This is a genomic window from Saccharopolyspora sp. NPDC045941 (assembly GCF_056431445.1).
In genome coordinates, this window is the sequence record NZ_JBWKKU010000031.1 from 55837 (window position 1) to 105878 (window position 50042).

51 protein-coding genes (1 of these 51 running past the window's edge) are annotated in these 50042 nt (G+C 72.3%); 25 read left to right on the plus strand and 26 right to left on the minus strand.

What is annotated here, in order from left to right; all coding sequences use genetic code 11:
• Together AC07FN_RS24455 and AC07FN_RS24460 are read left to right on the plus strand one after the other, a co-directional pair.
• Window positions 1-116, plus strand: partial view of a PadR family transcriptional regulator gene (locus tag AC07FN_RS24455; RefSeq protein WP_358579013.1) — the end only. It extends 427 nt beyond the left edge of the window; 116 of the gene's 543 nt are visible here — the last part of the coding sequence; the start codon falls outside the window, past its left edge; the stop codon is at window positions 114-116.
• A 50-nt stretch (window positions 117-166) separates the two neighbouring features.
• Window positions 167-1024: an alpha/beta fold hydrolase gene (locus tag AC07FN_RS24460; RefSeq protein WP_478397712.1), complete on the plus strand. Its 858-nt coding sequence runs from the start codon at window positions 167-169 to the stop codon at window positions 1022-1024.
• Window positions 1025-1076: 52 nt separating this feature from the next.
• Here AC07FN_RS24460 and AC07FN_RS24465 read toward each other — a convergent pair whose 3' ends face one another.
• The 4 genes from AC07FN_RS24465 to AC07FN_RS24480 all read right to left on the minus strand — a co-directional run bounded on the left by AC07FN_RS24465 (window position 1077) and on the right by AC07FN_RS24480 (window position 4773).
• Window positions 1077-1871: an endonuclease I family protein gene (locus tag AC07FN_RS24465; protein WP_478397713.1), complete on the minus strand. Its 795-nt coding sequence runs from the start codon at window positions 1869-1871 to the stop codon at window positions 1077-1079.
• Window positions 1872-2100: 229 nt separating this feature from the next.
• Window positions 2101-3225, minus strand: coding sequence for an MFS transporter (locus AC07FN_RS24470; RefSeq protein WP_478397714.1), 1125 nt, complete (start codon window positions 3223-3225; stop codon window positions 2101-2103).
• Between the two features lie 102 nt (window positions 3226-3327).
• On the minus strand, window positions 3328-4368 hold the full coding sequence (locus tag AC07FN_RS24475) for an LLM class flavin-dependent oxidoreductase (protein ID WP_478397715.1): 1041 nt from the start codon (window positions 4366-4368) through the stop codon (window positions 3328-3330).
• 99 nt (window positions 4369-4467) lie between these two features.
• On the minus strand, window positions 4468-4773 hold the full coding sequence (locus tag AC07FN_RS24480; RefSeq protein WP_478397716.1) for a putative leader peptide: 306 nt from the start codon (window positions 4771-4773) through the stop codon (window positions 4468-4470).
• 135 nt (window positions 4774-4908) lie between these two features.
• On the opposite strand from AC07FN_RS24480, the gene AC07FN_RS24485 reads away from it, so the two are divergent.
• Complete coding sequence (locus AC07FN_RS24485) at window positions 4909-5430, plus strand: lytic polysaccharide monooxygenase auxiliary activity family 9 protein (protein WP_132491412.1); 522 nt, start codon at window positions 4909-4911, stop codon at window positions 5428-5430.
• A 66-nt stretch (window positions 5431-5496) separates the two neighbouring features.
• On the opposite strand, the gene AC07FN_RS24490 is transcribed toward AC07FN_RS24485, so the two are convergent.
• Genes AC07FN_RS24490 through AC07FN_RS24505 form a run of 4 tightly spaced genes read right to left on the minus strand, consistent with a single transcriptional unit; the run spans window position 5497 to window position 9130 of the window.
• Window positions 5497-6186: a YqjF family protein gene (locus AC07FN_RS24490; protein ID WP_478397717.1), complete on the minus strand. Its 690-nt coding sequence runs from the start codon at window positions 6184-6186 to the stop codon at window positions 5497-5499.
• A gap of 2 nt (window positions 6187-6188) precedes the next feature.
• Entirely contained in the window at window positions 6189-7226 is a 1038-nt protein-coding gene (locus AC07FN_RS24495; RefSeq protein ID WP_478397757.1) for a type III polyketide synthase, read from the minus strand.
• Window positions 7223-8416 (minus strand): acyl-CoA dehydrogenase family protein, encoded by a 1194-nt coding sequence (locus AC07FN_RS24500; protein ID WP_478397718.1) that lies wholly within the window; start codon window positions 8414-8416, stop codon window positions 7223-7225. Before AC07FN_RS24500 ends, AC07FN_RS24495 begins: the two co-directional genes overlap by 4 nt.
• A gap of 6 nt (window positions 8417-8422) precedes the next feature.
• Window positions 8423-9130 carry a class I SAM-dependent methyltransferase gene (locus AC07FN_RS24505; RefSeq protein WP_452617185.1) on the minus strand — a complete coding sequence of 236 codons (708 nt, stop codon included), beginning with the start codon at window positions 9128-9130 and terminating at the stop codon, window positions 8423-8425.
• A gap of 27 nt (window positions 9131-9157) precedes the next feature.
• Here AC07FN_RS24505 and AC07FN_RS24510 point away from each other — a divergent pair, with 27 nt between their 5' ends.
• The gene (locus AC07FN_RS24510; protein ID WP_478397719.1) at window positions 9158-9964 is read left to right on the plus strand and encodes a UbiA family prenyltransferase; all 807 of its coding nucleotides are present in this window, start codon (window positions 9158-9160) and stop codon (window positions 9962-9964) included.
• A 16-nt stretch (window positions 9965-9980) separates the two neighbouring features.
• Here the strand turns inward: AC07FN_RS24510 and AC07FN_RS24515 are convergent, their stop codons facing one another.
• Entirely contained in the window at window positions 9981-10604 is a 624-nt protein-coding gene (locus tag AC07FN_RS24515) for a class F sortase (RefSeq protein ID WP_478397720.1), read from the minus strand.
• An 11-nt stretch (window positions 10605-10615) separates the two neighbouring features.
• Window positions 10616-11017 (minus strand): hypothetical protein, encoded by a 402-nt coding sequence (locus AC07FN_RS24520; protein ID WP_478397721.1) that lies wholly within the window; start codon window positions 11015-11017, stop codon window positions 10616-10618.
• Between the two features lie 205 nt (window positions 11018-11222).
• On the opposite strand from AC07FN_RS24520, the gene AC07FN_RS24525 reads away from it, so the two are divergent.
• The 3 genes from AC07FN_RS24525 (at window position 11223) to AC07FN_RS24535 (ending at window position 14521) form a co-directional block, all read left to right on the plus strand.
• Complete coding sequence (locus tag AC07FN_RS24525) at window positions 11223-11930, plus strand: response regulator (RefSeq protein WP_478397722.1); 708 nt, start codon at window positions 11223-11225, stop codon at window positions 11928-11930.
• Complete coding sequence (locus AC07FN_RS24530; protein WP_478397723.1) at window positions 11914-13734, plus strand: sensor histidine kinase; 1821 nt, start codon at window positions 11914-11916, stop codon at window positions 13732-13734. The genes AC07FN_RS24525 and AC07FN_RS24530 overlap by 17 nt, the downstream gene beginning before the upstream one ends.
• A gap of 166 nt (window positions 13735-13900) precedes the next feature.
• Window positions 13901-14521 (plus strand): dioxygenase family protein, encoded by a 621-nt coding sequence (locus AC07FN_RS24535; protein WP_478397724.1) that lies wholly within the window; start codon window positions 13901-13903, stop codon window positions 14519-14521.
• Window positions 14522-14786: 265 nt separating this feature from the next.
• Here AC07FN_RS24535 and ilvA read toward each other — a convergent pair whose 3' ends face one another.
• Window positions 14787-16040, minus strand: a complete 1254-nt coding sequence (gene ilvA / locus AC07FN_RS24540) for a threonine ammonia-lyase IlvA (RefSeq protein ID WP_478397725.1) — start codon at window positions 16038-16040, stop codon at window positions 14787-14789.
• Window positions 16041-16153: 113 nt separating this feature from the next.
• On the opposite strand from ilvA, the gene AC07FN_RS24545 reads away from it, so the two are divergent.
• Window positions 16154-16975 (plus strand): universal stress protein, encoded by an 822-nt coding sequence (locus AC07FN_RS24545; RefSeq protein WP_478397726.1) that lies wholly within the window; start codon window positions 16154-16156, stop codon window positions 16973-16975.
• Here AC07FN_RS24545 and AC07FN_RS24550 read toward each other — a convergent pair.
• Window positions 16972-17370 (minus strand): DUF5313 family protein, encoded by a 399-nt coding sequence (locus AC07FN_RS24550; RefSeq protein ID WP_478397727.1) that lies wholly within the window; start codon window positions 17368-17370, stop codon window positions 16972-16974. The genes AC07FN_RS24545 and AC07FN_RS24550 overlap by 4 nt on opposite strands.
• Before the next feature lie 105 nt (window positions 17371-17475).
• On the opposite strand from AC07FN_RS24550, the gene AC07FN_RS24555 reads away from it, so the two are divergent.
• From AC07FN_RS24555 to AC07FN_RS24565, 3 genes are all read left to right on the plus strand, one after another.
• Window positions 17476-18771, plus strand: a complete 1296-nt coding sequence (locus AC07FN_RS24555; RefSeq protein WP_478397728.1) for a nickel pincer cofactor-dependent isomerase, group 22 — start codon at window positions 17476-17478, stop codon at window positions 18769-18771.
• Window positions 18772-18944: 173 nt separating this feature from the next.
• Window positions 18945-19511, plus strand: coding sequence for a GNAT family N-acetyltransferase (locus AC07FN_RS24560; protein WP_478397729.1), 567 nt, complete (start codon window positions 18945-18947; stop codon window positions 19509-19511).
• 172 nt (window positions 19512-19683) lie between these two features.
• A complete protein-coding gene (locus AC07FN_RS24565; RefSeq protein ID WP_478397730.1) occupies window positions 19684-21192 on the plus strand; it encodes an LCP family protein in 1509 nt (502 codons plus the stop codon).
• A gap of 310 nt (window positions 21193-21502) precedes the next feature.
• Here AC07FN_RS24565 and AC07FN_RS24570 read toward each other — a convergent pair whose 3' ends face one another.
• Complete coding sequence (locus tag AC07FN_RS24570; protein WP_478397731.1) at window positions 21503-22675, minus strand: MFS transporter; 1173 nt, start codon at window positions 22673-22675, stop codon at window positions 21503-21505.
• Between the two features lie 37 nt (window positions 22676-22712).
• Complete coding sequence (locus AC07FN_RS24575; RefSeq protein ID WP_452617174.1) at window positions 22713-23261, minus strand: Chromate resistance protein ChrB; 549 nt, start codon at window positions 23259-23261, stop codon at window positions 22713-22715.
• A gap of 95 nt (window positions 23262-23356) precedes the next feature.
• On the opposite strand from AC07FN_RS24575, the gene AC07FN_RS24580 reads away from it, so the two are divergent.
• From AC07FN_RS24580 to AC07FN_RS24595, 4 genes are all read left to right on the plus strand, one after another.
• Window positions 23357-23986 carry a carbonic anhydrase gene (locus AC07FN_RS24580; RefSeq protein WP_478397732.1) on the plus strand — a complete coding sequence of 210 codons (630 nt, stop codon included), beginning with the start codon at window positions 23357-23359 and terminating at the stop codon, window positions 23984-23986.
• 70 nt (window positions 23987-24056) lie between these two features.
• Window positions 24057-26429, plus strand: coding sequence for a wax ester/triacylglycerol synthase domain-containing protein (locus tag AC07FN_RS24585; RefSeq protein ID WP_478397733.1), 2373 nt, complete (start codon window positions 24057-24059; stop codon window positions 26427-26429).
• Window positions 26426-27346: a DMT family transporter gene (locus AC07FN_RS24590; RefSeq protein WP_478397734.1), complete on the plus strand. Its 921-nt coding sequence runs from the start codon at window positions 26426-26428 to the stop codon at window positions 27344-27346. The genes AC07FN_RS24585 and AC07FN_RS24590 overlap by 4 nt, the downstream gene beginning before the upstream one ends.
• Entirely contained in the window at window positions 27337-28080 is a 744-nt protein-coding gene (locus tag AC07FN_RS24595) for an SDR family NAD(P)-dependent oxidoreductase (RefSeq protein WP_478397735.1), read from the plus strand. Before AC07FN_RS24590 ends, AC07FN_RS24595 begins: the two co-directional genes overlap by 10 nt.
• Window position 28081: 1 nt before the next feature.
• Here AC07FN_RS24595 and hpnH read toward each other — a convergent pair whose 3' ends face one another.
• The 7 genes from hpnH to hpnC are packed head-to-tail and all read right to left on the minus strand — an operon-like array spanning window position 28082 to window position 35719.
• Window positions 28082-29083, minus strand: a complete 1002-nt coding sequence (hpnH, locus tag AC07FN_RS24600; protein ID WP_478397736.1) for an adenosyl-hopene transferase HpnH — start codon at window positions 29081-29083, stop codon at window positions 28082-28084.
• Window positions 29083-29688, minus strand: a complete 606-nt coding sequence (locus AC07FN_RS24605) for a phosphorylase family protein (RefSeq protein WP_478397737.1) — start codon at window positions 29686-29688, stop codon at window positions 29083-29085. Before AC07FN_RS24605 ends, hpnH begins: the two co-directional genes overlap by 1 nt.
• The gene (gene shc / locus AC07FN_RS24610) at window positions 29676-31598 is read right to left on the minus strand and encodes a squalene--hopene cyclase (RefSeq protein WP_478397738.1); all 1923 of its coding nucleotides are present in this window, start codon (window positions 31596-31598) and stop codon (window positions 29676-29678) included. The genes AC07FN_RS24605 and shc overlap by 13 nt, the downstream gene beginning before the upstream one ends.
• Window positions 31595-32596, minus strand: a complete 1002-nt coding sequence (locus AC07FN_RS24615) for a polyprenyl synthetase family protein (protein ID WP_478397739.1) — start codon at window positions 32594-32596, stop codon at window positions 31595-31597. Before AC07FN_RS24615 ends, shc begins: the two co-directional genes overlap by 4 nt.
• Window positions 32593-33954, minus strand: a complete 1362-nt coding sequence (gene hpnE / locus AC07FN_RS24620) for a hydroxysqualene dehydroxylase HpnE (RefSeq protein ID WP_478397740.1) — start codon at window positions 33952-33954, stop codon at window positions 32593-32595. The genes AC07FN_RS24615 and hpnE overlap by 4 nt, the downstream gene beginning before the upstream one ends.
• Window positions 33951-34814, minus strand: a complete 864-nt coding sequence (gene hpnD / locus AC07FN_RS24625) for a presqualene diphosphate synthase HpnD (protein ID WP_478397741.1) — start codon at window positions 34812-34814, stop codon at window positions 33951-33953. The genes hpnE and hpnD overlap by 4 nt, the downstream gene beginning before the upstream one ends.
• On the minus strand, window positions 34811-35719 hold the full coding sequence (gene hpnC, locus AC07FN_RS24630) for a squalene synthase HpnC (RefSeq protein ID WP_478397742.1): 909 nt from the start codon (window positions 35717-35719) through the stop codon (window positions 34811-34813). The genes hpnD and hpnC overlap by 4 nt, the downstream gene beginning before the upstream one ends.
• A gap of 400 nt (window positions 35720-36119) precedes the next feature.
• Between hpnC and AC07FN_RS24635 the strand changes: the two genes are divergently transcribed.
• Genes AC07FN_RS24635 through AC07FN_RS24675 form a run of 9 tightly spaced genes read left to right on the plus strand, consistent with a single transcriptional unit; the run spans window position 36120 to window position 44658 of the window.
• Window positions 36120-36929, plus strand: a complete 810-nt coding sequence (locus AC07FN_RS24635) for an MlaE family ABC transporter permease (protein WP_132491342.1) — start codon at window positions 36120-36122, stop codon at window positions 36927-36929.
• On the plus strand, window positions 36929-37753 hold the full coding sequence (locus AC07FN_RS24640) for an MlaE family ABC transporter permease (RefSeq protein ID WP_358578931.1): 825 nt from the start codon (window positions 36929-36931) through the stop codon (window positions 37751-37753). Before AC07FN_RS24635 ends, AC07FN_RS24640 begins: the two co-directional genes overlap by 1 nt.
• Window positions 37754-37755: 2 nt before the next feature.
• A complete protein-coding gene (locus AC07FN_RS24645) occupies window positions 37756-38964 on the plus strand; it encodes an MCE family protein (RefSeq protein ID WP_478397743.1) in 1209 nt (402 codons plus the stop codon).
• The gene (locus AC07FN_RS24650; RefSeq protein WP_478397744.1) at window positions 38961-39962 is read left to right on the plus strand and encodes an MCE family protein; all 1002 of its coding nucleotides are present in this window, start codon (window positions 38961-38963) and stop codon (window positions 39960-39962) included. Before AC07FN_RS24645 ends, AC07FN_RS24650 begins: the two co-directional genes overlap by 4 nt.
• Window positions 39959-40936, plus strand: a complete 978-nt coding sequence (locus tag AC07FN_RS24655; RefSeq protein WP_478397745.1) for an MCE family protein — start codon at window positions 39959-39961, stop codon at window positions 40934-40936. Before AC07FN_RS24650 ends, AC07FN_RS24655 begins: the two co-directional genes overlap by 4 nt.
• Window positions 40933-42006 carry an MCE family protein gene (locus AC07FN_RS24660; RefSeq protein WP_478397746.1) on the plus strand — a complete coding sequence of 358 codons (1074 nt, stop codon included), beginning with the start codon at window positions 40933-40935 and terminating at the stop codon, window positions 42004-42006. Before AC07FN_RS24655 ends, AC07FN_RS24660 begins: the two co-directional genes overlap by 4 nt.
• Window positions 42003-43028: an MCE family protein gene (locus tag AC07FN_RS24665; protein WP_478397747.1), complete on the plus strand. Its 1026-nt coding sequence runs from the start codon at window positions 42003-42005 to the stop codon at window positions 43026-43028. The genes AC07FN_RS24660 and AC07FN_RS24665 overlap by 4 nt, the downstream gene beginning before the upstream one ends.
• Complete coding sequence (locus tag AC07FN_RS24670) at window positions 43025-44143, plus strand: MlaD family protein (protein WP_478397748.1); 1119 nt, start codon at window positions 43025-43027, stop codon at window positions 44141-44143. Before AC07FN_RS24665 ends, AC07FN_RS24670 begins: the two co-directional genes overlap by 4 nt.
• Window positions 44143-44658 (plus strand): hypothetical protein, encoded by a 516-nt coding sequence (locus AC07FN_RS24675; RefSeq protein ID WP_478397749.1) that lies wholly within the window; start codon window positions 44143-44145, stop codon window positions 44656-44658. Before AC07FN_RS24670 ends, AC07FN_RS24675 begins: the two co-directional genes overlap by 1 nt.
• Here AC07FN_RS24675 and AC07FN_RS24680 read toward each other — a convergent pair.
• From AC07FN_RS24680 to AC07FN_RS24690, 3 genes are all read right to left on the minus strand, one after another.
• Window positions 44655-45266: a TetR/AcrR family transcriptional regulator gene (locus tag AC07FN_RS24680; RefSeq protein WP_478397750.1), complete on the minus strand. Its 612-nt coding sequence runs from the start codon at window positions 45264-45266 to the stop codon at window positions 44655-44657. The genes AC07FN_RS24675 and AC07FN_RS24680 overlap by 4 nt on opposite strands.
• Window positions 45263-46156: an oxygenase MpaB family protein gene (locus AC07FN_RS24685; RefSeq protein ID WP_478397751.1), complete on the minus strand. Its 894-nt coding sequence runs from the start codon at window positions 46154-46156 to the stop codon at window positions 45263-45265. Before AC07FN_RS24685 ends, AC07FN_RS24680 begins: the two co-directional genes overlap by 4 nt.
• A 96-nt stretch (window positions 46157-46252) precedes the next feature.
• The gene (locus AC07FN_RS24690) at window positions 46253-47461 is read right to left on the minus strand and encodes a dipeptidase (RefSeq protein WP_478397752.1); all 1209 of its coding nucleotides are present in this window, start codon (window positions 47459-47461) and stop codon (window positions 46253-46255) included.
• Between the two features lie 142 nt (window positions 47462-47603).
• Between AC07FN_RS24690 and AC07FN_RS24695 the strand changes: the two genes are divergently transcribed.
• Window positions 47604-47840, plus strand: a complete 237-nt coding sequence (locus AC07FN_RS24695; RefSeq protein ID WP_478397753.1) for a hypothetical protein — start codon at window positions 47604-47606, stop codon at window positions 47838-47840.
• A gap of 247 nt (window positions 47841-48087) precedes the next feature.
• On the opposite strand, the gene AC07FN_RS24700 is transcribed toward AC07FN_RS24695, so the two are convergent.
• Window positions 48088-49095 carry an Lrp/AsnC family transcriptional regulator gene (locus AC07FN_RS24700; RefSeq protein ID WP_478397754.1) on the minus strand — a complete coding sequence of 336 codons (1008 nt, stop codon included), beginning with the start codon at window positions 49093-49095 and terminating at the stop codon, window positions 48088-48090.
• Window positions 49096-49101: 6 nt separating this feature from the next.
• On the minus strand, window positions 49102-49782 hold the full coding sequence (locus AC07FN_RS24705; protein WP_452617150.1) for a FadR/GntR family transcriptional regulator: 681 nt from the start codon (window positions 49780-49782) through the stop codon (window positions 49102-49104).
• Between the last annotated feature and the right edge of the window lie 260 nt (window positions 49783-50042).

The window sequence follows — 50042 nt, forward strand, 5'->3', positions numbered from 1 at the left end:
TTTCCGGGCAGCAGCTGCACCAGTACCTGGTGCTGCGCGGCGGCATCCGCACCGAGGAGTCGATGCTGGCCTGGTGTGACGAGATCCTGGCGGCAATGCGCGCCGATCGGGGCTGAGGGAGCGCTAGTCTCTCGATCACTGGGCTACTCGACGAGCGAGGTGCACGATGGGCTTCCGGACCTCCCGCGGCGGCGATGACTTCTTCGCCGCCTACGACGCCGTGCTGGCGAAGTGGCCTGCCCCGGTCGACGCGCTCGAAGTGCCGACGGCCTACGGCAGCACCCGCGTGCACGCCTGCGGCGCGCCGGACGGCCCGCCGTTGGTGCTCCTGCCCGGCGGCGGAGCCACCTCGACAGTGTGGTTCGCCAACGTCCGCGAACTCGGCGAACGGCACCGGATCTACGCCATCGACCTCATCGGCGAGGCGGGGCGCAGCGTCGCCGACGGCAAAGCGGTCTCCGGCGTCGGCGACCAGATGGCTTGGCTGGACGAGGTGCTCGACCACCTCGGCGTCGAGGCGGCGGACCTGTGCGGGCATTCCTACGGAGCGTGGATCGCCCTGCACTACGCCCTCCACTCGCCCCGGGTGCGCAGCCTCGCGCTGCTGGATCCCACGGCGTGCTTCACCCGCTGGAATCCGGGCTACCTGCTGCGCGCCCTGCCGATGCTGCTGCGGCCCGCGCCGCAGCGAACGCGCGACTTCCTGCGCTGGGAGACCGGCGGCATCGGCATCGATCCGGCCTGCCTCGAACTGCAGGCCCGCGGCGCGGAGTTCCGGGCCGCGAAGCCGGTCACCAGCCCCAAGCCCGACCCGGCGCGCCTGACCGTGCCGACCCTCGTGCTGGCGGCGGAGAACAGCAAGGCCCACGACCCGCGCCGCCTGCTCGCGCAGGCCGAACGCGTGGTGCCCCGCGTCCGCACGGCGATGCTGCCCGGCGTCGGCCACCACGCGCTGCCGACCGGGAATGCCGCCCGCCTGAACGGAATCCTCGCCGACTTCCTGTCGGCCGCGAAACCGGCGTGAGGGACGCCTCCGCCGGGTCGGACCGGCGAGGGCGCCCCTCGGCTGGGAATCGTCACCAGATCTCGGCGACCCACTCCGGGTGGTCGATGAACGGGTTCCGGTTGTGCTGGAACTGGTCGAAGATCACCTGGTTGCGGCGCTGCTCCCCGGCGTCCGGCGGGTCCTGCTCGTTCCACTGCTTCAGCACCGAAACGCGGCCAATGAACGGGTTGCTGCCGTTGTCGACGTTGTCGTTGACCTCGAGGTCGGCGAAGCCGTCGCCACCGTCGTAGCGCACCGACATGTAGAAGATCATCCGGGCGACGTCGCCCTTCACCTCGTCGCGCGGCTCCCAGGAGTCGCCGTCGGTGAAGTTGCCCGGCGCTTCCTCGGACTCGGTGCCGCCCATGTCGAAGTCCTTGTTGCCGCGATCCGAGTTCACGGTGACGTCGGTCGGGCGCAGGTGGTGCACGTCGGTGCCGGGACCGGGCGAGGTGCCGAAGTCGCCGTGGGACTTCGCCCAGACGTGCTCCCGGTTCCAGTCGTCGGCGTCGCCGCCGTTGGTGTCCTTGCCCTGCGACCGGCCGGTGTAGAGCAGGATCACGTTGGCGTTGTTGTTCGGGTCCTCGTCGGTGACCTTCAGCGCGTCCCAGACCTGGTCGTAGCTCAGGGTCGTGGTGCCGCTGCTGATGATCCCGTGCAGGGCGGTCTTGAGCTCGGGACCGGTCTTGCCGATCGCGTCCTGGTAGTAGTCCTCGACGGCGGAATCCGCCGTCGCATCGGGGGCCGCCAGCGCGGCGGTCGTGGGCACGACCACCAACGCGGCGCTGAATAACAGGGTCAGCGGTTTCCAACGGGCGATCTTCACGGGCGTGTCCTCTCGCCTCTTCGCCGGCCGCGCCGCACAACATCCGCGCCCGTGCCCGACCGGCAGGACTGTCGTTCAAGCAGGACGAAGCCTGCCACACGAACGATCACCATTGGGTGAACCAATTGGCGCGGTCCGGTGTCGGACGGTGATCGGATTCGGTAACGCACGGTGTCCGGATCGGCGCGGATCCGGCCGCAAACTGGGAAAATGCCGACGCCGGTATCGATCAACCGGGCGCTTTGCGCGGCCACCAAACGGCAACAACGGGAATTGTCAGTAGCAGCAGCACGGCCGGGAGCAGGAAGCCCAGCGCCGCGTCGTGCCGGTAGAGGCCGGTGAACGCCGCCGGGGAGGCCGACATCCCGAGGAACCGCAGCGCGGTGACCACGGAGATGATCCCGCCGCGCCCGCTCGCCCCGCCGGTGAGCACCGTGGCGTGGATGCCGACCAGGATCAGCTGCCCGCAGACGCCGCCGACAGCCCAGGCGATCGCGACCGCGGGCAGCCAGGAGACCAGGCCGACGGCCCCGACCGCCAGGGCGCCGAACAGCAGCCCGACGCACACGATGGCGCGCTGGCCGAACCGGTCCACCGCCCCGCCGGTCAGCCGGGCGCCGACCGCGCCCGCCACGCCGTAGGCGGTGAGCACCAGGCCGCGCGCGCCCGGGCTCAGCGCGAAGGCGTCGTCCAGCCGGAACGCGACCAGGAACGGCAGCCCCGCCAGGCAGGCCCAGGCGACGAAGGCGACGCCCCCGGTCAGCAGCACGGATTTCCGCCAGGCGTCCCGCAACGCGGCGGGCCGCTGCGCCGCGCCGTCGCGCGAATCCGGCGGCAGCGGGCTGATCGCCAGCGCCGCGGCGACCGCCGCGAGGCCGACGAAGGCCCACTGCCAGGCGCCTTCCGCCGCGAGCCCGCCGACCAGCGGCGCGGACGTCTGCCCGATCGCCTGCATCGCGCCGTAGGTGCCCAGCGCCCGGCCGAGGCGCTCCTTCGGCGTGACGGCGGCGAGCTTGGCCAGCAGCAGCGGCGTGGTGAACGCGTTCGCGATGCCCTGCAAGGCGCGGCTGGCCTGGAAGAGCCAGAACCACGGGGCGAGGGCGGCCAGCAACGCCACGACCGCGTACCCGGCGTAGGCGACGCGGATGCTGCGGCTCATGCCCCACCGCTCGCCGAGGCTACCGGAGACCAGCATGACGATCGCGAACGGCAGCAGGTACACCGTCAGCGACGTCGCCGCGACGCCTTGCGACACGCCGAATCCGCTGCTGAGCTCCGGCAGCATGGCGGAGACGACGCCGCCGCCGAACGGCCCGAGCAATCCGCCGATGTAGAGGGCGACGCGCGCGTTCACCAAACCGCCCTTCGCCGCACGAGATCTACCGGCAGTCGATCACAGCGCGGGTGCGGAGTCGAGCAGTGGGCCCGGATGCGTCTGTTTTGCCCGGGTCGCGGGTCAGAGCGATCGCAGGTGCGGCACCACCTCCGTGGCGAACAGGTCGAGGGAGTCGGCGACGAGCCCGTAGGGCATGCCGCCGATCTGCGGGCCGAAGATCATCAGCCCGTGCCCGAACCGCTCCCGGTAGGTGCCGACCTTGTCCACGATCTCCTGCGGGCTGCCCGCGAACAGCCCGCCGGCGGCGATGTTGCTCTCCAGGGTCTGCCCGGCCGGCTCGTCGCCGACCCCGCCGCGGTCCCGCGTGAGGTCGCGGTCGGCCCACTGGGCCTCGTAGTACGGGCGCAGGTCGTCCCTCGCCTGCTGGGAGGTCTTGCCGACGAACAGCAGTCCGCCGGAGCCCACCCCGGCCTGCGCCGGGTCGCGGCCGTAGGCGGCCCAGCGCTCCCGGTAGTGGTCGACGAGTTTCCCGTAGTTCTCCATCGGCTGGATCGCGTTGGCGACGAAGATCGGGTCGCCGAAGCGCGCGGCGAGGTCCGGCGAGGCCTGGCTGGTGGCGACGCCGTGCCAGACCGGCGGTGGGGTCTGCAGCGGCCGCGGCAGGCTGGTGACTCCCTCCAGCCTGCCGCGGAACTTCCCGCTGAACGTGACTTCCTCCTCGCGCCAAAGCCGGTGCAGCAGCTCGTAGTGCTCGGCCTGCAGCTCCCACTGGTGTTCGCGGTCGTAGCCGAACATCGTGTAGGGGTCGGCGGAATTGCCCTTGCCCACGATCAGTTCGAGCCGGCCGTGCGACAGGTGGTCGAGGGTGGCGTAGTCCTCGGCCACCCGCAGCGGGTCGAGGGTGCTCAGCAGCGTGACCGTGGTGATCAGCCGGATCCGGCTGGTGCTCGCCGCGATCGCGGCGAGCACCACGGGCGGCGCCGTGGCCACCGTCCGGCCGGCGTGGTGTTCGCCGAAGCCGAAGTAGTCCAGGCCCAGCTGCTCGGCGAACTCGGCCAGCCGCACGACGTCGTCGAAGTGCTCGGTGGCCGAACGGGTTTCACCGGTCAGCGGGTCCGGCTGCGTGCTGCCCAGACTCAGGATGCCCAACTGCACGTCCACGCACCTCCAGATGGGGCCACCGGCGGTGACCCGGGAAACGATCCGGAATTCGAATGTCCTCTTCGGACTGGGAAGCTCGATGTGCCGCGCTGTGCGGCATCATCGGCGACACGCCTGGCTCGCCACGCGACGGAGGTCGACGTGCCGGCGGCGGGTGAACGTGATCAGCACCGGGCAATCGTCGAGCGGCCCGGCGCCGGTGTCAACGAACGCACCGATCGTCCCACTACGCGGACCTGCGCTCGAAAGCGCTGCACAGCACAGCCTTGCGTCCACAATGGACTCAGTTGACATGGCGCCGCCCGCCGCATGAACGTCAGGTGAAAACTGGCAAACGCCCTGGGAAAAACGCGGACCGGACAAATCTTGACCGCCATGACGCCAGAAACTTATGGTCCAGACCATCGGCTCAACGCGGGGTCCGACCCGCCGGGGCCGGTGGTCGTCGGAGTCCCCTCTCCCTTCCTCGGCCAGGTTCCACCCAGCACCGCCGGTCCGGCACCACCTCCTGACCCGGCGGTTTCCTCCGAAGGAGCTGAGATGAACAAGAAGCCGAAACTCGCCGCAGCCATCGTCGGCGCGGCGCTCGCCCCGGCCCTCGTCGCGATCCCCACCAGCACCGCCAGCGCGCACGGATACGTCAACTCGCCGCCGAGCCGGCAGGCCCAGTGCGCCCAGGGCACCGTCCCGTGCGGCGCCATCAAGTACGAGCCGCAGAGCGTCGAGGGCCCGAAGGGCCTGCAGAGCTGCAGCGGCGGCAACGCGGGCTTCGCGGAGCTCGACGACGACGGCAAGGGCTGGACAGCGACGCCGGTCGGCAACTCCGTCACCTTCAACTGGACGCTCACCGCTGCGCACCGCACGTCGACCTGGGAGTACTTCATCGGCGGCAACCGCGTCGCCGTGTTCGACCAGGGCGGCCAGCAGCCGCCGTCGCAGCTGTCGCACACCGTCGACCTCGGCGGCGTCAGCGGCAAGCAGAAGGTGCTGGCGGTCTGGAACGTCGCCGACACGGCGAACGCCTTCTACGCCTGCATCGACCTCAACGTCGGCGGCAAGTGATCTCGTCCAGCGGCTTTTTCCCTGAACCGGCGGGCCCGCGCTCCACTCGGAGCCGGGCCCGCCGCGTCACAACAGCACCGGCAGGCCGAACCGGGCGTCCACTCTGGACGCGAACCGGACGATGGGCCGGCTCGGCGGGGCCAGCCCGAACCCGGCGAGCAGCCCGGTGTCGGTGAACTCCAGCAGCTCCGCGGAATCCAGGGCCCAGGGCTCGTGCGCCACCGGGACCTCGATGGGCCGGCGGTACCAGGTCGAGAACATCCGCCAGCGCTCGGTGAGGAACCGGTCCGCGCCGGTCGGCGCGACCCGGCCGCCGCGCCGGATGCGCAGGTCCAGGCCGACGCCGGATCGCTCGACGCGGTAGGCGGTTTCGGTCGCCGTCTTCGAGCATTCGACCACCGCCGACCGGTACGGCAGGCGGCCGACTGCCCTGGCCACGCGGACGAAACCCGAGTGCGACGCCTCCAGGGAGAAGAACACCAGCCCGCGGCGACCGCGCTCGTCGACGGCGAAGGTCCGCACGTTGAGCTCGGCGAACCGCGCCCGAAACGGGCTGCGCACCGACATCCCCAGGCCGACCACGCCGACCCAGGCGCTGCCGTCGAACAGGTCGGGCCTGGTGCGCGGCGGCAGCAGCGCCGCGACGTCCCGTTCCGGGCAAGGCCAGTGCGCGAACACGACGTCGCTCCAGCCCTGCTTGCTGAACGAGCAACGCATCCGGTGCGGCGCGACCGGCGTGAGCGGTTCGGCTTCCATGATCACAGGATGGCTTTCAGCAGCGCGGCGTAAAGCGTCAGGCCGGGGCCGAAGGCCAGCGCGACGACGTGGTTCCCGTCGCGGAACCCGCCGGCCAGGAGTTCCTCCAGGACCAGCAGCAGCGTCGCGGACGAGCAGTTGCCGTGTTCGGCGAGGACTTCGCGCGACGGCTGCAGCGCGGCAGGTGGCAGTTCGAGGGTGTCCGCGACGGTGTCGAGGATGCGCGGGCCGCCCGGGTGCACCGCCCAGCCCCGGATGTCGGCCCGCCGCAAGCCGTTGCGGCCGAGCAGGTCGTCGAGCACCGGGCCGAGGTGCCGGGCCAGCACCTCCGGCACCTGCGGCGAAAGCCCCATCCGGAAACCGAGATCGGTGATCTCCCAGGTCATGTGCGCGCTCGCGGTGTCGTCGGTGAAGGCGGCGATGTCCACGACCGCGAGCCCGGCCGCCGCCGGGTGCAGGACCGCCGCCACCGCCGCGTCGCCGAAGAGCGCGTGCGAGACGACCTGCTGCGGATCGTCGGTCGGCGGCTGGATGTGCAGGGAGGTCAGCTCCAGGCAGAGCAGCACCGCCGCGCGGCGGTGCGCGGCGACGAAATCCGCGACGCCGCCCAGCGCGGGCAGGGCCGCGTAGCAGCCCATGTGCCCGACGAACAGCCGCCGCACGTCGGGGCGCAGCCCGAGGGAGGTGGCGAGCTTGATGTCCAGGCCCGGCGTGCCGTAGCCGGTGCAGGTGGCGACGGTGAGCAGGCCGACCTCGTCCGCGCCGATCCCGGCGTCCTCCAGCGCGGCGGCGACGGCCTGGTGCCCCAGCCGCGGGGATTCCTCGTCGAAGCGGCGCATCCGGGCGGCCGTGGACCAGCCGGAGAGGTCTTCCTTGATCGGGTTGGCCACGGTGTGCCTGCGCCGCACCCCGGCGCCGGCGAACACCCGCCGAGCAAGGTTGCTGCCGCGGAAGTGCTCCTGGAAGAAGCCGTCCCACAGCGCCTGCTGCTCGGCGGTGTCCGGCAGCGCCGAGCCGAGTCCGGCGATCAGCGGCGTCACCAACGGGGCGACTCGGTCTCGTCGTCGGGGTCGCCGCCGAGCGCGGCCACGCCGAGCCAGTCGGCGCAGACGTCGGACGTCGCCGGTTGCAGCGCGCCGCATCGGGCGTCGCGGTAGATCCGCTCCAGCGGGTGGCCGCGCCGCGTCGCCGACGCCCCGGCCGCTTCCAGCACCGACGAGGCCACCTCGGCCGCGGTGTCGCCCGCGACCAGCTTCGCCCGCCATACCCAGCGGTTCGTCTCCGGCTCCCCCGGCCGCTGCGCCACCCGCCGGGCGGCCTCCCGCACCACGGCGTCGGCCGCGGCGACCGCCGCATCCGCCCGGCCCATCCGGGATCGCACGGCAGGCAGGGTGTGCAGCCCGCGTTCGCGCAGGTGTGCGCCGCCTTCGCGCAGCGCCGACCGCGCCACCCCGACGTAGACGGCGGCGTACGACGCGACGAGCCATTGCGGCATCACCTGCGCGACCAGCAGCGTGATCCCCTCGATCCCGCCCAGCAGCGCATCGGCGCCCACCGACACCTCGAAGTGCACGTCGTGGCTGCCGGTGGCGCGCATGCCCAGCGAATCCCAGGTCGGCTCGACCCGGATGCCCTCACCGGCCGGAACCAGGAAGTAGGACACCTTCGGCTCGACGGCGTCCGGGTCCTTGGCGGTGACCAGGTACGCGTCGGCGTGACCGGCACCGGAGACGAACGCCTTGCTGCCGGTGATGCGGTACCCGCCGTCGCGCCGGCGGAACACCGTGGTGGTGCGCGAAAGCCGCGAGCCCGTGCCGCGCTCGCTCATCGCCACCGAGTAGAGCGCGCCGTCGGCGGCCGCCGCGAGCAGCCGGTCCCGCGCGGCGAAGCAGCTCTCCGGTGCGCCCAGCTGCCGCAGCAGTTCTTCTGGTGTGTGCGCGAGCGCGCCGGTGACGGAGGCGTGCATGTTGAAGATCAGCGCCGTGGAGCCGGCGCCGCCGGCCAGTTCGGTCGCGACCGCGGCGTAGTCGGCGAACGACGCGCCGAAACCGCCCAGTTCCACCGGAACCATGAGGCCCAGCAGCCTGCGGGCGCGCAGATCGGCGAAATCCTCGCGAGGAAAGGCACCTTCGGCGTCGTAGTGCCCGGCGCGCGCGGCGATGCGCGGCACCAGGTCGCGCGCCGCCTCGTGCGCGGCGGTCGGCGAAGACGGTTCCACGAACAGCGACAACGGCTTTCACCCCTTCTTCCGGCCGATGCCCTGGAACAGCACGGCAGTGGAGGAGAACGGGAGCATCCGGACACCGCCCCGGCGGCCGGCGGCCCACGCCAGCAGGTCCAGCCACGACGGCCGCACGCCGCGCAGCCGCAGCGCCACGCCGTGCCGGGCCGCCTCGGCGATCAGCTCGGCGCGATCGACCAGCAGCGCTGGATCGTGCACGCCGCGCACCGCCACGCGTTCGGCGATCCCGATCGCCACCACCCGGCACAGGGCCGTCGCCGCGAGGGTGTCCAGCACCAGCAGGCCCCCGGTCCGCAGCACCCGGCACGCTTCCGCCACCGCGGCGGGCAGATCGGTCACGTGCTCCAGCACCTCCCCGGCCACCACGCAGTCCGCGCACCCGTCCGGCAGCGGAACCGCGAGGACGTCGCCGACCACGGGCTGCACGCCGTGCTCGGCTGCCTGCCGCAACGCGGTCGGCGACCGGTCCACGCCGATGTGCCGGTATCCCTTGCCCGCCACGTGCGGGGCCAGCAGGCCCGCCCCGCAGCCGAGATCCACCAGCACCGCGCCGTTCCGCGCGGCGGTGGGAACCAGTGCGCCGCGTGCGGCGGCGAGCCAGTGCAACATCGCGAAGACGCCACGCGGCTGCCACCACTGGTCGGCGAAAACCTCGTACAGCAAAGGATCGTTGCGCCGCACGGTCCGGCCGGAGCGTGCCATGCGCTCCAGGCTGGCACACTCGGCCGGGTGCGGCACTTCGCAACGGCATCCTCGCTGCTCCGGGCCTCGCACCCGGGGCCGGCGGTCGCGGTCACCGCGATCGCCGCCGGGCTCGCGGCCACCACCGGGCGCGACGCGGGCGGCGTGCTCCTGACGGCTGCGGCGGTGCTGGCCGGGCAGCTGTCCGTCGGGTGGCTCAACGACCTGGTGGATGCCGACCGGGATGCCCGGGTCCGGCGGCGGGGCAAGCCGGTGGCGGCCGGGGAGGTCTCGCGGCGGGCGGCGCTGATCGCGGTGCTGGTGTCGGCGCCCGTGGCCGTGGTGCTGTCGCTGCCGTTCGGCGTCGCCGCGACGGCGGTCCACTTCGTCGCGCTGGTGTCGGCGTGGGCTTACGACCTCGGCATGAAGACCGGCCCGCTTTCGGTGCTGCCCTATGCCGTGTCGTTCGGCCTGCTGCCCGCGTTCGTGGCGTTGGGCGGCACCGGTCCCCCACCGGTGCAGCTCATGCTCGCCGCGGCGCTGCTCGGTTCGGCCGCGCACTTCGTGAACGCGCTGCCGGATCTGGCCGACGACGCGGCCACCGGCGTCCGCGGCCTGCCGCACCGCCTCGGCGCGGCGAAAAGCACTGCGGCGGCGGCGTTGCTGGTGCTGACCGCGTCGGCGGTGCTGGCAGGCGTGTCCAGCTGGGTGGTCCTGCCGCTGGCGGCGGCCGTGCTCGGCGCCGGTGTCCTGCTCGGCCGCCGCCCCGGCTCCCGCACCGCCTTCCACGCGGTCGTCCTCGTCGCCCTGCTCGACGTCGCGATGCTGCTGAGCACCGGCATCCAGCCTTCGTGACCTAAGTGGACGGTACTCAGCCGGCCATTCCGGTCAGGGCGGCGAAGGCGATGATGTTGTCGCGGTAGCTGCGGGCCGAGTGGTCGAACGAGCCACCGCAGGTGATCAGCCGCAATTCCGGGCCGGCGGTGTTGCCGTACACCTCGTCGGCGGGGAACCCGGTCTTCGGCGGCTGCGCCATGCGGTCCACGACGAATCTCGCGACCCGCCCGTCCTGGCGGCCGATGAGGATCTCGTCGCCGGGCCGCAGTTCGCGCAGCCGCGCGAAGATGCCGTCCTGGCCATCGCCGTTGACGTGCCCGAGCACCACCGCCGGTCCCGCTTCGCCCGGCGTGGGGCCGTACTGGTACCAGCCGGCCTGCATCGGCTGGTGCACGGCCGGGACCTCGATCGTCCGGTCCGGGTTGAGCCCCAGCGGGATCAGCGACGACCGCGCGCCGATCCGGGGTATCTCGATCCACGCCGGTTCCGATCGCGGCACCGCAGGCGATTGCCGCACCGGCGCCGAAACGGGCGTGACGAGGTCGATGGACTGCCCGCCGGGCGAACAACCGGAAAGCGCCAGGGCCGCGAGGACCAGGGCGGCCGCGATCGTTCCGCGACCGCCCCGGTTCCCCCGTGCCCGGGGATGCACGCTCATGCGGATGCGCCTCAGTTCGCGCCCGCGCGCCGGCGGCGCAGCACCAGCGCGGCCCCGCCGCCCGCCACCACGACAGCCGCGGCGGCACCGCCGAGGATCGCCGGGTCGAAGCCCGACTCCACCGGCCCGCCACCGGTTTCCGGCGCGCCCACCGGGCGCTGGCTCACCTGGTCGTCTCCGGCCGGCTTCGGCACGGCCTGAGTCGACTGCTTCGGCTGTTCGGCCCGGGTCGCCTCGGGCACCGGCGCGGCCGGCGTCGACTCCTTCGGCTGCTCCGACCGGGGCGATTCCGGGGCCTGCTGCTCGCCCACCGGAGCGGCGGCCGGCTCGCCGGCCCAGCTGATCGGCGCCGCCAGCGGCAGCGCCGCCGCGCCGAGGAGCGCAGCTGCCGCGCACGTACGACCAAGCTTCATCGATCGTGTCCTTCCATTCGACTGTTCGCCCGGAGTCCCGGACGAGAGCCAGAATGCGGCGGCCTTTTCAAGATCCCGTCTGATCGATGTGAAGAACCTGTTCGATTCCGCCACCGGTCGCGGAAATGTGAAGAACCTGTTCAGCCGCGGTCAAGGTCCGGTGGCGGATCACCCGCCGCGCGGGCGGAAAGCGATAATGCGCGATGTGAGCGCACAGGTGCTGGTCGCGGAGGACGACCCGAAGCAGGCCGAGTTGATCCGGCGATATCTGGAGCACGACAACCACCGCGTGGTGGTCGTGCACGACGGTCGCGCGGCGATCGACGAGGCGCGGCGACGCGCGCCCGACCTGATCGTGCTGGACGTGATGATGCCCAAGGTCGACGGCCTGGACGTGTGCCGGATCCTGCGGGCCGAATCGGACGTCCCGATCGTGCTGCTCACCGCGCGGACCACGGAGGAGGACGTGCTGCTCGGGCTGGACCTCGGCGCGGACGACTACGTGACCAAGCCTTACAGCCCGCGCCAGCTCGCCGCCCGCATCCGCGCGATCCTGCGCCGCGTCCGCCGCAGCCAGGACAACGACCAGCAGCCGTTGCGCGTCGGCGATCTGGTGGTGGACCAGCAGCGCCACGAGATCACCCTCGGCGGCGCCCCGCTGGACTGCACTCCCGCGGAGTTCCGGATGCTCGCGGTGCTGGCCTCGGAGCCCGGCCGCGTCTTCACCCGCGGCCAGCTGCTCAGCCAGGCGTTCGGCATGGACAAATTCATCACCGAGCGCACCATCGACGTGCATGTGATGAACCTGCGCCGCAAGCTCGAACCCGATCCCCGGCGGCCGATCCACCTGCTCACCGTGTACGGCGTCGGCTACAAGCTCCAGGACGGCTCCGCCGATGGCGCGCCGGCATAGCCTGCTCGCCCGGTTGCTGGCGATGTCGGTGGTGGTGGCCGGCTGTTCCATCGGCGCCACCGCGTGGCTGGCCGCGCAGAGCACCAGCGGGGCGATCAACCAGGAACTCGGCGAAACCCTGGCCACCGACGCCAAGATCTACGATTCGCTGCTCGGCTACGCGGCCACGAATCCGCAGTGGTCCGGGGTCCAGCAGGTGGTGGCGGACCTGGCCGCGCAGACCGGGCGGCGGATCACGCTGACGACCACGTCGAGGGTGCCGATCGCCGACTCCGGCGGGCCGAAGGACCCCCAACTGCCGAAAACCCCGTCCGCGGTGGTGGATCCGCTCGCGGTCGACCCGGTGCTCAAGCCCGATGCGGCGGCCGCGGGCATCGATCCGCGCGCCGTCGGCCCGTACCGGCTGACCGCCGCGGAGCACGACGAGCTGGGCAAGGCCGCGCAGCGGCAGCTGGACTGCTTCCGGCGGCTCGGCGACGACGGCGTGATCGTCGAGCGCCCCAACGGCCGCCCGGTCGTCCAGCTCGTCCCGAACGACGCTGCTCCCAAGAAGTCGAGGCCCGCCGAACCGGAACCGTCCCAAACCACCGCGCCCACCGCTTCACCGGAAGTGCCCTGCTCCACGCAATTGGAGGCGACTGAAACCGAGCGCAAGGCCGGCGCCGAACTGCTCGCCCTGGTCAACGCCTGCCTGGCCCGGCAGGGGCTCGATCCGCTGCCGGCCCAGTCGGCGGCGGTGACCTCACCGGAGGAACTCCGCACCGATCCGGGCGCCAAGCGCTGCGTGGACTCCGGACACCGGGAACAGCTCGGCTCCTACGTCTCCCCCGCCGCGCACCTGTTCATCACCAAGCCCGGCGGGAATCACGCCGCGACCGACCTGTCTACTGTGGGCACCGCGCGGATCGCGTGGACCGCGCTGGTGGTGCTGGTGCTGACCGTCGGCATGACTGCGCTCGCCGCCAGCCGCTTGGTCCGCCCGATCGACGCGATCACCGCCGCGGCCCGGCGGATGGGCGGCGGCGACCGGTCGGCCCGGGTGAGGACGAGCGCGCGCGGCGAGATCGGCGAGCTGGCGGCCGCGTTCAACGCGATGTCGGAGCAGGTCGAGCGCACCGAACAGCAGCGCAAGACGATGGTCAGCGACATCGCGCACGAACTGCGCACGCCGCTGGTGAACGTGCGGGGCTGGCTGGAGGCCTCGCAGGACGGCGTCGCCACCCTGGACCAACCGCTGGTGGCCTCGCTGCTGGAGGAGACCCTGCTCCTGCAGCACCTGATAGACGACCTGCAGGACCTCGCGCTGGCCGACGCCGGGAAGCTCCGCGTGTACCCCGAGCCCGTGCACGTCGGCGCGCTGCTGGAGCAGGTCGCCGCGGCGCACCGGGGCCGGGCCGATGCGGGCGGCGTCGCGCTGGTCGTCACCGTCGAGGACGACCCCGACCTCACCGCCGACCCGACCCGGCTGCGGCAAGCGCTGGGCAACCTGGTGTCGAACGCGTTGCGCTACACGCCATCCGGCGGCCGGGTCAGGTTGTGGGCGCGGCGCGCGGGCGGCGAGGTGGCCATCGAGGTGGCCGACACCGGCGTCGGCATCGACGCGGCCGCGCTGCCGCACGTGTTCGACCGCTTCTGGCGGGCGGAGAAGTCCCGCAACCGGCACGGCGGCGGCAGCGGCCTCGGCCTGGCCATCACCCACCACCTCGTGAACGTGCACGGCGGCCGCATCGCGGTCCGCAGCACCGTCGGCGTCGGCACCACTTTCACCATCCACCTGCCGGCGACGACGCCTGAACGCTCCTGACGCGGCCGGGCGCCTCAGCGGCGCTTACCCCGAACGCCGCCTTTTCCCTTGCGCCCTAATGCTTTCTGCCGATCCCGATTCATGCTTTTCGCGGTCGAAATGCGAAGAACAACCATCTGAAATGGTTTACACCAATAAAGTTCCACTTGAAAACGGAGGCCGGAACATGACCGACGAGGAGAGACGGATCCGCCGCGCGACGTTCCTGAAGGCGGGCCTGGTGACGGCGGCCGCGATACCCGCGGTGGCCGGCGAGGTGCTGCGCGCGCCGCGCGCCGACGCCGGACCGCTGACCCCGACGCCGATGTGCGACGACAGCGACGGCCCGACCCACGAGCAGATGGAGGGCCCGTACTTCAAGCCCAACTCGCCCGAGCGCGCCGACCTGCGGGAACCCGGCATGCCCGGCACCCCGCTGGTGGTCAGCGGCTTCGTCTACAGCATCTCGTGCAAGCCGCTGGCGAACGTGCTGCTCGACTTCTGGCAGGCCGACAACGTGGGGGTGTACGACAACACCGGCTACACGCTGCGCGGCCACCAGTTCACCGACACCGAGGGCCGATTCCGGCTCGACACCATCGTGGCCGGCCTGTACCCGGGCCGCACCAGGCACATCCACGTCAAGGCGCAGGCCCCGAACCAGCCGATCCTCACCACGCAGCTGTACTTCCCCGGCGAGCCCGGCAACAACTGGGACCAGATCTTCGACCCGGCGCTGCTGATGGCGGTCCAGGACGGCCCGGAGGGCAAGATCGCCACGTTCGACTTCGTCCTCAACCTGCCCTGACCTGCCCCCCCGTTACCCACCACCCAGGACGAGCCTGGAACAGCTGTCACCGACGGCCGTTCGATCGGGCTTGTGCCTTTGAAGCGGCGCAGCCGCTTAGCCCACCTACGCAACTCGCACCGCCGCGGGTTCTCAGACGTCGTCTGGCGAGGACAGCCCCGATGCCGCGTATTGGTCATACGTAAACCGGGGCTCCCACAGTCCAGACGGCGTCTGAGGTTCCGCCACCCGCACCGTCACGCAAATGGAGATCGGAGACAGGTCTTCAGATCAGGAACGAGAACAGCGGGGAGCCCGGTGGGACCTGCTCGATCTGCAGCGGGGATTCCTTCATCCGCTTCAGCAGGCCGTCCAGCTCGTCGGCGCGGTCGAGCTCGATGCCGACCAGCGCCGGGCCGGTCTCCCTGTTGTTCTTCTTCACGTACTCGAACGCGACGATGTCCTGGCCGTCGTCGAGCACGTCGTCGAGGAAGTGCCGCAGCGCGCCCGGTTCCTGCGGGAAGGTGACCAGGAAGTAGTGCCGCAGGCCCTCGTGCACCAGCGAACGCTCGACGACCTCGCCGTAGCGGCTGAGGTCGTTGTTGCCGCCGGAGACCACGCACACCACCGGGCCGCGGGCCGGGCGCTCCAGCGGCAGCCGGGCCGCCGCACTGGCCAGCGCACCGGCGGGCTCGGCGATGATGCCCTCGGTCTGGTACAGCTCGATCATCTCGGTGCACACCGCGCCCTCGGGCACCGCCACCAGCTCGTCGACCAGCTCCCGCACCACCTGGAACCCGGCATCGCCGACGCGCCCGACCGCGGCACCGTCGACGAAGGTGTCCACCGACGGCAGCGCGATCGGCCCGCCGTGGTCCAGCGCGGCGCGCATGCTCGCCGCGCCGGCCGGCTCGGCCCCGATCACCCGGACCTCGGGGAAGTGCGCCTTGAGCCACAGCACCACGCCCGCCAGCAGCCCGCCGCCGCCGACCGGCACGATCACGGTGTCGATCGGGCCGTCGTGCTGCTCGGCGATCTCCAGGCCGACGGTGCCCTGCCCGGCGATGGTCCGCGGATCGTCGAAGGGGTGCACGTAGACCGCGCCGGTGCGCTGGCTGTCCTCTTTGGACGCCGCGCTCGCCTCGTCGAAGGAGCTGCCCACGATCACCGGCTCGACCCACTCGCCGCCGAGCGCGGCGATCCGCCGCCGCTTCTGCCGGGGCGTGTTCGCCGGCAGGTACACCCGGCCCTTGATCTTCAGCTCGCGGCAGGCGAACGCCACGCCCTGCGCGTGGTTGCCCGCGCTGGCGCACACGACGCCGCGCTCGCGCTCGGCCGGGCTCAGCGAGGAGATCAGGTTGTACGCACCGCGCACCTTGTAGGAGCGACAGACCTGCATGTCCTCCCGCTTGAGCCGCACCGGGACGCCAAGTTCGCCGGTCAGGCGGCTGCTCGTTTCCAGCGGCGTGCGGCGGACCACCTGCCGCAGGCGGGTTCCGGCGCGGAAGATCGCTGCGGGACTCAGCTCATCGGACACCAACCGATACTAAGTGCGCTGGTCGGCCAGGACCCGGGCGGGGCGGCCCGGGGCACATCGACCCTACTCGCCGTCACCGGCGGATGCGCACAGTGGTGCGGAGGAGGCGATGGGCGATGACCAGGGCGAAGCAGTCGGTGGTGGTGGGTGTCGACGGCTCGGAATCGTCCGCGCAGGCGGCGCTGTGGGCCGCGGCCGAGGCGGTGCGGCTGGGCGTTCCGGTGCACCTGGTCGTGGTCAACGACGATCCCGCCAGGGAAGGCTTCTCCAAGCAGGCGGTCCGCGACGTCGCCGAACGCTGCCACCGCGAGCGGCCCGAGACCGCGATCACCGACGAGGTCGCCACCGGGCACCCCGCCGAGGAGCTGGTCCGCCGCTCGGACAGCGCCCAGCTGGTGGTCGTCGGGTCGCGCGGGCACGGGGTGTTCCGGGACGCGTTGCTCGGCGCGATCAGCACCTCGGTCGCAGCGCACGCCCGCTGCCCGGTCGTCGTGGTGCGCGGTGACGCGGCCGCCTCGGGTCCGGTCGTCGTCGGTGTCGACAACTCGGCGGTCAACCGCATCGCGGTGCACTACGCATTCGACGCCGCGAGCCGACGGCACGCCGGCCTGCTCGCGGTGCAGGCGCTGCCCGATGCCTACTTCACCGCCGGCACCTATCCCGTGCCCGACCGCCAGGAGATCCAGAACCGGGCCGAACTGCACCTCTCCGAACAGCTCTCGGGCTGGTGCGCCGACTACCCGGACGTCACGGTGCGCCGCGAGGTGGCCAACGAGCACCCGGTCGCGACGCTGTGCGCCGCGGCCCGGCGGGCGCAGTTGCTGGTGGTCGGTCACCGCGGCCGCGGCGGCTTCGCCGGGCTGCTGCTCGGCTCGGTCGCCAACGGCGTCCTGCACCACGCGCCGTGTCCGGTCGCGGTGGTCCGCAACCCCGGCTAGCCCGGCGGCGCCTGGCACCACACCGCGCGGTAGCGCTCGGCGGCATCGGCGTCGCGCTGCCGACGGACGGCGGAGCCGTGGCCCGGCGGGTAGCCGTAGCGGACGAGGCGCGCGTCGACGTTGTCCACCGCGCTGGTCAGCACGATGCGGGCCACCACGAGCACGCCCAGCAGCAGCGCGCCGCCGGCGATCGGCCACGACCCGCCCAGCACGCCGAACCCGACGAACAGCGCCGCACCCAGCGGCGCGATCTGGAGCAGCCCCCGGACCAGCACCCGCAGCACCCACGACTTGCAGGTGGCGTCGCGCAGCACCCACTCGCGATACCGCTCGGGGAGCCTGCCGCCGAACTCGTAGTACAGCCACCAGCCGGGGTTCGGGCGCTTCACTGGCATCCGCCCAGCCTACGGCTCGCCCCTTCCGCCGGGCTGTCCCGCGTGCGAAGATCGCGGTCAACTGTTCAGACCACTCTCCCGGTCAACGCGCAGAAGGATCGCCGCATGTTCAACGTCGAAAATGTCCGGTTGGCCGGCGCCGACATCGAACTCCCCAGGATGATCCCGATCGAGCAGCGGTTCGCCGCGGCGGCCGTCGAGGACCTCGAAGCCGCCATCCGCGAGCAGGTCGCCGAGCACGACCGCGCGAACCCGGTCGCCGGCAAGCGCATCGCGATCCCTGCGGGCAGCCGCGGCGTGGCCCGCATCGACCGCATCGTCGCCACCCTGGTCGACGCCCTGGCCGGCTGCGGCGCGAAGCCGTTCGTGGTGCCGGCGATGGGCAGCCACGGCGGCGGCACCGCCGAAGGCCAGCGGCAGGTGCTCGCCGAGTACGGGATCACCGAGGAGACGGTGGGCGCGCCGGTGGTCTCCTCGATGGACACGGTCGTGGTCGCCGAACTGCCCGACGGAACCCCGGTGCACTTCGACGCCGAGGTCGCCCAGGCCGACGGCGTGGTGGTCCTCGGCCGGGTCAAGCCGCACACCGACTTCCGCGGCACCCACGAGAGCGGCCTGGCGAAGATGATCGCCATCGGCCTCGGCAAGCACCGCGGCGCGACGATCCTGCACACGCACGGCTTCGAGGCGTTCGACCGGCTGATCCCGGCGGTGGCCGAGGCGGTGCTCGACGTGGTGCCGATCGAGTTCGGCATGGCCGTGGTGGAGAACGCCTACGAGCACGTCGCGCGCATCGAGCTGGTGCCGACCGAGAAGCTGCTGGCCCGCGAGGCGGAGCTGCTGGTCGAGGCCAAGCGGCTGATGCCGAAGCTGCTGGTGTCGGACATCGACGTACTGGTCGTCGACGAGATCGGCAAGGACATCAGCGGCGCGGGCATGGACCCGAACATCACCGGCCGCGCCCCGGTCAACGCGGACAAGTTCAAGGCGGTGCCGATCAAGCGGATCGTGGTCCTCGGCCTCACCGAGCACACCAACGGCAACGCCTGCGGCCTGGGCATGGCGGACGTGACCACCCAGCGCTGCGTGGACCAGATCGAGTTCGGCTCGTTCTACACGAACTCGCTGACCTCCGGGGTACCCGACGGAGCGCGGATCCCGATGGCGCTGGCCAACGACCGGGACGCGATCATCGCGGCGCTGCACATGTCCCGCGGCACCGAGGACCGCCCGGCGCGGGTGGTGCGCATCCGCAACACCCTGTCGATGCCCCGCATCGAGGTCTCGGAGGCCTACGCCCAGGAGGTCGCCGACCACCCGGACATGGTCGCCCTCGGCGAACCCCGCGACTGGGACTTCGACGCGACGGGCACCCTGCCACCCCTACCGGCGGACCACTGACCCGCTCACTCGAACCGAAACCCGACGTACCCACCCGCCGCGACCTCGGCGCACCGGAGATTGATTTCGATTGACACTGAAAGAATAGGCGCAATCAACGCTATGCGCTCCGGTGGACGCCGCGAACTAGAATCGGGAGGTTCTCCCCTGCTTCGGCGAAGGCGAGGGCCGCCATGCAGCCTCCCCTGACAACCGAGCGGCTGATCGTGCGCGACTGGACCACCGGCGACGCCGACGTGCAGGCCGCGCTCGCCCTCTACGGCCGCCCCGAGGTGACCGAGTGGCTCACCCCGGTGATCGCCAACGTCGCCGACCTCGCCGCGATGCGCGCCGTGGTGCAGTCCTGGACCGAGTCGCAACCCAGCCTGGTGCCGCCCACCGGCCGGTGGGCGATGCAGCGCCGGTCCGACGACGCGGTGATCGGCGGCCTGGTGCTGCGGATGCTGCCGCCGTACGACCACGACATGGAGCTGACCTGGCAGCTGCGCCCCGAGACCTGGGGGCACGGTTACGCCACCGAGGCCGCCTCCGCGCTGCTGCGCTGGGCGTTCACCTTCGACATCGACGAGGTCTTCGGACTGGCCCGGCCGGACAACACCCGCGCGATCGCCACCGCGGAACGCATCGGCATGGAGTGGGTCGGCGAGACCACCAAGTACTACGACACGGCGCTGCAGGTCTACCGCATCCGGCAGGGCGATCTGCCCGGCGAACCCGCCTCCGGAGGCACCGAGGACTGACCCCGCGATCCACTGTGGCCGGTCGCATCGTCCGCAGTGGACGAATGCGCCAGTTACCCTGCGTCGCTAGATCATCCGCTATCGGATGATCTGCTGGATGCCCGGGCGAATGCGATGCTTGAGGGGTCACCGGAGTTCGAGCAGCGCCAGGGGCGCACCCGCCGGAGGTACCGTGCCACCGCACCGCAACGCCCGCGCGGCCGCCCGCCGACCCGCCGCACCCCGCCCCGCGCCGCGCCGGCCGCAGGCCCGGCGCTCGGCCGAGCGCGCCCGCGCGGGTGCGCGCGCAGCGGTGACCGTGCTGTCGGTGCTGATCCTGGTGGTGACGGGATACGCGTGGTCCAACTACCGGCACCTGCTCGACGGACTCGCGACCAGCGACGTCATCGACGGGGCCGGCGCCGACGGGGCGACCGACGTCCTGCTGGTCGGCATGGACAGCCGGACCGACGCGCACGGCAACCCGCTGCCCGAGGCGGTCCTCCGGGAGTTGCGCGCGGGGGCCAACGACGCGGCGCTGACCGACACGATCATCCTGCTGCACATCCCCAACGACGGTTCCAGCGCGGTCGGCTTCTCCTTCCCGCGCGACGCGTTCGTGCATATCCCCGGGTTCGGCCGGCACAAGATCAATTCCGCGTACGGCCGGGGCAAGGAGGCCGCCATCGCGGCGCAGACCAAGCGCGGCACCGCGGATCCCGCGGAGCTGGCGCGGCTGGGCGGCGACGCCGGGCGCAAACTGCTGGTGCGCACCGTCGAGCAGCTGACCGGCGTGTCGATCGACCACTACGCCGAGGTCAACCTGCTCGGCTTCGCGCGGATCACCGAGGCGGTGGGCGGCGTCCCGGTGTGCCTGCTGGCGCCCGCACGGGACACCTACTCCGGCGCGAACTTCCCGGCCGGGCCGCAGACGATCACGGGCACGGACGCGCTCGCGTTCGTCCGCCAGCGGCACGGCCTGCCGCGCGGCGACCTGGACCGCGTGGTGCGCCAGCAGGCCTTCCTCGCCGGGCTCACGCAATCGGTGCTCTCCGGCGGCGTGCTGGCCAACCCGGCCCGGCTGCGCGACCTGATCAGGTCGCTGCAGGAATCCGTGGTGCTCGACCGGGACTGGGACGTGCTCGCGTTCGCCGACCGGCTGCGCGGGCTGGCCGGCGGCGCGGTCCGGTTTACCACGATCCCCATCGAGGACGCCGACTACGAGACGCCGGAGGACGGCGACGCCATCCTGGTCGATCCCCGCAAGGTGAAGGCCGCGATCAGCAGCACGATCGACCCCGCAACGGCCGGCGCCGAAGCCGATTCGGCAGTGGACGTGCTCAACGCGACGAAGACATCCGGGCTGGCCCAGCGGGTGCGCACCGAACTCGCCAACCGGGGCGTGCCGGTGAGCCAGGTCGGCAACTCGCCCGCCCGGGCGAAATCGGTCGTGCGCCACGGCCAGGACGGCGGCGAGTCCGCCGAGCGGATCGCGTCGCTGCTCGGCAGCCTGCCTGTCGAGGCCGACGGGTCGCTGCCCCGCGGCCGGGTCCAGGTGATCATCGGCAGCGACTACCACGGGCCCGCCGCGCCGGGTTTCGCGCCGCCCGGCGCCGTCCGGCTCGACGGCCCGCACCGGCAGCAGGCCACCGGGACCGGCGCGGAACCGATCACCGCCGACGGCGTGCCGTGCGTCAACTGAGCGAAGAGCGGGAAAGTCGGTGGTGAGGCGGCCCCCTCGCCCGTCTCACCACCGACCGGCTCGACTGGTGGCTACCCCCAGTGAACAAACCGCCAGCCGGTGGGGCCACCTACGCCGGCCCCGCCCCGGTTGTCGGATGTTCGCGTGGGGCACGTCCGCCCGGACTCCGGACACCAAGCGAGCATCCATCTCTCGAACAACGGCAACCGCTCAACAGCCCCAGCACCATGCGACGGCTGTGGTCCGGAGCGAATCGCCGCTCCGCCACGATACGCCGCGACGACGTTGGTTGCGAGGTCAAAAACCGGCCTCAGCGACGCGTACGGGTGCCCACCCACAACGCCGCGACCAGCGCCAGCAGCACCACGGCCAGACCGGCCAGGCCCAGCCCGAGGGAGGCTGCGGCGGCGATCGCGCCGACCAGCAGCGGGCCGCCAGCGTCGCCCAGCTCGCGCCCGACCTCCGCCGAGCCCATCGTCTGGCCGAGCCGCTCGCGCGGCGTCGACGCCGCCAGGTGCGCGAAGCCCAGCGGCGTGACGACGCCGGTGCCGACGCCGATGGTGACCGACGCCAAGAGGAGTCCCGGCAGGCCGGGAACCACCGTCGCCGCGAGCAACCCGACCGCCGCCACCGCCAGTCCCCCGGTCATGCTGGGCACCTCGGACAACCGTCCCGCGTCGCGCGCCCTGCCCACCCACGGCTGCACCAGCGCCGCGGTCGTCGCGAGCACCGACACCGCCGCGCCGGTGCCCAGCGGGCCCAGCCCATCGCCCGCGCCTACCACCGGCAGGAACCCGACGCCCACCGCCAACGCCGCCGTCGCACCGGCCAGGGCCGCCGTCGGCCGCAGGAAACCGGGCGCGGCCAACCGGCGGCCCAGGTCGAGCAGGGTCTGCCGGGTCCGCGGCAGCGGCGGCACCTTCGGCACGATCAGCACCGCCCAGGCGAGCACCGCGAGCGCGAGCGCCGCCAGCGCGCCGAAGAGCAGGTCGAACCCGCCCAAGGTGATCAGGACGCCGCCGAGCACCGGGCCGAGGGCGTAGCCGAGGCCCTTCCAGGCGCCGTAGCCACCGAAGGCGCGGCCGTGCTGGGAGTCCGGCGCCAGCCGGGCGACCAGCGTCCCGGCGGCCGGGGAGAACGCGGCGGCAGCCGCGCCCTGGCCGAAGCGGGCGAGGCCGACCGCAGCCGGGTCACCGGCGAGGACGAACGCCGCCGAGGCCGCCGCGAACGCGAGCAGGCCGCCGATCAGCACCGGGCGCGGACCGATCCGGTCGGTGACCGCGCCGAAGACCGGCTTGAGGATCACCTCGGCCCCGTCGTAGATGGCCAGCAGCAGGCCGAGCGCGAGCAGCGAGGCGAAGCCCGTGTAGGCGCCGAGCCCGGCGGCGATGCTGTGCGCGCCGAAGGCCGTGACGAATCCGGCCGCGTACAGCGGGAGGACCTGCCGGACCCCGTGTCGCGTCACCGGCTCGGTGCCGGACATCCGACCATCTCCTCGTCGTCCACTGTGGCGCATCCGGTCACATTTGGTGCAGGGCTTGGAAAACCTGTTCGGTGTAGTCGGCCAGCCGGCCGGCGCAGTGCTGCAGCCGCTCCTGGGCCTCGGCGGCCGCCGGGGCGCCGAAGACGTCGCGCGCCTTGAGGTCGCGGTGCCAGCGGCGCAGCCGCTCCAGGCTCTGCTCCTCCTCTTCGAGCTCGGCCATGGTGAGCTTGCCGTTGCGCAGTTCCTTGTCGATCTCGGCGTCGAACTTGCCGCAGTCGGCCAGGAACTCCGACCACTCCTCCTGCCGCTCGGCCGTGAACATCTCCGCCAGCCGCGCCGAATCGGGCTCCTCGCGCCCGGTGGCCGCCAGCACGACGACCTCGCCGGAGCCGCGTTCGGCGAGCTCGATCGCTCGCGCCACCCCGGCCGCGACGCCGGGCACGTCCGGCAGCGTCCAGGTGCCCTGCCCCAGCGAGAGCGCACCGACCCGGCGCAGCTCCCGCCACACCGCCACGCGGTGCCGCGACGGTTGCGCGGGCAGCCGCACCACGAGGACCAGCCAACGCGTCGGATGTCCATCTGTCACGGAACAAAATGTATCAGCTGTTACACGACGTGATGTCGCCCATACGGGGCACGCGGGCCGGGTCTTTTCGAACCCGCGTGCGTTAGCGTTCCGGCATGCCGAATCAGCCGTCTTCGCCCGCCCACGCCTACGAAGTGATGCTGGAAGGCAACCGGCGATTCGTCGAGAACGAGTTCCTGCACCCCAACCAGGACGCCGACTACCGCGCCTCCCTCGCGCCGGGCCAGCGCCCCTTCGCCGTCCTCTTCGGGTGCTCCGACTCCCGCTTGGCCGCGGAGATCATCTTCGACCAGGGCCTCGGCGACCTGTTCGTGGTCCGCACGGCCGGTCACGTCATCGGCGCCGAGGTGCTCGGCAGCATCGAGTACGGCGTCGGCGTGCTCGGCGCGTCCCTGGTGGTGGTGCTCGGCCACGACTCCTGCGGCGCCGTCACGGCCGCGCGGGAGGCGTGCATCGAGGGCACCGCGCCGCAGGGCTACATCCGCGACGTCGTGGAGCGCGTGACGCCGAGCGTCCTGGCCGCCCGCGCCGACGGCGTCACCGAGGTCGACGACATCGTGGACGTGCACATCCAGCGCACCGGCGACCTGATGCTGGAGCGCTCCGCGCTGCTGGCCAACGAGGTCGCAGCCGGGCGCTGCGCGGTGGCCGGGCTCTCGTACCGGCTCGCCGACGGCACCGTGCGGCTCGTCGGCAGCCACGGCCCGCTGCTGCCCGCGGACTGATCGGACCGGCCGATCCCGGTCGCCCACGTTAGCCTGCGAAGGCACGGGTCGGGCGAAAGGATCGAGCCTGGTGACCGTCCAGCCGCGTCGAGTGCTACTGATCAGCGCCACCATCGGCGAAGGGCACAATGCGACCGCCAGAGCCGTCGAGGAGGCGGCCCGGCGGGCGTGGCCGGGGTGCGAGGTGTCCTGGCTGGACGCCCTGCGCGCGATGGGCCGGTGGGTGCCCGCGACGTTCAACTGGATCTACGTCACCAACGTCGAGTCCACGCCGTGGCTCTACGACTTCTTCTACGACTCGCTGTGGCGCTACCGCTGGTTCGCCAACGCCTCCCGCCGGTTCGTCGGCGCGTGGAGCGGGCGGCGGCTGCGCCGCGCCATCGCCGCGCACGACCCGGACCTGATCGTCTCGACCTACCCGCTGGGCACCGCCGGGCTCGACCGGCTGCGCCGCCGGGGCGGGCTCGGCGTGCCGGTGGCCGCGGTGGTCTCCGACTTTTCGCCGCACCCGTTCTGGGTCTACCCCGAGGCCGACCTGCACTACGTGATGAGCGACGCGAGCCTGCGGGCGATGCGGCGCGCCGAACCGGACGCCGTGGGCGCGGTCTGCGTGCCACCGGTGGTGTCGGCGTTCCGGCCCGCGGACCGAGCCGCGTCGCGTCGGTCGTTCGGGTTGCCGGAGACCGGTTTCACGGTGCTGGTCTCGTGCGGTTCCCTCGGCTTCGGCTCCGTCGAGCGCGCGGCGGACGCCGCACTCCGGGCCGGCGTCGACCGCGTCGTCGTGATCTGCGGGCGCAACGAGGCGTTGCGGCGGCGCTTCGCCGCGCGCGCGGACGACCGGATCGTCGCGCTGGGCTGGGTGGACGAAATGCCCGGCCTGCTCGCCGCCGCGGACGTCGTGGTGACCAACGCGGGCGGTGCCACGGCACTGGAGGCGCTCGCCTGCGGGCGGGCCGTGGTGATGTTCGAGCCGATCGCCGGGCACGGACGCGCGAACGCCGAACTGATGGCCGATGCGGAGCTGGCCGAGTTGTGCCCGCGCGAGCGCGACCTGACGGCGACGCTGCGCCGCTGGGTTGCCGAGCCGCACCTGCTCGCGCAGCGGGAGGACCGAGCTCTCAAGCACAGTCAGGCCGCGGACTTCACAGACCAGGTGGCCGCGCTGGCACAGCTGCCCCGCCACCACGGCCGCCGCCCGCTGCGCCCGCAGGACGCCTTCTTCGTGTACGCCACGACCCCTGCCGTCTCGCAGCAGACCGGCGCGATCCTGCAACTGGACGGACCACGACTGTCCACGCAGGAATACTGCGAGGAGATCAACAGCAGAATCACCCAGCGCGCGCAGGGATTGCCGATGCTGACCCGCCGCTTGGTGCTGCGCCGCTGCCGACGGCCACAGTGGACTCCCGATGTCGAAGTGGACGCAAGGGATCACCTGCGGTGCCGCGAGCTGCGCGACGGGCGGTCCGCGGACCCGGTCGTCGAGGAGTTCTTCAGCACCCCGGTGCGCACCGACCGGCAGCCGTGGGAACTGCTGCTGCTCAACGACATCGACACCGGCCGCGTCCTGCTGCTGGCGAAGATGCACCACGCGCTCGGCGATGGTGTCGCAGTCACCAGCGCCCTGCTGCGGCTGCTGGCCGACGGCCCGCAGCCGACGACGTCGCCGAGCTCCGGCAGCCGGCCGTGGTACCGCCGCGCCGCGAAGGTCTTGCGCGGCCTGGTGAGCCTGGCCGGCGCCGGGCCCGCGCCGGCCAGCCGTCTGGTGGGGCGCAGCACGCCGAACCGGTCGTTCGCCGACGTCGAGCTCCCGGCCGCCGACGTGCGCGCCAGCGCGCGCTCGCACGGGGTGAGCAGCACCACGTTCCTCCTCGGTGTGGTGGCCGAGGCGTTGCACCGCACTCTCGGCGACACCACTGCGGGCCAGCGGTTCCGGGTCATGGTGCCGCGCACCGCCCGGACCGCGCGCGGCGGTGCGGGCACGAGCGCGCCCGGCAACCACACCGCGTCGATGTCGATCGACCTGCCGGTCGGGCCCATGTCGCCGGCCCGCCGCGTCGCCGAGGTCGCCGCCGGGCTCGCAAAGCCCGACCGCACCGGCCAGACCGCGGCGGCCGGAGCCGTGCTCACCGCCCTCGGCGTCCTGCCCGCACCACTGCACGCTTGGGTCGTGCGGCAGATCTACCAGCGTCGCTTCTTCAACGCCGTCGTTTCCGTGCTGCCCGGGCAGCGGCGGCCCGCCCACATCGGGCCGCTGCGGATCGCGGGTGTGGTGCCGGTGCTGTCGCTGGCCGACGGCGTGGGCGTGGCGGTCGGCGTGATCGGCTGGGGCGACCGGTTCGGCATCGGGATCACCACCGACACCGGGCTGGCCCCGCGGGCCGTCGCGCTCGCCGGTCACCTCCGCGACGCCTTCTCCGATCTGCGGGGAGCACGGCGGTGAGCACGCAGGGCACGGTGCTGGTCATCGCCGTTCCGGCGGCGGTCATCGGCGCGGCCAGCTTCGGGCTGGCCAGCGCGATCCAGCACCGCGTCACCAAGCAGGTTCCCGAGGTGCGCACCCTGAGCCCCCGCATGCTGTTCGACCTCGTCCGCAAGCCGATCTGGGTGCTCAGCATCGGGACCGTGCTCATCGGGCTGTCGCTGCAGGTGGTGGCGCTGGCCTTCGGCCCGCTGGTGCTGGTGCAGCCGTTGCTGGTGACCTCGGTGCTCTTCGGCGCTGGCTTCGCGGCGCTGCTGGCGCACCGGAAGATGGACCTGGTGCTGGCGCTGGGCGGACTGGCCTGCGTGGGCGGGCTGTCGGCCTTCCTCGTGCTGGGCCGCCCGTCCGGGCAGGGCGTCGAGTTCACCGGCGCGTCGATCCTGCCGCTCGCGCTGGCGCTCGGGCTGCTGGTGGTGCTGTCGCTGGTGGCCGCGCGCTGGTTGCCCGGCGAGGTCGGGGTGATCGGCATGGCCGTGGCCACCGGCGTGCTGTACGGGGTGACCGCCGGGTTGATCAAGGTGGTGGCCGGGCAGTTCCGCAGCGGCGGCCTGGCCGAGCCGTTCCAGCACTGGACGCTGTACGCGGTGTGCGTGATCGGGCCGATGGGCTTCCTGCTGAGCCAGCAGACCTTCCAGCGGGGCCGGCTGATGTCGCCCGCGCTGGCCGTGATCACCACCGTGGATCCGCTGGTGGCGGCCGCGATCGGAGTGAACTGGCTGGGCGAGCGGATCGAGTCCTCCCCCGCGATCCTGGCCGGCGAGATCATCGCCGTCGTGGTGATCATCGGCGGCATCGTGGTGCTGACCCGCCGGGGCGAGCAGCTGCGCCGCGCGATGGAGCAGGACGACCGCGGCGCAGGGGACTCGACGTGGGGCTGACCCGGCCCGCGGGGCTGCCGGTGCGCGGGCGGACCGCGCTGGTCACGGGCGCGTCTTCGGGCATCGGCGCGGCGACCGCCGCCGAGCTGGGCTCGCGCGGGTGCCGGGTCGTGCTGGTCGGCCGCGACGAGCGCCGGCTGGCCGAGGTCGCCGGGCGCACCGGCGGCGAACCGCTGCCCGCCGACCTGACCGATCCGGCCGGGCTCGACCGGGTCGCCGCAGCCGCACGCGAGGTCGATCTGCTGGTGCACAGCGCGGGCATCGGCTGGGCGGGCGCCCTGGACGCGATGCCGGCGGAGCGGATCGCGGCGCTCGCGGCGGTGAACCTGACCGCGCCGATGCTGCTGACCCGCGCGACGCTGCCGCAGCTGCGGCAGCGGCGCGGGCACGTGGTGTTCGTCGCCTCGATCGCGGTCGTGGGAGTGCCCGGCGAGGAGGTCTACTCGGCGACCAAGGCTGGCCTGCGGGCCTTCGCCGCGGGCCTGCGCCACCAGGACGGCATCGGCGTGACCACGGTCTTCCCCGGCGCGGTCCGCACGCCGTTCTTCACCGGCCGCCGCTACGACCGCCGCTTCCCGCGCATGGTCGGCCCGCGGGAGGTGGCCGAGGCGCTGGTGCGCGGCGTGGAGCGCGGCGAGGCGGAGGTGTTCGTCCCCAGGTGGCTCGTCGCGCCCGCCCGGCTGCAGGGTGCGCTGCCGGGCACGTTCCACCGCCTCGCCCGGCGCTTCGGCTGAGTCAGCCGCGCACGGCGCGGATCGACTCGCGCAGCGAGCCCATCGTCGCCAGGACGGCGGTCGGCTCGTAGCCGCAGTGCGCCATGCAGTTGGCGCAGCGCGGGTCGCGGCCGCGGCCGTAGGCGGACCAGTCGGTGTCGGTCAGCAGCTCCTGGTAGCTGCCCGCGTAGCCGTCGCTCATCAGGTAGCACGGCCGCTGCCAGCCGTACAGCGAATAGGACGGGATGGCCCAGGCCGTGCACTGGAAGTCGGCCTTGCCCTCCAGGAAGTCCAGGAACAGCGGCGAGTGGTTGAACCGCCACTTCTTGCGCCGCCCGTCGGCGAAGACCTTCCGGAACAGCTCGCGGGTCTCGGTGACGCCGAGGAAGTGCTCCTGGTCGGGCGCCTTGTCGTAGGCGTAGGCCGGCGACAGCATCATCTGGTCGACCCGGAGGTCGTTGTTGAGGTATTCCAGCACCTCGATCACCGACTGCGGGGTGTCGGAGGTGAAGAACGTCGAGTTGGTCGTGACCCGGAACCCGCGCCGCTGGACCTCCTTGACGTTGTCCACCGCCTGCGCGAACACGCCCTGCTTGCACACCGAAGCGTCGTGCCGCTCCTCCAGGCCGTCGATGTGCACGGCCCACGCGAAGTACGGCGACGGCCGGAACTTGTCGATCTTGCGGGGCAGCAGCAGCGCGTTGGTGCACAGGTAGACGAACTTCTTGCGCTTGATCAGCTCGTCGACGATCATCTCGATCTCGGGGTGCATCAGCGGCTCGCCGCCCGCGATGGACACCACCGGAGCGCCGCATTCCTCCACCGCCGCGATGGCCTGCGCGACCGGCATCCGCTGCTTGAGCGTGCTCGCCGGGTGCTGGATCTTGCCGCAGCCCGCGCACGCCAGGTTGCAGGCGAACAGCGGCTCCAGCTCCAGGGTCAGGGCGAACTTCTCGCGGCGCGCGAGCTTCTGCTTCACCAGGTAAGCGCCGACGCGGATGGCCTGGCGCATCGGAATGCCCATCAGGACACCTCCTCGGGTGCGACGAATCGGTTCTCCGGCAGGACGGCCCGGCTCCAACGCGGCAGGCACGAGCCGACGGCGTGCAACCGGGCGAGCGCGGCCAGCGCCCGGCTCGGCGTGCCGGGCCGGAGCAGCGGCTGCCGCGCGGTGTCGACCACGACGCGCACGACGCCGAGCGGCCGTCCGCCCGCGGCTTGTGCCAGCACCGCGGACTCCATGTCGACGGCGAGCGCCCCGGTGCGGGCAAGCTCGCCGCGCCGGGCACCGTGCACCACGTGGTCGGCGGTGGCGATCGGGCCGCAGTGCACCGGGAATCCGGCGCGGCGCAGGTGCGCCGCCAGCGACGCCGCCAACGGGCAGTGCACGGTGCCTTCGCGCCCGCGGAGCTCGTCGGCCACGATCACGTCGCCGCTGCGGACCTCGGCGGCGACGCCGCCTGCCAGCCCGGCGACGACCAGCACGTCGAAGTCGGCCCCGGCCAGCGCGGCGGCGGCGCGGGCGCTGCGGCGCGGGCCGCATCCCGTGCGGCGCACCGCATCCCGGCCCACGGCCGCCCGCAGGGCCTGGGCTTCGAGGCCCAGCGGAGCACAGATCAGCAATCGCATCGCTGGCCCCCGGCCGCGTGGTACCGCCCGAGCGCGGTGAGCGGGAAGATCACCCGGTACAGGTGGTAGTTGATGTAGAAGTCACCGGGGAACCCGGTGCCGGTGAATTGCGGCTCGTCCCAGCCGCCGTCGGCTCGCTGGGTGTGCGCCAGGTGCTGCACGCCGCGGCGCACCGCTTCGGTGTCGTGCCGCCCCACCGCCAGCAGCGCCAGCAGCGCCCACCCGGTCTGCGACGCCGTGGAATCGCCCCGGCCGATCCACTCCGGGTCGTCGTAGGAGCGCAGGTCCTCGCCCCAGCCGCCGTCGGCGTTCTGGTGGTCCTCCAGCCATCGCACCGCCCGCCGCAGCGCGCGGTCTCCGGGAGCGAGCCCGGCCCGCACCAGCGCCGGAACCACGGCGCCGGTGCCGTAGACGTGGTTGGCGCCCCAGCGCCCGAACCAGGAGCCGTCCGCCTCCTGGTTGTCCAGCAGCCACCGCACACCCCGCCGCAGCACCTCGTCGTCGTGGCCCAGCACGGCCAGCGCCTCCACCACGTGGGCCGTCACGTCGGCCGACGGCGGGTCGATGACCTCGCCGAAGTCGCAGAACGGCAGCTTGCGCACCAGCTGGCGGGTGTTGTCGGCGTCGAAGGCGCCCCAGCCGCCGTCCGCGGACTGCATGCCGCGCAGCCAGCGGACGCCGCGCTGCATCGCGCCGCGCACCGCCGCCCGGTCCGGGTGGTCCACCCGGTTCAGCGCGAGCAGCACTTCGGCGGTGTCGTCGATGTCCGGGTAGCCGTCGTTGTCGAACTCGAACGCCCAGCCGCCGCCGGGCGGCAGGTCCGGGCGGCGCACCGACCAGTCGCCCTTGACCCGGATCTCCTCCGCCAGCAGGAAGTCCACCGCCCGGAGCATCGACGGGTGGTCGCCGGGCACCCCCGCGTCGCGCAGGGCCTGCATGCCGAGCACGGTGTCCCACACCGGCGACTGGCACGCCTCCAGCCGCCGCACCGGACCGGCCGGGGTCTGCTCGTGGACCAGGAAGCGGTCCAGCCCGGCCAGGCCGTGCCGCAGCACCGGGTGGTCCAGCGGGTAGCCGAGCAGGTGCAGCGCCAGCAGCGAGTACACCCACGGCGGCTGGATCCCGCCCCAGGAGCCGTCGGCCTCCTGCCGGGCCACGATCCACTCCGCCGCGCGCCGCATCGCGTGCTCGCGCAGCGCCTTGACCGGTCTCCGGTGGTAGCGGTGCAGGATCCGGTCCAGGGAGTGGAAGGCGTACTTCCACGACCACTGTGGACGGACGCGTTCGGCGGGCCGGCCGGTGCGCAGTTCGCGGACGGTGATGCCGAGATCCCGGCACGGCCGCAGCGTGCACACCACGGTCAGCGGGACCACGGTCTGCCGCGCCCAGCAGCCCCAGTCGGCCACGTTCAGCGGGAACCACTGGGGCAGCAGCACGAGTTCCGGGGGCATCTCGGGCAGTTCGTCCCAGGACCACTCGCCGAACAGCGCCAACCAGATCCGGGTGAACACCCGGGTGGCTTCCAGGCCGCCCCGCGACAGGATCCAGCTGCGCGCGGCCACCATGTGGCCGGCGGCCACGTCGTCGCCGGCCAGCTTGAGGGCGGTGTAGGCCTCCACCGTGGTGGACAGGTCGCCGGGACCGCCGTGGAAGTTCGCCCAGGTTCCGTCGGCGCGCTGCTGCGAGCGGATCCAGCGGGCGGCCTGCTCGGTCTCGCCGGCGGTGCGGATGCCGAGGAACTGCCGCAGCAGCAGGTCCTCGACGTCCATCGTCACGTTGGTCTCCAGCTCGCCCTTCCACCAGCCCTCGGGGTGCTGCAGCGAGAGCAGGTGGTCGCGGGCGGCTGCCAGCGCGGTCCGGGCGTCCGCAGCGGGGACCGCGCGGGCGGCCTGCTGCAACTGATCGGTCAAAGCTTCCTCCGCACGATGAATTCGGCCAGCTCGGTCAGGGATTCGGTCGCGGTGCGCTGCCCGTCGGGCAGCCGCTCGTAGGCGGTGGCTAGCCGCCGCCGGCACTCCAGGCGGGTCCACTCCGCCGAACCGGCGCGCTGCACCATTTCGGCGGCCTCGTGCAGCTGGTCCTCGGTGAGCGGTTCGGCCTGCGCGTACAGCCGGTGCAGGCGGTCCCCGGCCGCGGTCCCGGAGCTCAGCGCGTGCACGACCGGCACCGACTTCTTGCGGGTGCGGAGGTCCGAGAGCACCGGCTTGCCGGTGACCTCGGGATCTCCCCAGAGCCCGAGGAGGTCGTCGACGAGTTGGAACGCCATCCCCAGCTCGGTGCCGAAGGCGTGCAGTCGGGTCACGGTTTCCCTCGGCGCGCCGACGAAAAGGGCGCCGATGGAGGACGCGCACGCGAGTAGCGCGGCCGTCTTGTCGTGCGCCATCCGCAGGCATTCGTCGAGCCCCACCGCCGCGCGGCGCTCGAAGTCCAGGTCGGCGGCCTGGCCCGCGATCAGAATGCGGGTCGCGGTGGCGAGCGACAGGGCGGCCGCTGCCGCGTGCCGCGACGGTGCCTCCAGCAGGATCTCGGTGGACAGCGCGAGGAGCGCGTCGCCGGCCAGCAGCGCGGCCGGTTTCCCGAAGACGGTCCAGGCGGTCGGCCGGTGGCGGCGGGAGGCGTCGCCGTCCATCACGTCGTCGTGCAGCAGGGAGAAGTTGTGCACGAGTTCGACCGCGGCCGCCGCCGCCACCGGATCCTCCGCGTCGACGCTGCGCGCGGACAGCAGCACCATCGCCGGCCGCAGGGCCTTGCCGCCACCGCCGTCCGGCGTGCCGTCGGCGTTGCTCCAGCCGAAGTGGTACTCGCACACCCGGCGGGTGTCCGGGTCGAGCCTGGCCACCGCGGCGCGCAGCGCCGGATCCACCGCCTCCCTGGCCGCGTGCAGGACTGGTGGCAGGACGGTCGTCATGCGGTCACCTCCACGCCGCGTTGCGATCGCTGGTCGAGATCCACTACCTCGGCGGCGTGCGTGCCGCTGAGCACCGCTCCCTCCGTCGTGTCGGGCCAGCCGGTGGCGGTCCACGCCCCGGCGAGCACCAGACCGGGCACCGGAGTGCGGGCCGGCGGCCGGATCGCGGCGGTGCCGGGCGCCTGCCGGAAGGTCGCGTTGGGTTCGCGGGTGACGAAGAAGTCGAGGACCCGCGCGGTGCGGGCGTGCGGGAAGACTTGCCGCAGCGCGGGGACGAACAGGTCGTGGAGGTCCTCGGTGCGGGCGTGGATGTGCTCCTGCGCGGCGGACAGCGAAATGGCCAGGTACTGCCCGCGCGGCGCGCCGGAGATGGCCGTCCGGTCGAAGACCCACTGCAGCGGCGAATCCAGCACCGCGGCCATCTCCAGGCCGGTCACCACCCGGTCGTAGAGCACGTGCACGTTGACGATCGGCGCCGCCGACAACCGCTCCCACGCCGCCACGCCCGGCACGGGCAGGTCCGCCACGAGCGGCGCCGCCGCGCGGTGCGGCACGGCGACGACGACCGAGTCGGCGGTCAGCACCGAGTCACCGGCGCCATCCCGCACCGGTATCCGGAAACCCGTGCCCGAGCGGTGGATCGTGCGCGCCTTGCAGCGGACCCGGACGTCGACTCCGGCCGCCAGCAGCGCGCGATGCGACGCCTCGCCGTGCAACTGCCCGAGCGGCACCTGCGGAATCGCGATGTCGGCGCTGTCGGTGGAATCCAGCACGCCGGTGCGGAAGACCTTCGTCGCCAAGGCCATCGACGCGTCCTCCGGCTCGGCGTTGAGCGCCGCCACCGCCAGCAGTCCCCACAGCGCGTCGACGGCGCGCGGTGACTCGCCGCGCTGCCGCAGCCACTGCCCGAGGCTGATGTCGTCCAGCGCGGGATCGTCCGGGTCGAGCCGCCGCAGCGCCAGCGCGGTGCGCGCCACCCGCGCGCGTTCCGCCGCCGTCAGCATCCGGTAGTCCAGCAGCGACGGGGCCAGGTGCGCCGGGGCCGGGAGATTCCAGCGGCGCAGCACCGAAGGCCGGCCGACCGGGCTCAGGACCGGGACGCGGAACCGGGGTTGCATGCTGATCGAGCCGGCCACGCCGAGCCGCCGCAGCAGGCCGCGGTAGGCCGTGTAGCAGCGCAGGAACACGTGCTGCCCGGTGTCCACCACGAGCTCGCCGCGCGCGAAGGAGTAGGTCGCGCCGCCCAGCCGCGGCCGCGCCTCCAGCAGCCGGACTTCGAAGCCCAGTTCGGCGCAGCGCAGCGCCGCCGTCACGCCGGCCAGTCCGCCGCCGACCACCACCACCCGCCCCCGGTTCACGGCGCCATCCCCGCCAGCGACCGCGCCGCGACGCCCGCCTTCCGCCAGCCGGACAGCGAGGTCCGCTGCTCCAGCGCGGCGCGCGGGTCGGCGGCGATGCGCGCCAGCAGCTCGTGGTAAATGCCGGCCATCGACGCGCAGCACGCCCGGCTGCGCCGGTCGAGCATGGGCAGCAGGCGGAGCCCCTCGGCATACCACTGCTCGGCGCGGGCGGCCTGGAAGCGGATCAGCCCGTCCCACCGCTGCGGGTCCTCGACCGCGCCGTTGCCCGGCTCCAACCGGACGCCGAACCGCGCCAGGTCGTCGGCGGGCAGGTAGACCCGGCCGGACAGCTGGTCCTCGCGGACGTCGCGCAGGATGTTGGTCAGCTGCAGGGCGACGCCGAGCGCGTCCGCACGCGCCTCTGCGATGGGGGGATCGATGGTGCCGAACACGCCCAGCGACAGCCGCCCGATCGAGCCAGCCACGCACCGGCAGTAGTGCAGCAGCTCCTCGAAGGTGCCGTACCGCACACCGCGGACGTCGGCCTCGCAGCCGTCGATGAGCTCGTCGAAGGCCGCCAGCGGCAACGGCAGGCGCGCGGCGGAGTCCGCGAGCGCCACCAGCACCGGGTCGGCGGCGTCGATGCTCGCCGCGTGGACGGCCCGGCGGGCCTCTTTGAGCCGCCGCAGCTTCTCGTCCCTCGGCAGGTCTCCGTCGCCGATGTCGTCGACGCGGCGGGCGAAGGCGTAGACCGCCGACAGCGCCCGCCGCTTCGGCACGGGCAGCAGGCGGATCCCGTAGGAGAAGTTCCTCGCCTGTTCCCGGGTGATCCGCTCGCACTCCAGGTAGGCGTCCCGTATCCGGGCCCACTCGGTCACCAGGTTCCCCCCAACGCGTACAACCGCCCCCATTCGGCGAACGTGCGCCATTTGCCCGGCCGCACGTCCACGCGCAGCGGGTCGTGCTTCGCCGCGGCGAACGCGGCCGCGGTGGCGCGGCCGCCCGCGACGTAGCCGGCGACCGCCACCCGGGCCATCCCGGACAGCTCGCCGACCAGCGGCGCGCCCGCTTCGAGCATCCGGCGCGCGCGGTCCACCTCGTACCTGATCAGCCCGCACAGCCGCGTCGAAGCGCCGTCGGCGAGCAGGTCCTGCTCCTGGCAGCCGAAGCGGCGCATGTCCTCGGTCGGCAGGTACACCCGGTCCTGCCGGTAGTCCTCGGCGATATCCTGGCAGTGCTCCAGGACCTGCAACGCGCTGCACACCCGGTCCGACAGCGTGATCAGCACGGGTTCGGCGCGCCCGAAGACGTGCAGCACCGCTTCGCCCACCGGGTTCGCCGACAGCGCGCAGTAATCGAGCAGCTCGGTGAAGGTGCGGTAGCGCCGCACCCGCTGGTCCTGCCGGTTGGCGTCGATCAACTTGACCAGCACGTCGTACGGGATGGCACACTCTGCAACCGTGGGCGTCAGCGCCTGCAGCATCGGGATCCGGGCCGTGGCGTGGTAGGCGCGCTTGAGATCGACTTCCAGGAAGTCCAGCAGCGCGGCGCGGTTGCCCGGCGCCTCGTCCCCGGCGTAGTCGACCAGCCGGAAGAAGCCGTACAGGGCGTGCAGGTGTCGCCGCAGCCCGCGCGGCAGGATCCGGGAGGCGACCGGGAAGTTCTCCGACCGCATCCGGGCGAGCACCGCGGCACTGCGCGGAAAATCACCCGAACGTGGCATCCCGTCCGCATGTTCGGAATCCCCACCGGTCACCGCGCCATCAGGCAGCGACAAGACCATCGACTCTCCTCCTATCCGCCGGCGCAGGAGGCGCAAACGGCATCGTATGAGCACCTCAGCGGCACCGCAGGGCGAGCAACGCGGACCCGTTTTCCCGTGATTCGTAATGCTGTTCGACATCTGGCCGAACCGATCCACATAGGACTCAAGATCGACGGTCGGCAACCCGATCGAAGCACTCCAAGACCACAGTGGACAGTGCTGATCGCGGGCGCCGGTGATCATGCTCGCGCGGGCGGTTCCGGCGCTTACCGGCATTCGGGTGGCGGGCATTGACATCGGGGCGGCAACCCCACAGCGTTGATCGCAATCTTTCGAGATCAGCCTGGCAGCACGCGTAACGACGAAGCCGCACGCTCGTTCAATGTCCTGAACCATCCCCACGGGGAGGGAGCGCGGGATGTACCGGGGGTTGCCCACCGTCCGAGGCCCGATCAGCGACGCCCTCCTGCAGGCCGGGCTGCTGCTCGACTTCGCCGTGCGCACCGCCGCGGCCGCCTTCCGGTCGGTGCGCCGGGCCCGGTTCAGCTGGACGGAATTCCTGCAGCAGGCCTGGTTCCTGGCCGCCGTCACCACGCTTCCCGCGCTGCTGGTGACCATCCCGCTGGGCGTGGTGGTCGCGCTGAACGTCGGCTCGCTGGCCGGGCAGCTCGGCGCCCAGGGCTACGGCGGCGCGGTGGTGGCGTTCGTGATCGTCGGCCAGGCCGCCCCGCTGATCTGCGCCCTGATGATCTCCGGCGTCGGCGGTTCGGCGATGTGCTCCGACCTTGGCGCCCGCAAGATCCGCGACGAGGTCGACGCGCTGGAGGTCATGGCGCTGCCGGTCATCGAGCGCCTGGTGGTGCCGCGCGTGGTGGCCGCGGCCGTGGTCAACGCGCTGCTGGCCTGCATCGTGCTGCTCGTGGGCATAGCCACCACGTTCCTGTTCCAGGTATGGGTGCTCGGCGACGCGCCGGGCGCGTTCCTGCGCACGCTGACGCAGTTCTCCCGGGTGCCGGACTTCGTCGTCGCGCTGCTGAAGGCCGCCGTGTTCGCGGTGCTCACCGCGCTGGTGTCCTGCTTCAAGGGGCTGACCGCCAAGGGCGGTCCGGGCGGCGTCGGCACGGCGGTCAACGAGGCCGTGGTGATCTCGTTCATCCTGGTCTTCGTCGCGAACACGGTGATCACCGAGCTGTACCCGGTGCTCGTCCCCGCCAAGGGGGAGTACTGATGGCGCCGCCCCGGTCGCGCTCCATCGTGGACGTGCTCGCCGCGGTGGGGCTGCACTTCACCTGCTACCTCCGGGCGATCGCGGCGATTCCGCACGTGCTGCGCCGGTACCGGCGCGACGTGGCCCGGCTGGTCGGCGAGATCAGCCTGGGTTCGGCGTCGCTGCTGGCCGGCGGCGGCACCATCGGCGTGGTGTTCGCCATGTCGTTCGTCTCCAGCACCCAGGTGGGCCTGGAGGGGCACCGCGGCCTGGACCTGCTGGGCCTGTCCCCCATGACCGGGCTGGCGGCGGCGCTGGTGAACACCCGGGAGATCGCCCCGCTGGTCGCCAGCATCGCGCTCGCCGCGAAGGTCGGCACGGGCTTCACCGCGCAGCTCGGCGCGATGCGCATCGCCGAGGAGATCGACGCGCTGGAGGCGATGTCGGTGCGGTCGCTGCCCTACCTGGTGAGCACCCGGATGGTGGCGGCGTTCCTGTCGGTCATTCCGCTGTACTTGGTGGGGCTGTTCGCCTCCTACCTGGCCACCGGGGTCGCGGTCGTGTCCATCAACGGCGTTTCCGAAGGCACCTACAACTACTACTTCCGGCTCGTCCTGACGCCGGAGGACGTGCTGTTCTCGCTGCTCAAGGCCGTGGCGTTCGCGGTCGTCGTGACGCTGGTGCACTGCGCGTACGGCTATTACGCCGCCGGTGGCCCGGAGGGCGTCGGGAAGGCCGCCGGGCGCGCGCTGCGCACCAGCATCGTCGCCATCACCGTCGCCGACGTGCTGCTGAGCATCGCGTTCTGGGGAGTGCGCCCGACGCTGCCGGCCTTGGGGATGTAGCGGTGGCCGGGCCGCGACGATCAGCAGCGCGACGCCGCAACGTGCTGGCCGTGCGCGGATTCGTCGCGCTGCTCGTGCTTTTCGTAGCCGCGACCGCGACGGTGCTCGGCGGCGCCGGGGCGTTCCGGTCGGACCCCGAGGTCACCACGGTGCTGCCCGCTGCCGCCGGGCTGATCCGGCCGGAAACACCCGTGCAGTACCGCGGTGTCCGGGTCGGGCGGCTCGCCGGCGTGGAGCCCGGCTCCGGCGGTTCGCGGCTGACGCTGCGGCTGGATCCTGACGAACTGGCCGCCATCCCGGGCGATGTCCGGGTGCGGCTGATGCCGCGCACCGTCTTCGGCGACCAGTACCTGGATCTCGTTGCCCCCGAATCGCCCGGTGACACCGCGCTGGCGGCCGGGGCGGAGGTCCCGGCGGACGACTCCCGCCCGACGATGCAGCTCTACCACGCGTATACCCGGCTCTACGAGCTCGTCGATTCCCTGCAACCGGCCCGGCTGCAGGTCGCGTTATCTGCGCTCGCCGAAGCGCTGCGCGGCAGGGGCGCCCAGCTGGGCGGCGTGCTTGACGACGCCGCCCAGCTGACCGCAGGACCGCCCTTCGACGACCTCGGCGAGGACGTGCACGCGCTCTCCGTGCTCGGCGCGGACATCGCCGTCGCGACACCGGATGCGCTGCGGGCATTGGACAACGCGGTCGCGTTGTCGGGCACGATCGTGCAGCGCAAGCAGGCGATCGGCGACCTGCTCGGCGCAGGGCTCGCGTTCACCGACCGGTCGCAGCGGTTCGTCGACGAGAACGCGCAGCGCATCATCCACATCGTGCGCGCCGCCGATCCGATCGCCGAGGTCGTCGGCCGGTATCCCGACGCGGTGCGCGACGGGGTCGGCGGCCTGGACGCGTTCCTCGACGGCGCGAATCGCGCCTTCGCCACCGGATTCCTGAAGATCCGCATGTCCGGAACCCTGGACCGCCCGTACCCGTACTCGCCCGCCGACTGCCCCCGCTACCCCGGGCTGGCCGGGCCGAACTGCGGCGCGGAGCAGCCCCGCGGGCCGATCGGGCCGGTGGGCGGCCCGCAGGAGCTCGACGCGATGCGGCAGGTGGCGCCGCTGCTGCCCGTCCCGCCCGCGGCGGCCCCGCCGTCGCCCGACGTGCTGGGCCTGCTGCTGGGCCCGGTGGTGCGCGGATCGGAGGTCGTCACGCCGTGAAACCAGCTCGCTCCGCCCTGATCCGGCTCGCCGCTTTCGTCACCGCGTCGGTGTTCTCCGGCGTGGTCGTGGTGAACACCCTGACCGATCCGATGACCGGCCCGTCGGTGACCTACCGCGCGGTCTTCACCGACGTGACGGGGCTGCAGCCGGGCAGCGCCGTGACCGTCGCCGGGGTGCGGGTCGGCGAGGTCGCCGAAGTGACCGCCCGCGACGGCCTCGCGCAGGTGTCCTTCGACGTGGCCGCCGACCAGCGGATTCCCGCCTCGGGGCTGGCCGTCGTCCGCTACGCGGACCTCACCGGCGCCCGGGCGCTCTCGCTCACCCCGGGGCAGGGCGGGCCGCCGCTGCCGGCCGGCGCGACGATCCCGGTCGAGCGCACCCGCCCGGCGCTGGACCTCACCGCGCTGTTCAACGGGTTCAAGCCGCTGTTCGAGGCCCTGGAGCCGGGGCAGGTCAACCAGCTGGCGGCCGAGATCGTCGCGGTCTTCCAGGGCGAAGGGGCCACCGTCAACGCGCTGCTGTCGCGCATCGTCTCGCTGACCGCCACCCTCGCCGGCCGCGACGAGGTCATCGGCGAGGTCATCGACAACCTCAACGCCGTGCTGGGCACCATGAACCAGCGGCGCGACGAGCTGCGCGGCCTGGTCGACGGGCTGGCCCGGCTGGCCTCGGAGACCGCCGCCAGCCGCGAGCAGATCACGGCCGCCATCGACAGCGGCTCGGCGGTGGCCCGCTCGCTGGCGGAGCTGCTCGGCGACCTCGGACCCGGCCTGTCCCGCGACGTGCGCTCGGTGCGGGAGATCACCGCGATGCTGGTGCGCAACCAGCAGCAGATCGACGGCGCCGTGCAGGAGATGCCAGCGTTCCTCGGCACCCTCAACCGCACCACCAGCTACGGGTCGTGGGCGAACGTCTACCTCTGCAACCTCAGCGTCTACGTCGCCGGTGATCCCGTCGAGCTGGGCGCGGGCCCGCACACGGAGGTGTGCCGATGAGGAAGGTGCTGGTCAACGGCGCGATCGGCGCGGTCGTGGTGCTGCTCCTGCTGGCCGGGTCGGTCGCCGTGCCGCGCGTGCTGTTCCTGTTGCGCACCAACGAGTTCCACGCGGAGTTCGGCAACGCCGCCGGGCTCTCGGTGGGCACGCAGGTCATGGTCGCCGGGGTTCCCGCGGGCCGGGTTACCGAGGTGGCGCTGGCCGGGGACCGGGTGCGCGTGTCGTTCCGGCTCGACGACGCGCACGCCCTGGGCCGCGACACCCGCGCCGCGATCAAGCTGCGCACCGTGCTCGGAACCCGTTACCTGAGCGTGGATTCCGCCGGCCCCGGCCGGCTCTCGCCCGGCGACACCATCGCGCTGTCGCGCACCTCGGTGCCCTACGGCCTCGACGAACTCCAGATGGCCGCGAAGTCCACTGCCGAGGGCCTGGACCTCCCGCAGTTGCGCGCCATGATCGACACCCTCGACGAGGTGTCGCCGGACGACCCGCGGCTGCTCGGCGACGCGCTGGGCGGCATCGCGGCCGCATCGGCGATCGTCGGGGAACGCGGCGTGCAGGTTCAGGAACTGCTGCGCGGCACGCAAATGCTGACCACGACGCTGGTCGAGCAGCAGGACACGCTGGTCGCATTGCTCGGCGACGCGCAGCTGATCGTCGACGCGCTGCAACAGCGCCGGACCGTGATCCGCCAGCTCATCACCGACGTGCACACCATCACCGACCAGCTGGACCGGTTGTTCCGGGAGAACCGGGACGTCCTCGATCCGCTGCTGGCGGACCTGCACGCGCTGACCGACTCGCTGGCGCGCAACGACCAGGCCATCGACGAGAGCCTGCGGCGGCTCGGTCCGGCCAGCCGCTACCTGACCAACGCCACCGGCAACGGCCCGTGGAGCGAGGTCACCGCGCCGCTGGGCCCGGTCCCGGACAACGTGCTGTGCGCCGCCGGGCTGTTCAAGGGGTGCCGATGAGCCGCAGAACGCTGATCGCGTGCGTCGTGCTGGTCGCGCTCGTCACCGGCGGCTGGTTCGGCGTGCTGGCGCCCCGCGCCGATCTGGAGATCTCGGCCGATTTCGCCCTCGCGGACGGCATCTTCCCCGGCAACCGCGTCGCGATCCTCGGCGTCGAGGTCGGCCGGGTCGAGTCGGTGCAGCCGCAGGGCGCGACGGTGCGGGTGCGGATGAGCATGCCCGCGGACACCGCGCTGCCCGCCGACGCGCAGGCCTACATCATGAGCCCGGCGATCATCAGCGACCGCTACGTCGAGCTCGGCCCCGCCTACACCGGCGGACCCAGGCTGGCCGACGACGCGGTGATCCCGGTGGAGCGCACCCGCTCCCCCATCCGGTTCGACCAGCTCGCGAAGTCGCTGGACGCGCTACTGAGCGCCGTCGGCCCGTCCGGTGGCGATCCCGGCGTGCTCGACCGGTTGCTGCGCAGCAGCGCGGCGGCGCTGGACGGGCATGGCCCGCAGATCCACGACGCGATCACCAACGTCGCGCGGGCCAGCGAGGTGCTGGCCGGCGGCAGCGGCGATCTCGGTGCGCTGCTGGAGAACCTGGACCGGCTCGTGCAGGTCCTCGTCCAGCACCGGGGCACCGTGGAGTCGCTGGCCGCCTCGACCGCGCAAGCGGGAGCGGATTTCCAGGCGCAGCAGCAGGAGATCGGCGACGCCATCGGCAAGCTCTCCAACGTGCTGGTCGCCGTCGACGGCCTGCTGCGGCAGCACGGCGAACAGCTCGGCGGCGACGTCGGCAGGCTCGCCCAGCTCACCGGCACGCTGGCCGCCCGGCAGCAGGAACTCGCCGAAACGCTGGACACGATGCCGCTGGCGATGGACAACTTCGACCGCGCGATCACCGAGGACGAACGCCTCCGGCTGCGGCTGAACATCTCCGCCAACCTCAGCCAGTTCGACACCACCGCGCAGCTGTGCCGCCGGCTGCCGCTGCCGCTGTGCACCGGAGCGGGCATCACCAACCCGGTCCCGTTCCCACCGGACGTCGAGCCCCTGCGCGCGCTGCTCGGAGGTGGCCGATGAACCGGTCCGCGCCCGCGATGCTCGCGGCGGTGCTCCTGACCAGTTCGTGCGGGCTGAGCCTGCAGAACCTGCCGGTCGGCGACGGCGGTTCCGGATACCAGGTCACCGCGGTGTTCTCCGACGCCGGGCGGCTGCCGATGGGCGGCGCGGTGCGGATCGGGCAGGCCGTGGTGGGCCGGGTGTCGGACATCGGCACCGCGGACTTCCGCGCCGTCGTGACCCTCGACATCGACCAGGACGTCCGCCTGCCCGCCGGCACCACCGCGCGCCTGGAGCTGGCCTCGCCGCTGGGCGAGGAGTTCGTCATCCTGCAACCACCGTCGACATCGGACGGCGAGGTGCTCGGCGACGGGTCGGTCATCCCGATCGAGCGGACCTCCCGGGGCCCGGACGTCGAGAACGCGCTCGCCGCGGTCGCCACCCTGCTCAACGGCTCCGGGCTGGACCAGGCGCGGACCATCGTCACCGAGCTCAACACCGCGCTCGCCGGCCGCGAACAGCAGACGCGGGACCTGCTGGGCCGGTTGGAACACATCCTGACCTCGCTGGACCGGCACCGCGACGAGCTCACCGGGCTGATCGATTCGATGCACGCCACCTCCCGGCACCTGGCGGAGAACCAGGCCGTCCTGGACGCGGCGCTGACGCAGGTCCGGCCCGCGATCGACGCGCTGCTGGCCGAGCGCGAGCGGTTCACCGCGCTGCTGGACGACACCGCGTCGCTGAGCAACGCCACCACCGCCCTGCTGAACCAGACCGACGAGTCCCTGACCAGGCAGGTCGAGCAGTTCCGGCCGGTGCTGGCGGATCTGCAGGCCCTGGACGGCAGCATCGGCACCACGGTGCAGTCGCTGCGCCGGTTCTACGGGTTGTTCCAGCAGGCCGCGCCCGGCGACTACCTGCTGTTCAACGGCACGCTCGACGTGCCGGGCACCGTCGTGCAGCTGCTCGCCCCCGGTGCTCCGATGCCAGCGCCCGGCCAGGGTGGCGTGGGCGCGATCCTGCGAGGAGGCACCCGATGAACCGCCGCCTCACCCTGGCGCAACTCGCGCTGTTCCTGGTGATCAGCATCGCGTGCACGTACTACGTGGTCACGAACGTGGCCGGCCCGCAGGCGCTGCGCGAGCCGATACGGGTCACCATGCGGATGGCCGACAGCGCGTCGATCACGCCGACCTCCCAGGTCACCTACCGGGGCGTGGTGATCGGGGCCGTCTCCGACGTGCGGCTGGACCCGGGCGGGGGCGGGGTTTCGGTGCGGCTGGCGCTGAATCCCGACACCAGGGTTCCGGCCGACACCAGGGCGGTGGTCAGCATGGCCACGCCGCTGGCGCTGCAGACCGTCGACCTGCAACCGGAACACGACTCCGGCCCCTACCTGCGCGACGGGAGCGTCATCGAACGGGATCGGACCGAACGGCCGATGCCGCTGGAAACCATGCTGGTGCACTTCACCGAGCTCAGCGAGCAGCTGCGGCCGGAGGACGTCGCGACGGTCACCGACGCCCTCGCCACCGGGCTGCAGGACGCCGGCCCGGAACTCGCCCGCACCCTGGACGACTCGGCGACGCTGCTGAAGGTGTTGCGGGAACGGCAACCGCAGCTGCACGGCGTGGTCGACGGGACGCGGACGCTCGTCGGCCCCGACGGCGCGCAGGGCGACCGGATCCGCGACCTGGCGGCGGGCCTGCACTCGCTGAGCGATCAGATCCGGGACCGCGAACCGGAGATCAACCGGATCCTGGACACCGCGCCCGGCGCCACCAGGCAGCTCGCGGACCTGTTCGCGCGCAGCGACCCGGCGGCCACCGCCCTGCTGGGCAACCTGGTGACCACCAGCCAGATCGTCGCCGTCCGCGCGCCGGCGCTGGAGCAGCTGATCATCTCGCTGCCCGCCGGGCTGTCCGGGCTGGGCGGCGTGGTGCACGGCGACACCGCGGACTTCTACCTCGTCGGCACGCAGGGCCCGATCTGCGCCACGCCGCAGGAACGCCGCTCCCCCACCGAAGTGGCTCCCCGCGAGGCCGGGCTCGACTGGCACTGCCCCGCCGACCAGCCGAACTTCGGCCAGCGCGGCGCGGCCAACGCGCCGCGCCCGGGTCCCTGGTATTCGATTCCGCTGCAAGGAGTTCGCTGATGACCGCCACCGCCACCGCAGCCGATCACGACGTCAAGCCCCGACCGCTCCGCAAGCCGCTACCGGTGCTCGCGCTGGTGGTCGTGATCCTGGGCGTCGTCGGCTACCTCGGCTGGCAGCTGCTCCAGGAACGCTCGGCCGCGCAAGCCCGCTCCGGCGCGCTGGAGGCGGCCCGCACCTACGCCACCGATCTGTCCACTTACGACTTCAACGAGCTGGACCGGAACTTCGCCGCGGTGACCGCGAACTCGCACGGCCAGTTCGCCGAGCAGTACAAGCAGATCAGCGCCGGGCTCACCGAACTGATCAAGCAGAACCGGGCGGTCTCGCACGGCTCGGTGCTGTCGGCGGGCATCGTCGAGTCGGATCAGCAGCGCGCCGTGGTGGCGCTGTTCGTGGACCAGCAGATCACCAACGTGAACACGCCGCAGCCGCGCATCGACCGCAACCGCATGCAGATGACCCTCGTGCAGGTCGACGACCGCTGGCTCATCGACGACATCAAGCTGCTCTAGCCGGTGACCACGGGAACCAGGTGGGCGCGGGCGAAGGCGCGGGACCGTGCGTCGTCGTCCGCCGGGATGCAGCCGGGCGGGCTGAGCAGCATCGAGTGCGCCAGCCGCACGAACACCTCCGCCGCGGGCTCGGGATCGAAGCTCCGCAGCCGACCGGCCTGCTGGTGCTCGCGCATCTTCGCGGCGAGGTAGCCGCGGGCGACGGCCAGGACGGCACCTGCGTCCACGGTCAACGCCGGCAGCGCCGCCGCCGGTTCGAGCGTCAGCAGCCGGTTCAGCAGCGAATGCCCGCGCAGCCCGGTGACGACCGCGACGAAGCACTCCGCGATCTGCTCGGCGGGATCCTCGATGTGGTCGATCCGCTCGTCCAGCCAGGCGAGGAAGGCTCGGACCTCCCGCATCAGCACGGCCGCCACGACCGCGTCCCGGTCCGGGTAGCGGCGGTACACCGTGGCGCGCCCGAGCCCGGCGCGGCGGGCGATGTCGCGCATCGTCGTCCGCTGGATGCCGACGTCCTCGAACGCCTCCCGCGCCGCGTCCAGCACTCGATCGTTCGCCGGTTCCGCGAACGGGCGCCGCAACGCACCTTCCAGCGCGTCGGGCGTCATGTGGCCACCGGGCAGGCCGCCTGCTTCGCCCGGCGTTTGGCCTGGTGGCGGTGGAACGAGTCCGGGCCGAGACCGGCGATCTCGTAACCGTCCGGATAGGACAGCGGATCCGGGGCCACCGGGCGGGAATCCGGCCGGGCCGGGCCCATCCGCACCAGCCCGGCACGCACCTTCAGCGCCGCCTCGGCGGCCTTGCGTCCGACGTCCGCGACCTGCGGGAAGCCGAACGCGGTCAGCAGGTGCGGCTCCATCAGGAAGCGCGCCGCGCGCGCCACGGCCGGCGACAGCAGGCTCGGATACCAGGCTCCGAACAGCTCCAGCGTCGCGTCGGCGACCCGGCGGCCGCCCGCGTCGAACGCGAAGTGCTCGCGCTCGTAGTCGTCGAAGAGCCGCTCGAACTCCGCGTAGGTCTCCGGGATGCCGGAGAGCTTCATGCCCTCGCCGAGCCGCCGCATCGTGTTGGTGAGCGCCCGCACCTCGCGCGGGTGCAGCTTCCGCCAGCCGAACAGGTCGATCCAGCGCACCGGCGTAACGACGAACGTCGACAGGGTGTAGACGTAGTCCTCGTTGCTGATCCGGAACCTGCCATGGATGGCGTTGAGCTGCTCCAGCGCCTGCCGCCCGCGGTCGCTCTCGGTGCCCCAGTGGAAGATCTCGAACAGGATGAGCACGGTGTCGTCGTAGCGCTTCTGCGCGGCACGCGTGAACTCGCCGGTGCGGTCGAGCAGGCGGCCGATGCTGGGCACCGCGTAGGTGCGGAACAGCGCGAATTCCAGGGCTTTCGTGATGTCCCAGGGGAATTCGTACTCGGCGAGCAGCCGGTAGATCTCCTCGCAGTCGCGGTCGGGATCAAGTTGGAGGATCCGCTCCAGCCGGTCGAAACGCCTCATTCGCAGCACCTCGTCTCGGGCGGGTGTTCGACGCCCCGAAGCTATCGACGGTGAGACACCTGGTCAACAGATGTCTCACCGTCCCGCCCCAATGGTCTAACGAGGGCCGTCGGCGCCGTCCAGCTGCTCGATGGTCGCGATCGACGGGCGCTCGGTGCGCTGGAGGTCGCGGGCGACGGCCTCCGCGTCCCGGAGCACGCGCACGGCGTTGTGCCAGGTGAGCTTGGCGAGGTCGGCCTCGGACCAGCCGCGGGTCAGCAGCTCCGCGATCAGGTTCGGGTAGCCGGCGACGTCGTCCAGGCCTTGCGGGGTGAAGGCAACGCCGTCGTAGTCGCCGCCGATGCCGATGTGGTCGATGCCCGCCACTTCGCGCATGTGGTCGAGGTGGTCGGCCACGGTCGCGGCGGTGGCGACCGGCCGCGGGGTGGCGTCCTCGTAAGCCCGCAGCGCCTCCAGCGCCTCGGGGGTCGTGTCCAGCGGGTGGAAGCCCCGCTCGGCCAGGACGGCCTCGGCCTGCTTGCTCCATTCGATCGCCGCCGGGAGCACGAACTTCGGCACGAAGGTCGCCATCGCAACGCCGCCGTTGGCGGGCAGCGCGGCCAGCACGTCGTCGGGGATGTTGCGCGGGTGGTCGCAGACGGCCCGGGACGAGGAGTGCGAGAAGATCACCGGCGCCCGGGTAGCGCGCAGCGCGTCCCGCATGGTGTCGGGGGCGACGTGCGAGAGGTCGACCAGCATGCCCAGCCGGTTCATCTCGCGCACCACCTCGACGCCGAACCGCGTCAGGCCGTTCGCGGCAGGCTCGTCGGTGGCCGAGTCGGCCCACGGCACGTTGTCGTTGTGGGTGAGCGTGAGATAGCGGACGCCCAGTTCGTACAGGGCGCGCAGGGTGGCCAGCGAGCACGCGATGGAATGCCCGCCCTCGGCGCCCATCAGCGAGGCGATCCGGCCGGCGGCGCGGGCCGCGACGAGTTCGTCGGCGGTGTTCGCCAGCTGAAGGTGCTCCGGGTAGCGCGCGGCGAGGGCGCGCACGCAGTCGATCTGCTCGATGGTCGCGCTGACCGCCTTGTCGCCCTGGAATTCGGCCTTGACGTACACCGACCAGAACTGGCCGCCGACGCCGCCGGCCCGCAGCCGAGCCAGGTCGGTGTGCAGCAGCGCCGACTGGTCCTGGGAGATGTCGCAGCGGTCCAGGTCGTAGCCGACGTTCTCGCGCAGCGCCCAGGGCAGGTCGTTGTGGCCGTCGATCACCGGGTGCTCGGCGAGCAGCGCCCGGGCCCGCTCCAGCGCGGCCGTGTCGGTCATCTCCACACCCCAACCTTCCAAAAAATCATCACACCGGGTGAACCTCCGGCGAGCATATCCGGGCTCGGCGGGCCTCGGCGGCGACGCTTCGACGCCGCCTGATCGAATCGACGAATCCCGCCACGGCCCGCACCATCAAGGCATGGACCACATCCCCAGGCAGCAGGACGGCAGCGACCTGCCCAGCGTGCTCGCGGAGTACGGGCACTTGGCGGCGCAGCTGCCGGGCGCGTCGCGCCGCCGCACCGAGGAGCTGCGCGCCCGCCTGGCGGAGCTGGACGAACTGATCGACGAGCACATCGCCCGCCTGACCCCGCCGGTCCGCGATCCCGCGGGGGAAGGTTCAGCGGTCGAGTGGCAGGAGGTCCGCGGCCCGTAGGCGGCGAGCGGATCAGAAGACCGGTGGGTTCGGTTCGCATCGCGGTTCGGGTGCGGTCGGGTCGAGGCTCTGCTCGACGTAGTCGATCGCCGCTCACCGATGTCGCGCCGAGCATCCCGGCGGCGGTCAGGGAGCACAGCATGAGCATGCGGTGCCGACGGCTGATCGTCATTGATGCTCCAGGCGATCGTCATGATCGCGACAGATGCTACTCGCCAGTAGGGATCTGATCGGCAGAATCGACGGCCTAATCCGTTGGGCCACCAGCCGTATTCCGGGCCTTCGCCAGCGCGGCCTGCGCCCAGGGCACCACGACGAAGCCGCGTTTGACGGTCAGGACCTCCACGTTCGCCTGCCAGCTGCGGACCCCGTCGATGCGGCCGAGGGTGCCGGTGACGAAGCGGTAGAGGTCCGCGGTGGTCGGCATGATCACCTCGCAGACCAGCGAGTACTGGCCCAGCAGAGCGGCGACGAACCGAACGCCGCGATGCTCGGAAAGCCGCGCGGCAACGGCTTCCAGCTTCGAGGGCTCGACGGAAACGAACAGCAGGACCTCGGCCCCGTACCCGAGGGCAGCGGCAGGCACGAGTGTCACGGTCTCCACGCAACCCTGGCGGAAGAGCGCCTCACAGCGCCGCCGCACGGTGCTCTCGTTGACGCCGAGCTGCTTGGCAAGGCTCTGGAAACCGGCGCGACCGTTCTCGTGCAGCAGCGCGACGATCCGGCCGTCGAGCTCGTCGAAGTGCGAGTCTTCGCACAAGTGCAGCGTGCGTGGCTCGGACAGCACACCGGAGCTGCCGAGGAGCTGGCGACTCCAGTCCTGACCGATCTTGTAGGTGTGCAGCACGAGGTCGGCGACGCTGTCCCGCACCCACGGGATGCCCTGCAGCTCTTCCACCAGCAGTGCGTGCAAACCGGCCCCGTTCGGGACCTGGACCTCGACGATCAGGTCGTGTTCGCCGGTCAGCACCGCCAGGAAGCGGACGTCCGGACGGTCCGCGAGCGCAGCGGCCGTCGCCAACTGCTGACCGGCCGCGCAGGACACCCGGACCAGGAACAGGTCGCCGTCGCCGCCCTGCTGCAGCCTGGTCAGCGCGGTGATCCGCACGATCCCGCCGGCCAGCAGCTGCTGCGCGCGCCGGGCCACCGTGGTCACCGAGGTGCCCACCACGCCCGCGATGTCTGTCCAACTCGCCCGGCCGTCGACCTGCAGGGCGGCCACGATCCGGCGATCGAGGTCGTCTAGCTGCTCCACGGCGGGCTACTGCTGCTCGTCGACGAAGCGCCGCGAACGCCGCTCTATGTCGGAGAAGTGCCTGGCCATCTCCCCGGCGGCCGCGTCGCAATCGCCGGCGCGAATGGCGTCGACGATGCGCTGGTGCTCGTCGCCGATCTCGTCGCGCACCACCTCGGGCGGATCGATCTCGGATTCCACGCGGTGGTAGACGGTCCAGAACAGGTCGATGAGCTGCACCGCGATCTCGTTGCCGACCGGCCGGTACAGCGCCTGGTGAAACCGCCGATCCGCCTCGACGACGTCGCCGCTGCGCATCTCGGCGATGCACGACTCTAGCTCGCCGATCAGCTCGTCGTCGGCCCGCTGCGGCACCTCGGAGATCAACGCGGTTTCGAGGATCCGCCGCAGCTGGAGGAAGTCGGCCAGCGTGGAGGCGTCCTGCCGAGCGGACTGCCGAGCGCGGAACAGCAACCCGGGAAGCAGCGCGGTCACCGGCGCCTCCCCTACGAAGGTCCCGTACCCGTGCCGGATGTCCACGATGCCGAGGGTGTGCAGCGCACGCAGCGTCTCCCGGATGGAGTTGCGACTAGCGCCGAACTGCGCCATCAGCTGCGGCTCGCTCGGCAGCGGAGCGCCCGGCGGCAGCCCGGACTCCAGGATCAGGTCGACGACCTTGTCCTGAAGCAACTTGCCGCCACCCGCCATCAAACCCTCCACCGATCAAGCACCACCAAACGTTGCCCGGACATCCTACGTCCGATGTCCTCCGCGCGACCACACCCACCTGGGCATCATGCCGCGCCCGCCGGGTCCCGTGGTGCGGGGATGAGTTCCCGGAGGTACTCGCGGTGCCGGGCGGGTAGTCCTGTACCGCCTGGTCTGGGTGTTCGTCTGGGGTCCACTGTGGGCGGTGGGACGAACTCGGGCCTCCCGTCGCGCATGGCGATGTCCCAGCGTTGGTTGTG

Excerpts from the sequence above, each read along its gene's own strand:
- AC07FN_RS24490 (WP_478397717.1), bottom strand. The coding sequence starts at position 6,186 with ATGGAAGCCGAACCGCTCACGCCGGTCGCGCCGCACCGGATGCGTTGC.
- AC07FN_RS24655 (WP_478397745.1), top strand. The coding sequence starts at position 39,959 with ATGAGGAAGGTGCTGGTCAACGGCGCGATCGGCGCGGTCGTGGTGCTG.
- AC07FN_RS24695 (WP_478397753.1), top strand. The coding sequence starts at position 47,604 with ATGGACCACATCCCCAGGCAGCAGGACGGCAGCGACCTGCCCAGCGTG.
- AC07FN_RS24555 (WP_478397728.1), top strand. The coding sequence starts at position 17,476 with ATGTTCAACGTCGAAAATGTCCGGTTGGCCGGCGCCGACATCGAACTC.
- hpnH (WP_478397736.1), bottom strand. The coding sequence starts at position 29,083 with ATGGGCATTCCGATGCGCCAGGCCATCCGCGTCGGCGCTTACCTGGTG.
- AC07FN_RS24505 (WP_452617185.1), bottom strand. The coding sequence starts at position 9,130 with ATGGCACGCTCCGGCCGGACCGTGCGGCGCAACGATCCTTTGCTGTAC.
- AC07FN_RS24690 (WP_478397752.1), bottom strand. The coding sequence starts at position 47,461 with ATGACCGACACGGCCGCGCTGGAGCGGGCCCGGGCGCTGCTCGCCGAG.
- AC07FN_RS24535 (WP_478397724.1), top strand. The coding sequence starts at position 13,901 with ATGACCGACGAGGAGAGACGGATCCGCCGCGCGACGTTCCTGAAGGCG.
- AC07FN_RS24635 (WP_132491342.1), top strand. The coding sequence starts at position 36,120 with ATGTACCGGGGGTTGCCCACCGTCCGAGGCCCGATCAGCGACGCCCTC.
- hpnC (WP_478397742.1), bottom strand. The coding sequence starts at position 35,719 with ATGGTCTTGTCGCTGCCTGATGGCGCGGTGACCGGTGGGGATTCCGAA.
- AC07FN_RS24670 (WP_478397748.1), top strand. The coding sequence starts at position 43,025 with ATGAACCGCCGCCTCACCCTGGCGCAACTCGCGCTGTTCCTGGTGATC.
- AC07FN_RS24685 (WP_478397751.1), bottom strand. The coding sequence starts at position 46,156 with ATGAGGCGTTTCGACCGGCTGGAGCGGATCCTCCAACTTGATCCCGAC.
- AC07FN_RS24460 (WP_478397712.1), top strand. The coding sequence starts at position 167 with ATGGGCTTCCGGACCTCCCGCGGCGGCGATGACTTCTTCGCCGCCTAC.
- AC07FN_RS24545 (WP_478397726.1), top strand. The coding sequence starts at position 16,154 with ATGACCAGGGCGAAGCAGTCGGTGGTGGTGGGTGTCGACGGCTCGGAA.
- AC07FN_RS24640 (WP_358578931.1), top strand. The coding sequence starts at position 36,929 with ATGGCGCCGCCCCGGTCGCGCTCCATCGTGGACGTGCTCGCCGCGGTG.
- AC07FN_RS24660 (WP_478397746.1), top strand. The coding sequence starts at position 40,933 with ATGAGCCGCAGAACGCTGATCGCGTGCGTCGTGCTGGTCGCGCTCGTC.
- AC07FN_RS24480 (WP_478397716.1), bottom strand. The coding sequence starts at position 4,773 with ATGGTCTGGACCATAAGTTTCTGGCGTCATGGCGGTCAAGATTTGTCC.
- AC07FN_RS24615 (WP_478397739.1), bottom strand. The coding sequence starts at position 32,596 with ATGACGACCGTCCTGCCACCAGTCCTGCACGCGGCCAGGGAGGCGGTG.
- AC07FN_RS24680 (WP_478397750.1), bottom strand. The coding sequence starts at position 45,266 with ATGACGCCCGACGCGCTGGAAGGTGCGTTGCGGCGCCCGTTCGCGGAA.
- AC07FN_RS24550 (WP_478397727.1), bottom strand. The coding sequence starts at position 17,370 with ATGCCAGTGAAGCGCCCGAACCCCGGCTGGTGGCTGTACTACGAGTTC.
- AC07FN_RS24560 (WP_478397729.1), top strand. The coding sequence starts at position 18,945 with ATGCAGCCTCCCCTGACAACCGAGCGGCTGATCGTGCGCGACTGGACC.
- AC07FN_RS24665 (WP_478397747.1), top strand. The coding sequence starts at position 42,003 with ATGAACCGGTCCGCGCCCGCGATGCTCGCGGCGGTGCTCCTGACCAGT.
- AC07FN_RS24530 (WP_478397723.1), top strand. The coding sequence starts at position 11,914 with ATGGCGCGCCGGCATAGCCTGCTCGCCCGGTTGCTGGCGATGTCGGTG.
- AC07FN_RS24580 (WP_478397732.1), top strand. The coding sequence starts at position 23,357 with ATGCCGAATCAGCCGTCTTCGCCCGCCCACGCCTACGAAGTGATGCTG.
- AC07FN_RS24675 (WP_478397749.1), top strand. The coding sequence starts at position 44,143 with ATGACCGCCACCGCCACCGCAGCCGATCACGACGTCAAGCCCCGACCG.
- AC07FN_RS24515 (WP_478397720.1), bottom strand. The coding sequence starts at position 10,604 with ATGAGCGTGCATCCCCGGGCACGGGGGAACCGGGGCGGTCGCGGAACG.
- AC07FN_RS24570 (WP_478397731.1), bottom strand. The coding sequence starts at position 22,675 with ATGTCCGGCACCGAGCCGGTGACGCGACACGGGGTCCGGCAGGTCCTC.
- AC07FN_RS24705 (WP_452617150.1), bottom strand. The coding sequence starts at position 49,782 with ATGGCGGGTGGCGGCAAGTTGCTTCAGGACAAGGTCGTCGACCTGATC.
- AC07FN_RS24520 (WP_478397721.1), bottom strand. The coding sequence starts at position 11,017 with ATGAAGCTTGGTCGTACGTGCGCGGCAGCTGCGCTCCTCGGCGCGGCG.
- AC07FN_RS24485 (WP_132491412.1), top strand. The coding sequence starts at position 4,909 with ATGAACAAGAAGCCGAAACTCGCCGCAGCCATCGTCGGCGCGGCGCTC.
- AC07FN_RS24605 (WP_478397737.1), bottom strand. The coding sequence starts at position 29,688 with ATGCGATTGCTGATCTGTGCTCCGCTGGGCCTCGAAGCCCAGGCCCTG.